Annotated in this window: 50 protein-coding genes, 1 tRNA gene, 3 pseudogenes and 2 riboswitches (1 of these 56 running past the window's edge); of the genes and pseudogenes, 24 read left to right on the top strand and 30 right to left on the bottom strand. The window is 64.9% G+C overall.

What is annotated here, in order from left to right; all coding sequences use genetic code 11:
* The 3 genes in view from ST3T6A_RS0108225 to ST3T6A_RS0108215 are tightly spaced (at most 44 nt apart) and all read left to right on the top strand, a layout consistent with a single transcriptional unit that may run on beyond the window.
* Positions 1-392 carry the 3' portion of a response regulator gene (locus tag ST3T6A_RS0108225; protein ID WP_019832438.1) on the top strand. It extends 355 nt beyond the left edge of the window, so the window shows 392 of its 747 coding nt (coding positions 356-747); the start codon falls outside the window, past its left edge; it ends in the stop codon at positions 390-392.
* A gap of 44 nt (positions 393-436) precedes the next feature.
* Positions 437-1324: a cytochrome-c peroxidase gene (locus ST3T6A_RS0108220; protein WP_019832437.1), complete on the top strand. Its 888-nt coding sequence runs from the start codon at positions 437-439 to the stop codon at positions 1322-1324.
* Positions 1321-3723, top strand: a complete 2403-nt coding sequence (locus tag ST3T6A_RS0108215; protein WP_019832436.1) for a DAHL domain-containing protein — start codon at positions 1321-1323, stop codon at positions 3721-3723. The genes ST3T6A_RS0108220 and ST3T6A_RS0108215 overlap by 4 nt, the downstream gene beginning before the upstream one ends.
* Here ST3T6A_RS0108215 and ST3T6A_RS20800 read toward each other — a convergent pair.
* From ST3T6A_RS20800 to ST3T6A_RS0108150, 15 genes and pseudogenes are all read right to left on the bottom strand, one after another.
* A complete protein-coding gene (locus ST3T6A_RS20800; protein ID WP_019832435.1) occupies positions 3720-6029 on the bottom strand; it encodes a serine/threonine-protein kinase in 2310 nt (769 codons plus the stop codon). The genes ST3T6A_RS0108215 and ST3T6A_RS20800 overlap by 4 nt on opposite strands.
* A 47-nt stretch (positions 6030-6076) precedes the next feature.
* Positions 6077-8719, bottom strand: coding sequence for a type VI secretion system ATPase TssH (gene tssH, locus ST3T6A_RS0108205; RefSeq protein ID WP_019832434.1), 2643 nt, complete (start codon positions 8717-8719; stop codon positions 6077-6079).
* Positions 8716-9759 (bottom strand): type VI secretion system baseplate subunit TssG, encoded by a 1044-nt coding sequence (gene tssG, locus ST3T6A_RS0108200; RefSeq protein WP_019832433.1) that lies wholly within the window; start codon positions 9757-9759, stop codon positions 8716-8718. The genes tssH and tssG overlap by 4 nt, the downstream gene beginning before the upstream one ends.
* The gene (gene tssF, locus ST3T6A_RS0108195; protein WP_235785752.1) at positions 9723-11591 is read right to left on the bottom strand and encodes a type VI secretion system baseplate subunit TssF; all 1869 of its coding nucleotides are present in this window, start codon (positions 11589-11591) and stop codon (positions 9723-9725) included. The genes tssG and tssF overlap by 37 nt, the downstream gene beginning before the upstream one ends.
* A complete protein-coding gene (gene tssE / locus ST3T6A_RS0108190; protein ID WP_019832431.1) occupies positions 11588-12115 on the bottom strand; it encodes a type VI secretion system baseplate subunit TssE in 528 nt (175 codons plus the stop codon). The genes tssF and tssE overlap by 4 nt, the downstream gene beginning before the upstream one ends.
* Positions 12112-12903 (bottom strand): type VI secretion system accessory protein TagJ, encoded by a 792-nt coding sequence (locus ST3T6A_RS0108185; RefSeq protein ID WP_019832430.1) that lies wholly within the window; start codon positions 12901-12903, stop codon positions 12112-12114. The genes tssE and ST3T6A_RS0108185 overlap by 4 nt, the downstream gene beginning before the upstream one ends.
* A gap of 129 nt (positions 12904-13032) precedes the next feature.
* A complete protein-coding gene (locus tag ST3T6A_RS0108180) occupies positions 13033-14565 on the bottom strand; it encodes a hypothetical protein (RefSeq protein ID WP_157602606.1) in 1533 nt (510 codons plus the stop codon).
* A gap of 107 nt (positions 14566-14672) precedes the next feature.
* On the bottom strand, positions 14673-15758 hold the full coding sequence (locus ST3T6A_RS0108175) for a hypothetical protein (protein ID WP_157602602.1): 1086 nt from the start codon (positions 15756-15758) through the stop codon (positions 14673-14675).
* A gap of 33 nt (positions 15759-15791) precedes the next feature.
* The gene (locus ST3T6A_RS0108170; protein WP_019832427.1) at positions 15792-16280 is read right to left on the bottom strand and encodes an Hcp family type VI secretion system effector; all 489 of its coding nucleotides are present in this window, start codon (positions 16278-16280) and stop codon (positions 15792-15794) included.
* A gap of 62 nt (positions 16281-16342) precedes the next feature.
* Positions 16343-17836 (bottom strand): type VI secretion system contractile sheath large subunit, encoded by a 1494-nt coding sequence (gene tssC / locus ST3T6A_RS0108165; protein WP_026359536.1) that lies wholly within the window; start codon positions 17834-17836, stop codon positions 16343-16345.
* A 28-nt stretch (positions 17837-17864) separates the two neighbouring features.
* Positions 17865-18389 carry a type VI secretion system contractile sheath small subunit gene (gene tssB, locus ST3T6A_RS0108160; RefSeq protein WP_019832425.1) on the bottom strand — a complete coding sequence of 175 codons (525 nt, stop codon included), beginning with the start codon at positions 18387-18389 and terminating at the stop codon, positions 17865-17867.
* 147 nt (positions 18390-18536) lie between these two features.
* Positions 18537-18957: pseudogene (locus tag ST3T6A_RS21950) on the bottom strand (integrase); the annotation flags it as partial.
* A 276-nt stretch (positions 18958-19233) separates the two neighbouring features.
* Positions 19234-19575 (bottom strand): hypothetical protein, encoded by a 342-nt coding sequence (locus tag ST3T6A_RS0108155; RefSeq protein WP_019832424.1) that lies wholly within the window; start codon positions 19573-19575, stop codon positions 19234-19236.
* Positions 19576-19767: 192 nt separating this feature from the next.
* On the bottom strand, positions 19768-20046 hold the full coding sequence (locus tag ST3T6A_RS21455; protein WP_157602599.1) for a hypothetical protein: 279 nt from the start codon (positions 20044-20046) through the stop codon (positions 19768-19770).
* A gap of 206 nt (positions 20047-20252) precedes the next feature.
* Positions 20253-21152 (bottom strand): LysR family transcriptional regulator, encoded by a 900-nt coding sequence (locus ST3T6A_RS0108150; protein ID WP_019832423.1) that lies wholly within the window; start codon positions 21150-21152, stop codon positions 20253-20255.
* Between the two features lie 88 nt (positions 21153-21240).
* Here ST3T6A_RS0108150 and ST3T6A_RS0108145 point away from each other — a divergent pair, with 88 nt between their 5' ends.
* Both ST3T6A_RS0108145 and ST3T6A_RS0108140 read left to right on the top strand, forming a co-directional pair.
* Positions 21241-21585 carry a carboxymuconolactone decarboxylase family protein gene (locus ST3T6A_RS0108145; protein WP_019832422.1) on the top strand — a complete coding sequence of 115 codons (345 nt, stop codon included), beginning with the start codon at positions 21241-21243 and terminating at the stop codon, positions 21583-21585.
* 26 nt (positions 21586-21611) lie between these two features.
* Complete coding sequence (locus ST3T6A_RS0108140; protein ID WP_019832421.1) at positions 21612-22619, top strand: aldo/keto reductase; 1008 nt, start codon at positions 21612-21614, stop codon at positions 22617-22619.
* Between the two features lie 270 nt (positions 22620-22889).
* Here the strand turns inward: ST3T6A_RS0108140 and ST3T6A_RS0108135 are convergent, their stop codons facing one another.
* A complete protein-coding gene (locus tag ST3T6A_RS0108135) occupies positions 22890-23657 on the bottom strand; it encodes an acyl-CoA thioesterase (protein ID WP_019832420.1) in 768 nt (255 codons plus the stop codon).
* Position 23658: 1 nt separating this feature from the next.
* The gene (metE, locus tag ST3T6A_RS0108130) at positions 23659-25962 is read right to left on the bottom strand and encodes a 5-methyltetrahydropteroyltriglutamate--homocysteine S-methyltransferase (protein ID WP_026359535.1); all 2304 of its coding nucleotides are present in this window, start codon (positions 25960-25962) and stop codon (positions 23659-23661) included.
* A gap of 114 nt (positions 25963-26076) precedes the next feature.
* Positions 26077-26286, bottom strand: a riboswitch (cobalamin riboswitch).
* A 115-nt stretch (positions 26287-26401) separates the two neighbouring features.
* Positions 26402-26648, top strand: a riboswitch (cobalamin riboswitch).
* Positions 26649-26820: 172 nt separating this feature from the next.
* Between metE and ST3T6A_RS0108125 the strand changes: the two genes are divergently transcribed.
* Positions 26821-28977, top strand: coding sequence for a TonB-dependent receptor (locus ST3T6A_RS0108125; protein ID WP_019832418.1), 2157 nt, complete (start codon positions 26821-26823; stop codon positions 28975-28977).
* A 140-nt stretch (positions 28978-29117) separates the two neighbouring features.
* Here the strand turns inward: ST3T6A_RS0108125 and tgt are convergent, their stop codons facing one another.
* Positions 29118-30245, bottom strand: coding sequence for a tRNA guanosine(34) transglycosylase Tgt (gene tgt, locus ST3T6A_RS0108120; protein ID WP_019832417.1), 1128 nt, complete (start codon positions 30243-30245; stop codon positions 29118-29120).
* A 100-nt stretch (positions 30246-30345) separates the two neighbouring features.
* Between tgt and ST3T6A_RS0108115 the strand changes: the two genes are divergently transcribed.
* Positions 30346-30777: a DUF3617 domain-containing protein gene (locus tag ST3T6A_RS0108115; RefSeq protein ID WP_019832416.1), complete on the top strand. Its 432-nt coding sequence runs from the start codon at positions 30346-30348 to the stop codon at positions 30775-30777.
* 4 nt (positions 30778-30781) lie between these two features.
* Here the strand turns inward: ST3T6A_RS0108115 and ST3T6A_RS0108110 are convergent, their stop codons facing one another.
* The gene (locus ST3T6A_RS0108110; RefSeq protein ID WP_235785751.1) at positions 30782-32737 is read right to left on the bottom strand and encodes a putative bifunctional diguanylate cyclase/phosphodiesterase; all 1956 of its coding nucleotides are present in this window, start codon (positions 32735-32737) and stop codon (positions 30782-30784) included.
* 266 nt (positions 32738-33003) lie between these two features.
* On the opposite strand from ST3T6A_RS0108110, the gene moaA reads away from it, so the two are divergent.
* From moaA to ST3T6A_RS0108075, 7 genes are all read left to right on the top strand, one after another.
* Complete coding sequence (gene moaA, locus ST3T6A_RS0108105; RefSeq protein ID WP_019832414.1) at positions 33004-34041, top strand: GTP 3',8-cyclase MoaA; 1038 nt, start codon at positions 33004-33006, stop codon at positions 34039-34041.
* On the top strand, positions 34038-34838 hold the full coding sequence (locus ST3T6A_RS0108100) for an NAD kinase (protein ID WP_019832413.1): 801 nt from the start codon (positions 34038-34040) through the stop codon (positions 34836-34838). Before moaA ends, ST3T6A_RS0108100 begins: the two co-directional genes overlap by 4 nt.
* Before the next feature lie 77 nt (positions 34839-34915).
* Positions 34916-34990, top strand: a tRNA-Asn gene (locus ST3T6A_RS0108095).
* 909 nt (positions 34991-35899) lie between these two features.
* Positions 35900-37984, top strand: coding sequence for a hypothetical protein (locus tag ST3T6A_RS0108090; protein WP_019832412.1), 2085 nt, complete (start codon positions 35900-35902; stop codon positions 37982-37984).
* Positions 37981-38613 carry a hypothetical protein gene (locus ST3T6A_RS0108085; RefSeq protein WP_019832411.1) on the top strand — a complete coding sequence of 211 codons (633 nt, stop codon included), beginning with the start codon at positions 37981-37983 and terminating at the stop codon, positions 38611-38613. Before ST3T6A_RS0108090 ends, ST3T6A_RS0108085 begins: the two co-directional genes overlap by 4 nt.
* Positions 38614-38636: 23 nt before the next feature.
* A complete protein-coding gene (locus ST3T6A_RS0108080) occupies positions 38637-39557 on the top strand; it encodes a hypothetical protein (protein WP_157602593.1) in 921 nt (306 codons plus the stop codon).
* Complete coding sequence (locus tag ST3T6A_RS0108075) at positions 39554-41038, top strand: KAP family P-loop NTPase fold protein (protein ID WP_019832409.1); 1485 nt, start codon at positions 39554-39556, stop codon at positions 41036-41038. Before ST3T6A_RS0108080 ends, ST3T6A_RS0108075 begins: the two co-directional genes overlap by 4 nt.
* Here the strand turns inward: ST3T6A_RS0108075 and ST3T6A_RS0108070 are convergent.
* A complete protein-coding gene (locus ST3T6A_RS0108070; RefSeq protein ID WP_157602590.1) occupies positions 41035-42351 on the bottom strand; it encodes a hypothetical protein in 1317 nt (438 codons plus the stop codon). The genes ST3T6A_RS0108075 and ST3T6A_RS0108070 overlap by 4 nt on opposite strands.
* A 47-nt stretch (positions 42352-42398) precedes the next feature.
* On the opposite strand from ST3T6A_RS0108070, the gene ST3T6A_RS0108065 reads away from it, so the two are divergent.
* Both ST3T6A_RS0108065 and ST3T6A_RS0108060 read left to right on the top strand, forming a co-directional pair.
* Entirely contained in the window at positions 42399-42779 is a 381-nt protein-coding gene (locus ST3T6A_RS0108065) for a hypothetical protein (RefSeq protein WP_019832407.1), read from the top strand.
* Positions 42780-42864: 85 nt separating this feature from the next.
* Entirely contained in the window at positions 42865-43485 is a 621-nt protein-coding gene (locus ST3T6A_RS0108060; RefSeq protein ID WP_019832406.1) for a hypothetical protein, read from the top strand.
* Between the two features lie 311 nt (positions 43486-43796).
* On the opposite strand, the gene ST3T6A_RS21800 is transcribed toward ST3T6A_RS0108060, so the two are convergent.
* The gene (locus ST3T6A_RS21800) at positions 43797-44006 is read right to left on the bottom strand and encodes a hypothetical protein (protein ID WP_193378619.1); all 210 of its coding nucleotides are present in this window, start codon (positions 44004-44006) and stop codon (positions 43797-43799) included.
* Here ST3T6A_RS21800 and ST3T6A_RS22225 point away from each other — a divergent pair.
* Positions 43986-44282, top strand: a pseudogene (locus ST3T6A_RS22225) (antitoxin Xre/MbcA/ParS-like domain-containing protein); the annotation flags it as partial. The gene ST3T6A_RS21800 and the pseudogene ST3T6A_RS22225 overlap by 21 nt on opposite strands.
* Before the next feature lie 30 nt (positions 44283-44312).
* Positions 44313-44459, top strand: a complete 147-nt coding sequence (locus tag ST3T6A_RS21795) for an antitoxin Xre/MbcA/ParS toxin-binding domain-containing protein (RefSeq protein WP_193378618.1) — start codon at positions 44313-44315, stop codon at positions 44457-44459.
* A 156-nt stretch (positions 44460-44615) separates the two neighbouring features.
* On the opposite strand, the gene ST3T6A_RS0108050 is transcribed toward ST3T6A_RS21795, so the two are convergent.
* Positions 44616-45911 carry a hypothetical protein gene (locus ST3T6A_RS0108050; RefSeq protein ID WP_019832404.1) on the bottom strand — a complete coding sequence of 432 codons (1296 nt, stop codon included), beginning with the start codon at positions 45909-45911 and terminating at the stop codon, positions 44616-44618.
* An 87-nt stretch (positions 45912-45998) separates the two neighbouring features.
* Between ST3T6A_RS0108050 and ST3T6A_RS0108045 the strand changes: the two are divergent.
* Positions 45999-46211, top strand: a pseudogene (locus ST3T6A_RS0108045) (efflux RND transporter permease subunit); the annotation flags it as partial.
* A gap of 85 nt (positions 46212-46296) precedes the next feature.
* On the opposite strand, the gene arsH reads toward ST3T6A_RS0108045, so the two are convergent.
* Genes arsH through ST3T6A_RS0108025 form a run of 4 tightly spaced genes read right to left on the bottom strand, consistent with a single transcriptional unit; the run spans position 46297 to position 48471 of the window.
* Entirely contained in the window at positions 46297-47040 is a 744-nt protein-coding gene (arsH, locus tag ST3T6A_RS0108040; protein WP_019832402.1) for an arsenical resistance protein ArsH, read from the bottom strand.
* Positions 47037-47702, bottom strand: a complete 666-nt coding sequence (locus ST3T6A_RS0108035) for an aquaporin (protein WP_026359532.1) — start codon at positions 47700-47702, stop codon at positions 47037-47039. Before ST3T6A_RS0108035 ends, arsH begins: the two co-directional genes overlap by 4 nt.
* Positions 47699-48130, bottom strand: a complete 432-nt coding sequence (gene arsC / locus ST3T6A_RS0108030; RefSeq protein WP_026359531.1) for an arsenate reductase (glutaredoxin) — start codon at positions 48128-48130, stop codon at positions 47699-47701. The genes ST3T6A_RS0108035 and arsC overlap by 4 nt, the downstream gene beginning before the upstream one ends.
* Before the next feature lie 11 nt (positions 48131-48141).
* Entirely contained in the window at positions 48142-48471 is a 330-nt protein-coding gene (locus ST3T6A_RS0108025) for an ArsR/SmtB family transcription factor (RefSeq protein WP_019832399.1), read from the bottom strand.
* 370 nt (positions 48472-48841) lie between these two features.
* On the opposite strand from ST3T6A_RS0108025, the gene ST3T6A_RS0108020 reads away from it, so the two are divergent.
* The 5 genes from ST3T6A_RS0108020 to ST3T6A_RS0108000 all read left to right on the top strand — a co-directional run bounded on the left by ST3T6A_RS0108020 (position 48842) and on the right by ST3T6A_RS0108000 (position 52341).
* Entirely contained in the window at positions 48842-49432 is a 591-nt protein-coding gene (locus ST3T6A_RS0108020) for a TetR/AcrR family transcriptional regulator (protein ID WP_019832398.1), read from the top strand.
* A 112-nt stretch (positions 49433-49544) separates the two neighbouring features.
* Positions 49545-50363 carry an alpha/beta fold hydrolase gene (locus tag ST3T6A_RS0108015; protein ID WP_026359530.1) on the top strand — a complete coding sequence of 273 codons (819 nt, stop codon included), beginning with the start codon at positions 49545-49547 and terminating at the stop codon, positions 50361-50363.
* A gap of 450 nt (positions 50364-50813) precedes the next feature.
* Positions 50814-51464 (top strand): antitoxin Xre/MbcA/ParS-like domain-containing protein, encoded by a 651-nt coding sequence (locus tag ST3T6A_RS19670; RefSeq protein WP_019832396.1) that lies wholly within the window; start codon positions 50814-50816, stop codon positions 51462-51464.
* Positions 51350-51808, top strand: coding sequence for an autotransporter outer membrane beta-barrel domain-containing protein (locus tag ST3T6A_RS0108005; RefSeq protein ID WP_083937403.1), 459 nt, complete (start codon positions 51350-51352; stop codon positions 51806-51808). The genes ST3T6A_RS19670 and ST3T6A_RS0108005 overlap by 115 nt, the downstream gene beginning before the upstream one ends.
* A gap of 137 nt (positions 51809-51945) precedes the next feature.
* Positions 51946-52341, top strand: a complete 396-nt coding sequence (locus ST3T6A_RS0108000) for a CopG family transcriptional regulator (protein WP_235785750.1) — start codon at positions 51946-51948, stop codon at positions 52339-52341.
* 102 nt (positions 52342-52443) lie between these two features.
* On the opposite strand, the gene ST3T6A_RS0107995 is transcribed toward ST3T6A_RS0108000, so the two are convergent.
* From ST3T6A_RS0107995 to ST3T6A_RS0107980, 4 genes are all read right to left on the bottom strand, one after another.
* The gene (locus tag ST3T6A_RS0107995; RefSeq protein WP_019832393.1) at positions 52444-52713 is read right to left on the bottom strand and encodes a hypothetical protein; all 270 of its coding nucleotides are present in this window, start codon (positions 52711-52713) and stop codon (positions 52444-52446) included.
* A gap of 244 nt (positions 52714-52957) precedes the next feature.
* Positions 52958-54454: a recombinase family protein gene (locus tag ST3T6A_RS19665; protein ID WP_019832392.1), complete on the bottom strand. Its 1497-nt coding sequence runs from the start codon at positions 54452-54454 to the stop codon at positions 52958-52960.
* A 218-nt stretch (positions 54455-54672) separates the two neighbouring features.
* On the bottom strand, positions 54673-55227 hold the full coding sequence (locus tag ST3T6A_RS0107985; RefSeq protein WP_019832391.1) for an N-acetyltransferase: 555 nt from the start codon (positions 55225-55227) through the stop codon (positions 54673-54675).
* Positions 55224-55532 carry a type II toxin-antitoxin system TacA family antitoxin gene (locus ST3T6A_RS0107980; RefSeq protein WP_019832390.1) on the bottom strand — a complete coding sequence of 103 codons (309 nt, stop codon included), beginning with the start codon at positions 55530-55532 and terminating at the stop codon, positions 55224-55226. Before ST3T6A_RS0107980 ends, ST3T6A_RS0107985 begins: the two co-directional genes overlap by 4 nt.
* Positions 55533-56097 lie beyond the last annotated feature (565 nt).

The following is a 56097-nucleotide window of genomic DNA, read 5'->3' as shown; positions in this document are numbered from 1 at the left end:
GCGAGCTGCTCGCCCGCATCCGCGCCACGCTCCGCCGCCGCAACATGGACAGCCTGACACCGGCGCGCCGTACGGAACATCGCTACAGCTTCGAAGGCTGGCAGTTCGACCAGCGCAACCGCGACCTCACCTCTCCGGACGGGCACAGCGTGGCCCTGACCAAGGGCGAGTTCGCGCTGCTCAGCGCCTTCGTCGCGGCCCCGCGCCGGGCGCTCAGCCGCGAGCATCTCCTTCAGGCGACGCGTCTGCATGAGGATGTGTTCGACCGCAGCATCGACGTGCAGATCCTGCGCCTCCGCCGCAAACTGAAAGACGATCCGCGCGCGCCCCGCTTCATCCGCACCCAGCGGGGCGTGGGCTACATCTTCGATGCCGACGTGCGGGTGAGTTGAAGCACCCGCTGCCCTTGTTCGCCTTGGCGCTGGGGGCAGGAATATTGGCTGCGTCCAGCGTTCCGGCACTGCGCGCGCTTTCCGCGGACGCGCGCCATCCCGTCCTCCCGCTGCCGCCACAGCCGGCGCTGGATCGGACCAGGGTCGCAATCGGCGAGCGCCTGTTTGCCGATCCCCGCCTTTCGCTGCACGGGCGCATCAGCTGCCAGTCCTGCCACGACGTCGCCACCAGCGGCGCGAGCCCCTGGCGGCTCGACAAGGGCGACGACGGCTCGCCGATGCAGCTCAACACGCCGACCGTCTTCAACAGCACGCTCAATTTCCGCTTCACCTGGACGGGGCGCATCCTGAGCGCGCCCGACATGATCGCCGCGTCGTTGCGCAATCCACATGTCATGGGCGGCGATGGGCCGGGCATCGAGCGGCTGCGGCGCGATTCCGTCTTCGCAGCGCAGGTGCGCGCCGCCTATCATCGCGAGCTCGACGAGCGCGCCACGATCGACGCGCTGACGCTCTATCTCCGCTCGCTGACGACGCCGAACGCCCGCTTCGATCGATGGCTGGCGGGCGATGCGAAGGCGCTGACCCCGCAAGAGCAGCGCGGATGGGCGCGCTTCCAGTCGGTCGGCTGCGTGTCCTGCCATCAGGGCGTGAACGTCGGTGGCAACCTCTTCCAGCGGCATGGAATCTTCCATCCGCTCGCCTCCCCCGACCCCGCCATCCTGCGCGTGCCCAGTCTGCGCAACGTCATGACCACCGCGCCCTATTTCCATGACGGCAGCGCGCCGGATCTCTCGTCGGCCGTGCTGTCGATGGCGCGCGCCCAGCTCGACATCACGCTCTCGCCCCGCGACGTGGCCGACATCACCGCTTTTCTCAAGACATTGACCGGCACCTACGAGGGCCGCCCCGTCCAGGCGCCTAGGCGATGAGGCTGTGGCGCACCACGCTGGCGATCGCTACGCTGGTCGCCTGCGCGGGGCTCTGGATCGTCCTGATGCCCAGCATGGCCGAACGGCGCTGGACCATCGAGGCCTATCACGCACTGGATTCCTACGCGCTGGCTGACCGGGCGCTCCAGCGCGACCTGCTGATGGCGCGCGCCGGCCTGCTGCGAAACTACGATCCGATGACCGCGGACACGGCGGAGATCGAAGGGTCGCTCGCCAGGCTGACCCGCCTGTCGGCGCGCGACCCGGCGCTGGAGACGACGGTCCGCCGACTCGCCGAGGACGGCAATGCCCGCATGATGCTGGCGGAGCAGTTCAAGTCGGACAACGCGCTCCTTCAGAACTCACTGGCGCGCATCACCGTCACGTCCTCTTCGCCCGCCGCCTCGAAAAAGGCCAGCCTGCTCGCCGCGCACGTGCTGCGCCTGACACTCGACACCACGCCCAATGTCGTCGCCGATGCCAAGCTGGGTATCGCCCGCTACGAGCATTCGCCGGACTATGCCGACAGCGAGGAGGCGCGCCAGCTCCTCAACCATGCCAGGCTCCTCGTCCAGCTGCTGCCGGCCATCGATCAGATCGCCGCAAGCTTCCTGGCCGTGCCCGTCGACCGCGATCTCGAACAGGTGCGCCTCGCCGTCAACCGGATCGATGACGCGATCAATCAGGATCTCCATCGCCGCAAGCTGGCTCTTGTCGGCATCACCGCCTTCGCTCTGCTCGTCTTCCTGATGCTGGCGCTGGAGGTCTATTTCCATGTCCGCTCGCTCCGCCGCCGGGGCGACTTCGAGCATCTCCACGCGACCATCCTCGGCCTGATGATCGATGCGCGGTCGCGCGAGCTGCCCGAACGAGTCCAGCGCGCGCTGGAGCGACTCGCCCATCATGTCGATGCCGACCGCGCCTATCTGCTGCTCAACGACGCGCGCTCGACGAGCTATCTCTGGTCCCGCTGCGAGGACTTCACCCCTGCGCACAGCCGCGCCATGGTCGAGGCGGCGATCCGCCAGCAGCCATGGGTCGACGATCGCATCCAACTGCGCTCGCTAGCCGCCCTCCCTGCCGAGCAGCGCGCCGCGATCGCGCAGAGCGGCGTATTGCCGCAAGCGTTGATCCTGCTGCGCTCGCCCGAGAGCGAGGATGCGGTGGTGCTCGGGATCGAGGCCGATCGGGGGCCGCTCCGCATTGAGACCGAGACGATGACCGGCCTGTCCGCGGCGCTCGTCGCCATCCTCCAGGCGCTCCACCGCGACAAGCTGGAGACGGAACGACTGGAGTTCGAACGCAAGCTTGCCCAGGGCCGCCGCATGGAGACGATCGGCGCCTTCGCCAGCGGCATCGCCCACAACGTCAACAACATCATCGGCGCGATCGCCGGATTCGCCGAAACAGCCGAGTTGCACGTCCGTGGCGGCTCGCCCGCCAACCACAATCTGATGGAGATCCGTTCCGCCGTCGGCCGGGCACGAATGCTGGTGGATCAGGTGCTGCGCTTCGGCCGCCGTGCCGAACGGCCACACGAGGCCGTGCCGCTGGGCCCGTTCGTGGAGGAGACGGCGCGCCTGCTCGGCGCATCGCTGCCCTCGGGCATCATGCTCCGGCTCGGCGATCATATCCCGCCGATCACGCTGGAAGCCGATGCGGTGCAGCTCCAGCAGGTACTACTGAACCTCTGCCACAACGCCGCCTCCGCCATGCCGGACGGCGGCAGCATCCGCTGCGACATCGAGCATATCGAGGTCCACGCCTCCCGGCGCCTCAGCCATGCGGCCATCCGGCCGGGGGATTATGTCGCGATCGCCATTTCCGACGAAGGGCACGGCATTCCCGCGAGCGCTCTGCCGCGTCTCTTCGATCCCTTCTTCACCACGCGCGCGAACGGCACGGGGCTGGGCCTCTCGACGGCCTGGGAGATCGTGCAGCAGCATGGCGGCTCGATCGACGTGCGCAGCGAGATCGGGCGCGGAAGTCGCTTCGCCATCTGGCTGCCGCTGGTCGACAAGGAGCGCGCGCGCGCGCCGCAACCCCTCATGCGCGGCGACGGGCAGACGATCTTGCTCCTCAACCCCGATCCGCAGGCGCTGGAACGCGACGAAGAGTTGATCGCCGCGCTCGGCTATGAGCCTTGGGGCGTCACCACCATCGAGGACGCGCTCGACGACATCGCCGCGTGCGACCTGCTGCTGATCGTGGGTGCCGAGCGCAATTTCCTGGCGGGGGCACTCGGCCGGCTGCGCCCCGGCGCGCAGGGCCTGCCCTATATCATCGCCGCGCCCATCCCCGACGACGGCACGGAGACGCTGCATTACCCGCTGCGCACGCATGAGCTGGCCGTCGCGCTCTCCGCCGTGCGCAAGGGCATCGAGAGCGGGCCGGCCTAGCATGGGTCCGCCTTTGCGATCGCGGACCAACGATTGCCGCGCATCCACTCGATCCGGCCATTGTAGCGGCGGAGTGGGTTGTCGCCGAACTGACCGCTCGAAATCCCGCACCGGTTCTTGAACACGCGCTCGACGCAGACCGCGCGCGAGGCATAGCCGAGTTCGCTCCACCGCTTGCCGTCCCAGCGACGGCAGGCGGCGAAGTCGCCGTTGCTGGTGGCCTCGGCATGCTGCTTGAAAGCCGGGCGCAGGGCCTCGTCCGCCGCACCGACCGGCGGCGGAGCGATCAGGGGGGCGAGCGCCGGTGTCGCGGGCGCGGCGGGCTTGTCGGCGACCGCTGGCGCCATGGCCGGGCGGACCAGGGCGCCCGGCGCCGCCGGATCGATCCGCAGCCAGGTCGAGCGCGCACGCCAGCCCTGCTTCTCCGCCATGTCACGGACGCGGCTCGCGAAGCCAGCCGGCGGCTGACCCGTAAAACCGTCGGGCAGGCCGAGATCGAGCGGCCTCTCCCGATCCACCAGCACGATCCCCACCGGTCCCGCCGCACCATAGCAGGCGGACACCTGGAACCGGCCGTCCCCCAGATCCTGAAACTTCTGCGGCTGGCGACCGGCGAGTTCCGCGAACTGCCGACGCCCGGACACGAGCAGATGGACGACACCGCCCGGAAGGATCGAGAATAGCGCGAAGTCCCGCTTGGGATCGCGTTCGACGACGGTCAGGTCGGTGCGGGCGGCGGGATCGGTCGGGCAGCCCGGCGCTCCGGCGCGGAGCGTCAGCAGGCGCGTCGCCGATACCAGCTTGAACGCCTCGTCGTCCCCGGCGGGCTCGACCGGCCGCAGCGCCTCGATCAGATCGCACCGCATCTCGGGCACCTGCACGACACCGGCCGAATTGACTGACTGCACGTCCAGTCCATTCGCTCGCGCGGCCGCCATCACCTGATCGTCCAGCGTCACCGGATCGCGCGCGCCGCCCGACAGCTGCAGCGCCGGCGCGCCGCTGTCCGCGTGGAGCCAGGTGCAGGGCATCGCCCTCAGCAGCGCGCCGACATCACCGACCTTCGCCACCGGCTGAGGCGCGGGCTGCGCCATCACGGCCGGCAAGGGCGCGGACACCGGCGAGGGCTCGGGCGCTGGCGATGCGTGGTGGAAGAGAAGCACGGCACCGATGGTCGCCATCGGCAGCGCCACCGCACCGCCGACCCAGCGCCGCGCCGGCTTCGCAGACGTACGAGATGCGGGACGTGGCTGCGGCGGGATGGCCGCTGGTTTCGGCTGCGCGCCCGACTGCGGGATCGGATCGACGGGCAGGAAGGTGGTGAGCGGCGCCTCCACTTCCGGGGTCGGCACCTTGATCGCGGGGGGAATGGCCTCCGCCTCGATCCGGGCCGGTTCGTCCTCGCTCAGGTCGATCCCGCCGAGTTCCACCAGCACGTCCGCCATCGAGCGGATGCGCTCGCGCGGATCGGGGATCAGCATCCGACGCAGCAGGGGCTCGATCGCGGCAGGCAGGCCCGACAGGTCCGGTCCCTCGCGTCGCCGCTCAATCGCCTCGGACAGCGTCTTACCCATGTCGGGCGCCCGCCCACGCACGAAGGCGAGCAGCACCAGCGCCGTGGAGTAGACGTCCGTCCACGGACCGACCTGCCGATCGAAATCCCCGAACTGCTCGGGCGCGACATAGCCGAGCTTGCCCGCGAAGCCGTCGCCGACCACCGTCTCGGCGGTCACGTCGAGGCTCTTCGCGATGCCGAAATCGATGATCTTGGCGCGTTCCAGCAGGCCGTCGGGCAGCAGGATATTGTCCGGCGACATGTCACGGTGGATCGCGCCATATTCGTGCGCCGCCTCCAACCCCGAGGCCAGCCGCCGGGCGAAACGGACCACTTCGGCGATGCTGGGCCGCCTCCCGTCGAGGTGGGCCGACAGCGGCTCGCCGTTGATGAAGTCTGTGACGATATAATAGAGATCCAGTTCCGGATCGCGGGCGAGCACGCGATACTGGACGATCGCCGGATGCGCGATGCGGGTGAGCACCTGCGCTTCCTTGCGGAACATCGCCAGCACCTTGGGATCGGCGGCGAGATGGCTGCGCATCGCCTTGATCGCGACGCGCTCGTCGCTCTCGACGTTCACGCCCTCGAACACTTCGCCCATGCCGCCACGCGCAATGAACCGGTCGACCCGATAGATGCCGTTCAGCACATCACCGGGTTCGAGGCTGACCTCGCGGCGCGGGGCACGGCGCTCGCTGGCACCGGCACTGACCTCCGGCCCCACGACGGTTCGACCGTCGGCAGACATGTCTGGATCGTTCACGTCGTCGGCCCCTGTCATCATGGATCGCCCGCTCATTCCGCCGCTTCGAGCTGTGGCTCGGCGGGCTCGTCCCGGCCGGCATAGCGATAGGTGAAGCCCTGCCCGTCCGCGCCGACATGGATGGCGGCGAAGCGCCCGCCAGCCACCTGCCGCTCCAGCACCGCGGTCGAAAGCTCGGGCAGCATCGAATTGGTGAGGATCGCGTCGATCATGCGACCGCCGGACGCGACCTCCTGACAGCGCGACACGATGAGATCGACCACCGCATCGTCATAGTCGAGCACCGCACCCAGATTGTCCGCCACGCGCCGGACCACGCGATCGAGCTGGAGCCGCACGATGTCGCGCAGCACGGCAGGCGCGAGCGGCCGGTAGGGCAGCACCATCAGCCGGCCGAGCAGCGCGGGCGGAAAGACCTTGAGCAGTTCCGGCCGCAGCGCCTGCGCCAGCCCGTCCGCGGCCGGCGCCATCTCCTCCTCCTCGCAGAGCGTGGTGATGAGATCGGTGCCGACATTGGAGGTGAGCAGGATCAGCGTGTTGCGGAAATCGATGTAGCGACCTTCCGCATCCTCCATGTAGCCCTTGTCGAACACCTGGAAGAACATCTCGTGGACGTCGGGGTGCGCCTTCTCGACCTCGTCGAGCAGCACCACCGAATAGGGACGCCGACGCACCGCCTCGGTCAGCACGCCGCCCTGGCCGTAGCCGACATAGCCCGCCGGGGCGCCCTTCAGCGTGGAGACGGTGTGCGCCTCCTGGAATTCGCTCATGTTGATGGTGATGAGGCTGTCGTCGCCCGAATAGAGCAGTTCGGCCAGCGCCTGCGCCGTCTCCGTCTTGCCGACGCCCGACGGGCCACAGAGCAGGAAGACGCCGACCGGCTTCACCGGATTGTCGAGCTTGGCACGGCTGGTGCGGACACGCTTGGCGATGGCGTCCATCGCGTCGTCCTGCCCGATCACGCGGCGCTTCAGCCGCTCCTCGATGACGAGGACGGAGGCGATCTCGTCCTTGACCATCCGGCCGACCGGTATGCCCGTCCAGTCGCCCACGACCGCAGCCACCATGTCGGCATTGACCTCGCCGAACACCATCGGCCGATCGCCCCGCACCTCCATCGAGCGGGCGAGTGCCGCGTCGAGGGCGTCACCCCCCTTCCCACCCGCGATCATCGCCTGACGCGCTGCGTTCACGGCCGCGATAGCCGCCTTCTCCGCCTCCCACCGGGCGTCGAGATCCGCCAGCGTGGCCCGGGCCGCCTCCAGCGCCTCGACGATCGCCGGGCGGCCATCAGGAGCATAGCGGCCCTCGCTTTCACGGATGGCGACCTCCAGCTCCACCTCGAGCAGTTCGATCCGCCGCCGCGCGTCCTCGACCGCCGCGGGAGTTGCATGTTGCGATACCGCCACGCGCGCCGCCGCCGTGTCGAGCAGGCTCACTGCCTTGTCGGGAAGCTGGCGCGCCGGGATGTAGCGCTGCGACAGCCGCACCGCCGCCTGCACCGCCTCGTCGAGCACCACCACGTCGTGATGCTCCTCCATCACGCCCTTCAGCGAGCGCAGCATGGCGATGGAGCGATCCGTGTCGGGCTCCCCCACGGCGATCGGCTGGAAACGGCGGGTGAGCGCGGGGTCCTTCTCGAAATATTGGCGATATTCCGTCCAGGTGGTCGCCGCGATCGTGCGCAGGCGACCGCGGGCGAGCGCAGGCTTGAGCAGGTTGGCGGCATCGCCCGTCCCCGCCTGACCACCCGCACCGATCAGCGTGTGCGCTTCGTCGATGAAGAGGATGATCGGGCGGGGCGACCCTTCCACCTCGTCGATCACCTGCCGCAGCCGCTTCTCGAACTCGCCCTTCACGCCGGCGCCCGCCTGCAGCAATCCGATGTCGAGTGCGTGGAGCGACACGTCTCTGAGCGCGGGTGGCACATCGCCGTCGGCGATCCGACGGGCCAGCCCCTCGACGATCGCGGTCTTGCCGACGCCCGCCTCGCCGGTGAGGATCGGGTTGTTCTGACGGCGACGCAGCAGGATGTCGATCGTCTGCCGGATTTCGGCGTCGCGGCCGACGATGCGATCGATCTCGCCGGCCCGTGCCTTGGCGGTCAGGTCCACGGCGAAACGGGCGAGCGCCTCGCCCGGAGCGGCTTCCGGCGAGGCAGTCGGCTCGTTGGCGTCGATGGCCACTTCAGCAGTCCCCTCGCTGGAGGTCGAGACGAGGCTCGCGAACTCCTCCCCGATCCGGTCCGCCGAGAGCTTCCGGAACTCCGACGAGATGCCCAGCAGCAGTGAGCGCAGTGTCGGCGTCTTGAGCATCGCGAGGATCAGATGCCCCGTCCGCACCTGCCACGCGCCGAACTGCAACGAGGCGTAGAGCCACGCCTTTTCGATCGCCTCCTCGATCTGGGGCGCGAAGTCCGACACGGCAGTGGCGCCGCGCGGCAGCTTGTCGAGCGAGACCAGCACGTCGCCCGCCACGATGGCGTCGTCGAGACGGAAGGCGGTGCGCAAGGCGGCGACGTCGTTCTGCGCGTCCTGCAACAGGATGTGCAGCCAGTGCGCCAGCTCGACATAAGGATTGCCGCGGATACGGCAGAAGCCCGTCGCCGTCTCGATAGCCTTGAGTGCGTTGGGGTTGAGCCGCCCGAACAGGGCGGACCGACTGATCTCTGTCATGCGATGGCTTCCTCTTTTCGAGTCTGTGCAAGGCGGCGGGCGCTGGGCCCGAGTCGGGTGTCGGAGCGGGTGCCGTCTCGTGGCAACGGGCCGGTCCAGCCTGACCAGCCAAGCCGCCCGCCGCCGCCCAGCCGCGCCGGGCGGATGGCGTCGTTGGCGACCTCCAACTCGATGTCCCATTCGAGATGCGGCGGCGCGAAGGCGTCGAGCGCCTCGGCCAGCAGCGCATAGCGGCGGCCGCCGGGGAGCAGCTCGTTCATCGCCTCCGCGCTCGACACCGAGACGATCACGCGAAAGGCATCGGAGACGGTCCGCACCCGCCTGCCGGATACGGCATCGCGGTCGAGGCTGGCAAAGCCGCGCCCCGCGCGGCTGCGTTCATCGGGCTCGACATCGCGCCAGCGCGGGACATGCTCGACGATACGGACCGGCATCCGCATCAGGTCGGCCAGCGCATCCTGGATCGCGGCCGGGCTGCGCGGGGAGGCGAAGAGCGCGGCATAGCGCAGGCGCGCACGGGCGGGCAGCCACGCATCGGGCCGCACGCCCTCCTCCGCCCCGGTGAGTGCCGCAATCCGGTCGCCGAAATGATCCTCATGCCGGCGGTCGGCGCTGGCGGCGGGGCTCGCCACCGCCCAGCTCCGGTAGAAGAGCTGGAGCATCCGCCCGGCGAGCACGTCGAGAAAACCACCGAAGGGCTGCTTCTTCGAATAGCGCCGCTCATAGGAGGCGAACTCGCTCAGGTGCAGCGGCAGCGGCGCCATCGGGCCGGTCAGTCCCAGCCAATGGCCCTCGATGCGCGCCCGTCCCTCCTCGATGTAGACCGCATCCAGCGTCGCCGCCGGAAAGGCGAGCGAAGGCGTCTGCGCGAGCTCGACCACATCCTGCGATGGCAACCGCGAGGCGCCGATGCGCGGGCGGTCGTGCGCACGCGCCTCCGCCCCGCGCAGCAGCGCGAGCGGCGCCAGCGCGCGGATCCGCTCTGCGGCCCGGGCGAGATAGTTCAGATGGTCGGGCGCTGGCCGATGCGGGCGGGCCATGAGGCGAACGTCCCCTGCTGTGCGGTGTCGAAGACGCATTCGGTGAAGCTGTTGATCGAGGCGAATTCTCCGAGGAAGCGCTCCAGCACCGCGCCGAACAGGAACATGCGGGCATTCTCGAAGCTGGCCTCGTCGAGCGTGATGCGCAGGCGCTGGCCGCGCACGAAGGCGCTCGGCCCCGCCCCCGGCGCGCGGCGCGAGACATGCGACGCGCGGACTGAGCGCAGCCCATCCACCTGCCGGCGCAACGCCGCATCCTCCACCCGGCCATAGAGCGCGAGATGGGCGCGCAGCACGGAAGGATCGCCGTCCTCGTACCCCGCGAAGGAGGTGTAGTTGGGTGTCAAATGCCCGATCACGCGCCACGCGCCGTCGTTCAGCCCCATCGGCTGGCGCGGCGGCGTCGGCGGGCGCAGCATGTGGATCGCCCGCACGGGCAGCCCCTCCGCCACGAAGGGCGAGGCCGCGCCGGTCCGCACCAGCTCGGGCAGCTCGCGGTTAGTGACGAGCGCGCGGATCGAAAGCTCGCGCACGTCCTCCAGCCGCTCGGGCCGGCCGGGCGCGGTGAGGCTCAGCCAGGTTTCGGTGCCGACATAGTCGCTGCGCCGCCGCGCCCTCTGCTCGCGCGTCGAGAGCCGGCGGGGGCGCAGGCGCGTGACGTAGAAGAGTGCGTCGCTCCAGTCGTAGAGCAAGCCGGCGAAATCATAGAGCGGCGCCACCGGCCGCGCGTCACCGCCGTCGCGCCCGTGCGCCTTCACGTCGAGCAGGCGATAGATCTCGAAGCCGAGCGGGCGCGTGCGGTCCGCGATCACCTGCCGCTCATGATCGAAGCCCGTCACGGGGACGCGATCGACCTGCTTCTCGAACAGGTTGATCGCCGGTGTCGCGAACAGGCGAAAATTGGCGGAGGAGACGGCGTCCTTGAGCCCGTCTACCGCGCGCCGGAACAGGATCACCACGTCGCATGCCTGCGCATCCCCGCAGGCGGCAAAGGCCGCGTCCAACTCCTCGATCCGGGCGAACAGGAAGCGCTCGGGGCAGGCGAAATATTCGCTGAGCAGCCGATAGCCTCGATGCGAGCGCCGATCCGTCGGTAGCAGCGCGCACTGCTCATCGAAGCCATGCTGGGCGGGCAGCGGCAGGCGCACGGTGGTCGATGCCGAGCCCACCGGGCGCGCCACGGCAGCCACCGCATCCCCGATAAGCTGGCGGTAAAGCTCGCCCGGCCCCGCCTCCGCCCCATCCAGATAGAGCGGCAGTGCACCGGGCCGCATCCCGGCGAGCCGCGCGCCACCCGTCGCCGCGATACGCAGGCGCAGGCCCGCCTCGACCGTCTCGCCGTTGTCCGCCGGCACGAACGGCGCCACCGCCGAGCGCGAGCCCAGATATTCGGCCTCGACGATGGCGAGCGGCCACAAAGTCACATCATGCCCGGTGAGGAAGGTGACGGGCGAATTGTCGCGATCGCCGGCGATGGCGTGCAGCTTGGTGTGGCGCGGCACGGGCACGCCCTGCGCCATCGCGGTGTCGCCCTCGCGCGGTTCGAATCCCACCACGCACATCGACGGCGTCGGCGCGCAATAATGGGGCTGCACCGCGTTCAGCAGATGCTGGGTGAAATCGGGGAACTGGTCGTGCAGCTTGAGTTGCACCCGCGCGCCGAGGAAGGCCACGCCCTCCAGCAGCCGCTCGACATAGGGATCCACCTCGGTCGTCGCGCCGAGGCCCAGGCGGCCGGCGACCGTCTCATATTCCTCGCCGAACTCGCGCGCCGTTTCCCGAAGGTAAACCAGCTCGTCATTGTAGAAGCGGAGCAGCCGGGGATCCATCATTCACCCCAGAGCGTGACGGCGCCGGTATCGATCTCGACATCGGTACGGAACTCGACCGGCAGCGCGCGCACCGCCGTGGTGACGTCGCCGCGGATGGTGAAGCCGACGCTGTTCGCCCGCTCGCGGGTGACATCCACCTCGACGTCGAGGCTGCGGCGATCGACGCGCGGCTCGTAGCGCTGGATCGCCTCGCGCATATCCCGCGCGCGGGACTGCACGGCTTGCCGGGTAAGCAGCTTGCCGGTGAGGTCGCCCAGCCCATAATTGAGCGTGGAGGTCGCGACCTCGGGGGCTTGCGACAGATCCTGCGCGGAGGCGAGGCTCGTGGTGTTGAGCAGCCAGTTCAGCTCGCGCAGCACGGTGGCGCGCATCGCCGCTTCGTTGAAGCGCTCCAGGCGCGGCACGGTGTAGAAGCGCAGCGACCGGTCGAGCCCGGTCAGCTCCTCGCCATCGTCGCGCAGGCCGTCCATCTCCAGATCAGCAACCAGCTTGTCGAACAACGTGGGATTGATCCGGCTGCTCATGATGGATCGGCGAAGCGAATGCGGCGGAAGGAGAGAATGCCGACATCCTCGCCCCCGCTGGTGGTCCAGACACGCTGGCCGACACCCTGGATGAGGCCGTCTCCCTCGTGCCATTCGGTCATCCGGGCCAGGCGCAGCGCGCTTTCCGGCTCGCGCTCGGTTCCGGGGTAGCGCGCCGGCAGCATGGCGGCGAGCGCCGGTCCGTGACGAAAGCGGATCTCGGCCGGCAGCCAGACGAGGTCGCGCAGGTCGACCGGCCCCTCGGTGCTGATCTCCTCCACCACAGCGAAGGGCACCAGCCCCCAACGCCCCGCAACAATCGCCTCGAACATCGGGCCGAAGCGATCGTCCCCATCGAACAGGAAGTCGAAGAGGCGACCGTCCAAGTCGCCCGGCGTGTCGGGACAGGCCTCAAGCGCCGCAGCGGCGGGCGCACCGGCCCCTCTCACCGATACGAGATCCGCCGCCCAGGCCGGAGCATCGACCAGCAGCGAGGCCGGCTCTTCGCCCGCGAATACGCGGGCCCGGGTTTGCTCGCCTTCGATCGTTCGCCCATAAGCCGCCGCCAGCATCTGCGCTTCCGGCGACAATTCGGAGAGAGCGCGAAGCTGGGCCCGCGCCTTCTCCCACTCCCCTTCCACGCACAGCAACTGAAACAGGAACATGCGGGCGCGTTGGTCATCCGGCCGCGAACGCAGCGCCTCCACCAGCAGCTTGCGCGCGGTGGCGACATCGCCGACTGCGAGCAGATCGCTCACCTGCGCTTCGCTCATCAGATCGGAAGACATGCTGGAAATCCTCTGCTGCTTGCGGCCGGATTGCCGTGGCCTGTCCCGAATAAAGGGACGCCCCTTCGCCGGGGTTTCAGCGGCGGCCCGATTGGTTACGAATGTCACGCAAGGGAAAGGCGATACCCGCTAGGCGATGGGAACGGGCGGCAACGCGCGGGTCGGCGCGGGCGTCGGAGGCAGTCGGCGGGTCGGCACGGGAGGCCGGGAGGGCGCGAGCGGTGTGCCGTCCATCCAGTTCATGTGGATCGCCGTATCGAGGCTGATGTCGGGCAGCCGTGGCGCCTGAGGCGCCACGGGAAGCGAGTGAAATTCCGACTGCATTTCCTCCAGCAGCGCCTCGGCCTCGTCGGGCTTCTTGCTGACCAGACCCAGTTCCTTGGCGAGCGCGTGCGAGTCCTTGAAGAGGCTCATGAACTGCCGCATGAAACCCAGCCCGAGAGTGACGCCGCCCCGGATCGAGGCATGGCCATCATGGCTGACGTGCAGGGCCTCCTGAATGGAATGGGCCGATCGGTCATGCAGCCCCAACGGGCCGTTATAGCCCGCCAGCGTCACGCCGAGATTGGTCAGCAGCGTCAGGGTCCGATCCGCTATCAGCATCGACTTCTCGTGCCCCTCGAGCGCTTTCAGCGCCTTGAACTCCTGCTCAACCCTCTCGAGATTCTCCATGCCCGACTGGCAGCGCTGCCACGCGCCCGAGATGGTCGCCTTCCCCCGGAACCAGCGGGATTTAACGCCATCCTCCAGCAGGTCCGTCACATCCCTCCTCAGTTGCAGCAGCTTCGGCGGCAGATTGTCGATGCGGGTCGTATCGATGCCACGGGCTCGCTGATACTGATCGATCAGGTCCAGCAATTCGTAGAGCCGGCGCCCCAGTTGCTCGGCCCTGATCCCCAAATGGCCGAGCTTGCCCTTGTAAGCATTGAGCTCCGTCTTGATCCGGGTGAAGCCGGGCAGCGGGTCGCTGTTGAAGGTGGCGGCCATCTTGCCGATCGTCAGCGCATGGGCCACCGCGCCGCCCAGTTGGGAGGCTCGGCCGAGCGTGCTGCTCTTCCCATAAGCGGCCTTCAGCCTCGCGATTTCGGCGAGGATGCGCTCGCGGCTTTCCTCGGCGGTGCGATAGGCCTCGGAGAATTTCTTGGTCGCATCGGTCAACCCGCGCACGAGGCTGACGATCATGAAACCGATCGCGACACCCGAAGTCGGCGGCGAGAGGCCGGCGGCGACAACGACGAACAGGAGGGTCACGCCGACGCGCCCTACCTCCTTACCGCTGTCGAGACGATAATCCTTCCACGCCGCTGTGGACTTGACCGCACTCCCGATCGCATCGTTGACGATCTTCTCCAGGTCCGGCGTCGCGCGCTGGAATACCGACGCCACCCTGTCGCGGAGCGCGTGGTCGTACCGCGTGTTGTCGTTGATCGAAGGGAACAGCTGGGTCTGCACGATACGGCGTATTTCGGCCGCGACCTTCAGCTGGACGTCGTTGTTGAGAACCGGGCTCTCTCGGAAGCGCTGACGCAGCAGATCGGGCATCTGCGCCTGAAAGACGATGGGGATCTCGTTCAGGCTGGGATGCAATCCTTCCGGCTGCATCCCGCGCAAAACCCGGCCGAGACTGCTTTCGAACAGGGTAAAGGATGCCATTGCTGCCATGATCGAAGCTCCAGCCAGAGATGGAGACGGCGCTCGATATGCCGCCTGTGTCAGAACTGACCCCACCACAATCACTCCGCGTTCCGCCATTTCTGCGAGGCGGAGGCTCAAATATTCGACATCAGCCTTTTGATCTCTGTCCGGATCACATTGATGGCCGGATCAGACCCGTTTATCACGTCGGAAGATTTCCAATATTGCTTTCCAGCTTTGTCAGATTTAGTATAAATACTATTGTCAACATTCTGCATATTATCCTCTTTCCATACCGCCATGACTGCACTCTGAGCCATTAGCCAATCGAACAGGACGTCTATTTCCTTCTGATGGACATAGTCATATTTGATGCTGACGTTGAACACCTCTTTCTGATTGCCAGGTTTGCCCTGCGTGCTGGACAGGGGCGTTTTCCCGAACTCCCCGCCCCCGGTGGGACTGGACGGCATCCGGCCGCCGATCAGATGCAGATCCGAGGCGAGCGTGATATCGCCGATCGCGCGATCTTTCTTGGACTTGGACATCGGGCCGATATCCTCCACGCCGAACGGGAGCTCCGTCCAGGATCGACCGTCCAGCGGGTGCCAGAAGATCTCGCTCCAGGAGTAGCGCCATACCGAATTGCGGATCAGATCGATGATCATCATATTGATCGGCCATGCGCGCTTGTTGCGCGACGGCTCGGCGATGAGCATCGCCGCTGTCACTGCCGGCAGATAGTTGGCGAGGCGTGCGATATTCCCGTCCGCATCGGGCCCGGCCACTTGCGCCTGATTATATTGCCCCTGGAGAATATTGCCCATCTGCATCGACACGCCGGGCGAACTGAAGGTCTCCTGCAGGTTCAGATCCTCCACGCCCTCGAACACATCGCGGACCTGCCTGTATTTCGGCTCCTTGATCAGATATTCATATCCGTTCTCTGCGGGCCGGACGTCACTCACGTAATGGCGTGAGTCCTTGAAGATCAGGTGGCCGCCAATCTCGTAATAATAGCCGGCATCTTCGGGGGGCTGCGAGTTTCTCCAGCACCATATCCAGTGGGCGAGTTTGATCGGCCTGAACGGCGAATCCCGATCGCCCTCCCCGTCGGGTTTCTCCATGGGCACCCGGGAAGCCAATACCTCGCACAAGGCGAGCAGATGAATTCCAAGGATCGAACGGCCGGTTTTGGATACGGGCTGGAGAACTCTCATATTATCGTCCGCTATTCTCGATTGTTCTCGGACTTACGCCGCCTGGTTCTTGAGGATATCCCACTTGAACTCGGGGCTGGCGCCGCCGCTGCCGCCCGTCTTGCTCTGTTCGGTATACTTCACCTCGAGCTTCTCGAAGTTCAGCGAGATCACCTCGGTCGTACGCTCGTCGCCGCTGCTGCCGCCGTGCTGGATGTTGGTCACCATCACCTCGGTCATGGTGATGATCAGATATTCCAGCGGGTTGTCGCCGCCGGCCTTGCGGATGGTCAGCGTGGCGGTGGTGACATGCTTGCCCTGCGCGCAGCTCAGCATCAGCGGCGTCGAGGCGAGGTCGACATATTTGGTGACGGACAGGTCGTGGATATTGACCTTGCCGGTGCCGGCGCCACCGCCGAGATGTGCGGTGCCGGTGTTGCTCATGCCCCAGTTCCAACCGATGATATCGATCTCCTGGGTATGCTTGGCATCCTCGGACTCACCGTTGATGCCCGTGAGCTTGAGGAAGATGTCGACAGCCATGACGTAGTCCTTTTTCTTGGATCAGGAAGAATTCGGGGATTTCAGTTCGCTGGGCGCGGCCGTTATTTTTCCGCGCGCGGCAGGCGCGAAACCATGCTGAGCGACACGTCCATGCCCTCCAGCTGGTAGTGCGGGATCATGCGGAACAGGCCGCGATAATAGCCGGGGTTCTCCGGATCCGGGATCACCTCGACCGACGCCTGCTTGAGCGGCTTGCGCGCCTTGGTCTCTTCGGTCGAGAAGTCGGGCTGGACGTCGACATATTGCATGATCCAGCTCTGGAGATCGGCCTGGAGTTGTGGCGCCTCACGGGAGCTGCCGATCCAGTCGCGCACCATGCACTTCAGGTAATGGGCGAAGCGACAGCTCGCGAAGATGTACGGCAGCCGCGCCGACAGGTTGGCGCTCGCCGTCGCGTCCGGGTCCTCATAGGCCTTGGGCGCGTGGAGCGTCTGGGCGCCGATGAAAGTGGCGTGGTCGGTGTTCTTGCGATGCACCAGGGCCATCAGGCCGGCCTTGGAGAGCTCCGCCTCGCGACGGTCCGAGATGGCGATCTCGGTCGGGCACTTGGCGTCGACGCCGCCTTCGTCGGTCGGGAACAGCGCGGTCGGCAGGTCCTCGACGGTGCCGCCCGATTCCACGCCGCGAATGCGGGTGCACCAGCCATAGGTCTTGAAGGCCTCGGTGATCCGCACGCCGAGCGCATAGCCCGCGTTCAGCCACAGATGCTTGTCATGCTGGCCGTCGACTTCCTCCTCGAAGGCGAATTCGGGCACCGGATCGGTGTCCGCGCCATAGAGCGGGCGGCCGAGGAAACGCGGGAGCGTCAGCGCCATGTAGCGGCTGTCGTTCGATGCGCGGAACGAGCGCCAGGCCATATAGTCGGTGGCGTCGAATTGCTTCGCGATGTCGCGCGGATTCGAAAGCTCGCCCCAGCTGTCCATGCCGATCAGGCCAGGCGCCGCCGCCGCGATCACCGGACAGTGCGCCGCCGCGCCGATCTTGGACAGGCCCTTCATCACCTCGATGTCGGGGCCGCCATGATCGAAATAATAGTCGCAGACGATCGCGCCATAGGGCTGGCCGCCGAGCTGGCCGAACTCGGCCTCGTAGACCTTCTTGAACAGCGGGCTCTGGTCCCACGCCGCATCGCGATATTGGCGAAGCTGGCGGCGCGTCTCCTCCTTGGAGATGTTGAGCACGCGGATCTTGAGATCCTTGCCGGTCGACGTGTTGCCGACCAGATACCAGAGACCGCGCCACGCCGATTCCAGCGACTGGAATTCGGAATGGTGGATGATGCGGTTGATCTGTTCGGTCAGCTTGCGGTCGATCGCGGCCTTGAGCGCGTCGACGGTGAGGAACACGTCCTCGCCGATGATCGCCGCATCTTCCAGCGCCTGCTGGGCAAGCGTCTTCACGGCCAACTCGATACGCGCCTGCTTGGCATCGCTGCCGGGCTTGAATTCCTTCTGGAGCAACATGGCGAAGTCATCGACCATGCCATCGGTCGTCATTTCGGCAGGCGCCGCCTGCTGAAGCATTTCCTGGGACATATTTCTCTCCGGGGAAGTGTGCCGGCGGTTATTCCGCGGACGCGTCCTGCTCGTCGGTGGCGGGGCGTGCGGCGGCGAGCGCCTTCATCAGCGCCGGATCCTTCAGCACCTGGTCGAGCAGTTCCTGTGCGCCGGCCTTGCCGTCCATGTAGAGCATGAGATCGTTGAGCTGCTCGCGCGCCTCCAGCAGCTTGGCGAGCGCTGGCACGTTGCGGGCGACCTGCCCGGGATTGAAATCCTCCAGCGTCCGGAACGTCAGGTCGACGCCCATCCGCCCCTCGCCGGTCAGCGTGTTTTCCACCGCAAAGGCGGCACGAGGCGCGATACGCTCTATCCGCTCCTCGAAATTGTCCATGTCGAACTCGACGAAGTCCCGTTGTTCGTGTGGCTTCTTCTCGACGAGACTCTTGCCGGACAGGTCCGACATCACGCCCATCACGAACGGGATTTCGATCTTTTGCCGAGACCCATAGGTTTCGACCTCATATTCGATGTGAACTCGAGGCGCGCGATTCTCCTTGATGAAACGCTGCCCGCCTTTCGCCGATGCCATGTCTTCGACCTCGCCTTGCTAGGGACCATGACAGCCCGCCGTTTCCGACAGCCTCTCATCGTTACCCCAGATGTGAAGGTCCGGAGCTTCAGCGTGGTTTCATCTTCCGGTCGTTCGGTTACCAATGACATGAAGGGGACAAGCTAAATGCGTTCCATATTCCGCTCGCCTCAGTCCAATATCCGCGACCCATTCGTCGACCAGCCGCGCAGTCGCTCAATGCGCCACCTCGCTGTTCAAGCCATGTGAGCAGGCTGGTACGAGCATCAGTCATCAGCTCAAACGGCACCGGCTTGCCAGTCTTGGCCTGGATCACGATCGCATGGGTACGGACCTCCCCACCGGGAACGAGGTCACCGATTTTCACCTTCACGACGTCGCAGCCTCGCAACTTGCGGTCGATCGCGCGATCGAAAAGCGCCCGATCACGAACGCGATGATGTTCGTCGAGGAAAAATCGGATCACCCAGATCTGGTGTGGTTTCAGCGCCCGCTTCGCTCCAACCTTGAGCCCAGCGTTCCAGGCGCGATGCCCTGCATCCACCGGATCATATTGTGCCTTTCCCATATTCCTTCTCCAGCGGCCAAAACGGCCGACAAAAAGATGGGACCGATTGAGCGCGGGCACCGGTGGAAGGTGTCGACCAATGCTTGCCGCTCGCCGGGAGGAGAGGGTGCGTCCGCTCCTGAGAAGAGCGGCCGTTCACGCTCTTTGGATCGGACCATCTGCAGCGAGCCAGATATTGCCGTTCCGGTGCCCCTAGGACGACCCTGGAAGCCGACCGACAGCTTTCCCGCCGTTTTCGCGCTCCGTCCATCGGTATGGAACGCCTGAGCCTGGCGGCTAGCTGCCGTTACGACGCAACGTTTTCTGAACCAGCCATAGATGGAGAAGCTGCAAACCTAGGAACATGAGGCCGATGCCGATGAACGTGGGAAGGACCATACCTTCCTGCCCAACCTTTGGCCGCACGTTCTCGGCCAAGAAAATTAACACTATGAAGGCGCAGGCGGCCATCACAGGAAAGAACGCGAGAGCTACAGGGCGAGGGGCCGACCAAGTAGCTTCCCCATTAAACCACCACTGCATCGGTATCCGATTGACGCCCTTAAGGCGTGCGTTTGCCAGTAACGCAAAACCGCAAAGGACTAAGCTGAAGAGGATGGCTATACCGACCATGGCCATGTGTAATTCTCCTAGGAAGAGCAGGATAACACATGATGCGGCGTCCGCTAAGAGGGCGCTCGCTGCCCAACCCCTCCCCGTGGCCATCACCACCACCAGAATGGCTCAAACTGGTGAATTTCGGTCCGTCCACTTTGACTGCAATAAGGCAATCAGAAGCAGGTTTGGTCATATGTGTCGATCGATAGCCGGTCAGAACGGGATCGTCAGTTGGCGGAAACCCTTAATGCTCCCTCCGCCGGGAAGCTTGATGACAAACGGCGCTGATAAAGCATTGCCGTCCGCAGTTGGCTTCACTCCCGTATAACGATCGGAATTGGCAGACTTTCGCGCTTTGCAAAGCACGATTTCGTTGCCGTTCGGAATAGGGCAATCACTGTTTTGTACAGGTTGCCCGATACCGAGAGCAGGAATGTCTGGCGGACCATAAGAGGCAACCTGCAACGCGACAAATATGGACAAAGCCTGCACTCAGCTTCTTCCTACCGCATCTAATCTTGCAATGCACTGAGGCGGAAGCGTGGCGGCCGGAGCGGGGCATAGCGGATGGTCTGGTAGTAAGCATCTGCTGCCGGAACGAATGGCCGCCATGAGGGCGCGAGCCGCCGGTCGCGAAAGACCCAAAATGTTGCCATTCAGACAGCACTCGGACGCTGCTGAAAGCCGCCGCCGGCTCGTCACGCTCCAACGCGATAGCGCAGCGCTTCAATGACAGCGACGAAACCGGACGAGTGCTGCCTGCGGCTCGGATAGTAGAGATGGTAGCCCGGAAACGGCGGGCACCAGTCCTCGAGCACCCGGATCAGACGGCCTTTCGCAATCAGTGGAAGCACCTGGTCGTCGGTGATGTAGGCGATGCCGAGACCATCCATGGCCGCCTGGAGTGCGAGAGCCGTGTCGTTCACGGTCAGTTGCCCGTCCACCCGCACGTTCAGAGCGCGCCCGTCCTTTTCGAACTCCCACGCGTAGAGCCCGCCATAGGTCGGAAACCGCAAATTGATGCAGTTGTGCTCGCTCAGGTCGTGAGGCGTCTTAGGCGGCGGACGGCGCTCGAAATAGGCCGTCGACGCGACCGCCGCCATGCGCATGTCTGGCCCGATGGGGACGGCGACCATGTCCTGCGCAATCGTCTCGCCCAGCCGTACCCCCGCATCGAAACGCTCGGCGACGATGTCCACGAAGCCGGCGTCGGCGCTCAGCTCCACCTTCAGCTCAGGATGGGCCGCAAGAAGCGGGAGCAGCACGGGCTCCAATATGGTTTTGGCCGCATGCGCGCTCGTCGTGATGCGAATGTTCCCAGCCGGCCTGTCCCTCAACTCACCCAGGCTTGCGAGTTCGGCCTCCACGCCGTCGACCAGCGCCGACACCGTGATCAGCAGGCGCTCGCCCGCCTCCGTCGGCACCACACTCCGGGTGGTGCGGTTGAGGAGACGGATGCCAATTCGCTCCTCCAGACCGCGGAGCGCATGGCTCACCGCCGACGTCGAGACGCCCAGCTGCGCCGCGGCCCGGGTGAAGCTTCTTTCTGTGGCGACGGCGCGGAACGCCAGCAGGTCGTTGAAGTCGTTGCGCGCCATTGTTGAATTCAACTCAAAGCCGTTTCCCGATTGTGCAGTCTAATCTTCACGGCAGCGCAAGCCTAGATGCGGACGACGAGGAGCGACCATGACCGACCAGACCAGACCGATGCGCGCGCCGTGGGGCGACATAGCGCCCAAACTCACCGAGATCAGCGATAGCGTCCTGTTCGACGACATCTGGTGCCGACCGGGCCTCTCGCCGCGCGACCGCAGTATGATCACGGTCGCCGGCCTGATCTCGCTCTACCGCACCAACGAGCTACCCTTCCACCTCGGGAAGGCGCTCGAGAACGGCGTGACCCGAGAAGAGATCGTCGAGATAGTAACCCACCTCGCATTCTACGCCGGCTGGCCGACAGCGAGCACAGCGATCGGCATCGTGCGGCAGGCGTTCGAGCAGGCCGACGCCAAAGCGGCGCCGGCGGCCTGACATTCGAGATCAGACGGAGATCCGACATGCAGAAACGTGAACTCGGCCGCAGCGGCCTTCAAGTCTCCACCCTCGGCCTCGGCTGCATGGGCATCAGCTTCGGTTACGCGAACAAGCTCGGCAAGGAGGAGGGCATCGCCCTGATCCGCGCCGCCGTCGAGCGCGGCGTCACCTTCTTCGACACCGCCGAGGTCTACGGGCCATTCGAGAACGAGGAGGTCGTCGGCGAGGCGCTCAGGCCCTTCCGCGATCAGGTGGTTATCGCCACCAAGTTTGGCTTCGACATCGACTTCGCGACAGGCGAGAACCGAGGCGTCAGCAGCCGTCCCGAGCGGATCCGCCAAGCCGTGGAGGGCTCGCTCAAGCGGCTCGGCGTCGAGACGATCGACCTGCTTTACCAACACCGCGTCGATCCGGCCGTGCCGATCGAGGATGTCGCCGGCACCGTCAGGGATTTGATCGCCGAGGGAAAGGTGAAGCATTTCGGCATGTCCGAGCCCGGCGTCCAGACGCTGCGCCGCGCCCATGCCGTGCAGCCTGTCGCCGCGATCCAGAACGAATATTCGCTCTGGTGGCGAGAGCCGGAAACCAACGGGATTTTGACCGCCTGCGACGAACTCGGCATCGGTTTCGTGCCTTACAGCCCTCTCGGCAAGGGTTTCTTGACCGGCACGCTGACGAAAGTGGACGCGGGCGACTTCCGAAGCACCTCGCCGCGCTTCTCGCCCGAGGCAATGGCCAAGAACCAAGCCTTCGTCGATCTGCTGAAAAGCGTCGCCGATGACAAGGCCGCCACTCCCGCCCAGATCGCACTCGTCTGGCTGCTCGCCCAGCGCCCGTATGTCGTACCAATCCCCGGCACCACCAAGCTGCATCGGCTGGAGGAGAATCTCGGTGCGGCCGAGATCACGCTGAGCGACGTCGATCTCGGCAGGATCACCGAAGCGGCATCGGGTATCCAAGCGGAAGGCGACCGTTATGCACCAGCCCAAATGGCGATGGTCGGGCGCGAGGCACCTACCGAAACCGTCTGATCAGGCTTTGCCGAGCTGAGCGCACTCGTCCTCCTATGGCCGCTTCCTAAGCCTCTGGGCCGGAAGCGGTCGGGCGGCAGAGTCCCCAAGGGGGACGAGCGCGTCCATTCCAGTCGACGTAATGAAGCCGCCGGGCCGTTCGCGCGCCAATCTCGATCGTTTAGCGCGCGAGCGTTGGCTCAAAAGCCGACGTTCGTTCATCAGTTAACAGGGCGAGTCTCGGCATAATCTGCGCTTCTGTTGCGTCGACCATCGAGCTGACCTGTTTGGTCAGACGATCGGCTCGGGCCTCCCGTCCCGACCCACCGCTACCATTGCGAAACTCGCGGACGCGGATCGGCAACGGTGCCCAGTCAGCAGATTCTCGGCCCAGAGTTCGACATTCACCCGCGTGGAGCTCCGTCCCGTCCATTCGATCCGTGACACGAGCTCCACCATCTCGCCCTCATGGATCGGGGCGGTGAAGTCGATCCGGTCAGAGCCCGCCATCACCATCACCGCGCGGGCATGGCGGGTCGCCGCGATGAAGGCGGCCTTCCCCATCATCTTGAGCGCATCCCCGCCATAAAGCGTGCCGTAATGGTTGGTCTGCGGCGGGAAGACCATCTCGGCCATCCGCAGCACGCCCTCCTCCGACACGGGCGACACGGGCGAGAGTGGCGGCAGAGGAAGCCGCGTCTCCGGCCCTTTCACCGCCACCAGTGTGAAGCGCCCGCGCGTGCACAGGCGCCGCTCCCCGCTGACCGGCACCTCGGCGACCAGCTCGACCTCGACATCGAGCGAGCTGTTGCCGACGCGCACGACCCGCCCCGTCGCCTCGACGATCTCGCCGGCCCTTGCGGGCGCGGCGAAATCGATCTTCTCGCAGGAGGCGGTGACGAAGGGCGCCCGGCCATGGCGCGCGGCGGCGAGGAACGCCACCTTGTCCATGTGCGCGAGCGCCACGCCGCCGAACAGCGTGCCGTGATGGTTGGTGTCGCCCGGAAACACCATGTCGATGAGCTGGACGACCCCGGTCCCGGCCTTCGTCAGGTTCATGTTACGCCTCGACCAGCAGTTCGGCGCGGAGCGTCCGGGCCGCCGCGACCATCGCCGCAATCGCCGGCTTCACCTCCTCCCACTTGCGGGTCTTGAGGCCGCAATCGGGGTTTACCCAGAGCTGCTCGGGCCGCAGATGCCGCCCCGCGAGCCGCATCAGCGCGACGATCTCCGCCTCCGTCGGCACGCGCGGCGCGTGGATGTCGTAGACGCCCGGCCCGATCGCGCTCGGATAGCGATAGCGGGCGAAGCCTTCGAGCAGCTCCATCTGCGAGCGCGCCGTCTCGATCGAGATCACGTCGGTGTCCATCGCGCCGATCGAGGGCAGGATGTCGTTGAACTCCGAATAGCACATGTGGGTGTGGATCTGGGTCGCGTCCGCCACGCCCGCCGCCGAGAGACGGAAGCAGTCCACCGCCCAGTCGAGATAAGCCTGCCAGTCGCGCTTGCGCAGCGGCAGGCCTTCACGGAGCGCCGCCTCGTCGATCTGGATCGCCTTCGCGCCGGCCGCTTCGAGATCGAGCACCTCGTCGCGGATCGCGAGCGCGATCTGGCGGCAGGAGGCCTCGCGCGGCTGGTCGTCGCGGACGAAGGACCAGTTGAGGATCGTCACCGGGCCGGTCAGCATCCCCTTGACCGGCTTGTCGGTGAAGCCCTGCGCCGTCCGCCACCATGCGACGGTCATCGCCTCCGGACGGGAGACGTCGCCATAGAGGATCGGCGGCCGCACGCAGCGCGAGCCGTAGGACTGCACCCAACCGCTGGTGGTGAAGGCGAAGCCGGAGAGCTGCTCGCCGAAATATTGCACCATGTCGTTCCGCTCGAACTCTCCATGGACGAGCATGTCGAGGCCGGCCTCCTCCTGCCAGCGGATCGCGCGCTCGGTCTCCTCGCGGAGGAATTGTTCGTAGGCCGCATCGTCGAGATGGCCGCGGACATATTCGGCGCGGGCGTGGCGGACTTCCGCCGTTTGCGGGAAGGAGCCGATCGTCGTCGTCGGGAAGGCCGGGAGGCCCAGCACCTCCGCCTGCGCACGGGTGCGCTCGGCATGGCCTGAGCGGCGCTCGCGCATGGCGGACGTCACGCCGGCGACACGCTCGGCGACCGCCCTGTCGTGGATGCGCGGCGAGGTGCGGCGGTTGGCGGCGGCCTTCGTCGAGGCGGCGAGTTCGGCGGCGACGCTCCCCCGCCCCTCGTTGAGCGCACGCTTGAGGGTGGAGAGCTCCTCCACCTTCTGCACGGCGAAGGCGAGCCACTGCGTCACCTCCTCGTCGAGCTTCGTCTCCAGCGCGAGATCGACCGGCACATGAAGCAGCGAGCAGGACGGCGCCAGCACCAGATCGCGCGTTGCCGCGATCGGCTCCAGCCGGTCGAGCAGCGCTTCGAGATCGGCGCGCCAAACATTGCGCCCGTCCACCACGCCAAGCGACAGCAGCAACGACCTGGGCGCCGCCTTCAGCACCGCATAGAGCTGCCCCGGCGCCCGCACCAGATCGACGTGCAGGCCCGACACCGGCAGCGTCGCGGCGAAGCTCAGATTGTCGTCGAGACCGCCGAAATAGGTCGTCAGCATCAACTTCACATTGCAGCGGCCGAGCTTGGCATAAGCGCGGGTCAGCGCCTGCCGCTGCGTCTCGTCGAGATCGAGCACGAGGATCGGCTCGTCGATCTGCACCCAATCCGCACCGGCATGGGCGAGCTGCCCGAGGATCGCGACATAGAGACCCAGCACCTCGTCGAGCATCTCGAAGGGATCGACGCCGCGCCCCTTGGCGAGGCTGAGCCACGTCACTGGCCCGAGCAGCACGGGCCGCGTCTCATAGCCCAGCGCGCGCGCCTCGCGATATTCGTCGACCAGCTTGAGCCGACCCAGCGCCAGCCGCTGCCCCGGCACCAGCTCGGGCACCATGTAATGGTAATTGGTGTCGAACCATTTGGTCATCTCGCACGCCGTGAGGCTGGCATGGGCATGGCCGCAGCCATCCTCCGCGCCCGTCGTGCCGCGCGCCATCGCGAAATAGGTGGCGAGATCGGCCTGACCCGCGGCCGCGCCGTAGCGGTCCGGGATCGCGCCCAGCATGACGCTCATGTCGAGCACATGGTCGTAGAGCGAGAAGTCGTTGGACGGCAGCCAGTCGGCCCCCAGCGCCTTCTGTCGCGCCCAGGCGGCGGTGCGCAGGCCTGCTGCGGCTTCGAGCAGCTCGGTCTCGCTGGCCTTGCCCGACCAATATTTCTCAAGAGCGAACTTCAGTTCGCGGCGCGGCCCCACACGCGGGAAGCCAAGCGTGGCAACGGTAACAGTCATGGTCTCCAACCCCGAAGAGGGGCGGGAAACCCGGGACCGGGCACAGGCAGCACACACGCCCGGACAAGCCCGGCCGCGCATCTGCAAGCGACCAGACCGGGCACCCCGCCGGTGGACGTTATCGCGTCGGAGGCAGGTCTCCTGGCTCACGGGTCAACGCGGACGGTCTGGCCTTCCCGGCAGGGCGCGAGCCCCGCCAGTGACACGTAACGACCGCCGCTCGCCGCTTACAGTTGCGGGGGCAGCGCCGGTTTCACACCGGCTTCCCGTCTTAGCTCCGGCGCGGACGAATCCGACCGGAGAACCTCGACCCCCCAAGCATCCGCTTCGGCCATGCTCTCGTCAAGTCGGATATAAAGATTTCCTTATATTGTTATGAGCGCCCTTAAAGCGGTTGTCTCCCACTGCCCGCGCGGATAACCAACGCGTCGCGGGCCTCGTGTCCGCAGATCGCGCCGGTGCCCCGAAAGGGGCTTAATAGGGAACGCGGTGAGGACGGCCCGGCCGCCCGAATCCGAGGCTGTCCCTGCAACTGTAAGCGGCGAGCGCGATGCACAGGTGCGGCGGGCAGAATGTCCCGAGCCGCCAGCCACTGGGCCGGACGCTAAATCCTGCGAGGCCTGGGAAGGCCGTGCATCAAGCGATGACCCGCGAGCCAGGAGACCTGCCGGCGTCTGGTCGCTCTTGCCTGGTCCAGGGGATGGCCGAGGCACGGACCTGTCCGGTCGAGCGACGTCATGCGGCGGGGGCCGCCTGGATGTCGTGGACCAGGTGTGGCGCCGCCCGGTCCGCGCGCCACCGTGCGCGTGCACGGCAGGCCCCGGCCCGACGCTGCTCGGCGCCGAGGGGTTTTGTTTCATGTCTCGCCATCGTTCCGGCCGTCTCTCCCGCCGGGTTCGCGATCTTTCGCTGCTGTTCGCCGCCGTGCCGCTTGCTCCCGCCTGGGCGGAGGATGCACCGGCGGCGGAGAACGGCTCGATCGTCGTCACCGCCTCGCGTGTCGACCTGCTCGGCAAGGCCGCGACCGCCAGCCAGGGCTCCATCACGCAGAAGGAGGTCGCACTCCGGCCGATCTACCGCCCCGGCCAGCTCTACGAGAGCATCCCCGGCCTCGTCGTCACGATCCACTCGGGCGAGGGCAAGGCGAACCAGTATCTCATTCGTGGCTATAATCTCGATCATGGCACCGACTTCGCCAATTTCGTCGACGACATGCCGGTCAACCGCCCGACCAACACCCATGGTCAAGGCTATTCCGATCTCGGCTTCCTGATCCCGCAGGTGGTGAGTGGCATCGACTACACCAAGGGGCCTTACACTGCCGGGATCGGCGATTTCGGCTCGGTCGCCTCCTCCCACACGCGCCTCGCGAACGAGATCCCGACGCAGGTGTCGGCGATCGTCGGCACCGAGGGCTATCAGGCGCTGTTCGGCGCCGGTACCGTCCATCTCTCGGGCGACCAGCGCCTGCTCGGCGCGGTCGAACTCGGCCATTATGACGGGCCGTGGAAGCCCGGACAGGATTTCAAGAAGGTCAACGCCGTCCTGCGCTACAGTCAGGGGACGGCCAGCGACGGCGTCAGCCTGACGGGCATGTACTATAAGAGCGCGGGCGGGCTCATCACCGACCAGCCGCTCCGCGCGATCGAGGACGGCACGATCAGCCGCTTCGGCACGCTCGACCCGAGCGATCACAGCCGCTCGCTCCGCTACAGCCTCTCCACGCATCTCGATAAGCCGGTGGGGCCGGGCCAGCTCGCGGTCAGCCTCTACGGCATCCATTCCACCATGACCCTATGGAACAACTTCACCCACTATCTCGACGACCCGATCAACGGCGATCAGGAGCAGCAGGACGAGAGCCGCACCACGCTGGGCGGTCTCACCACCTACACGCTGCATCACGATTTCGGCACGATCCAGAGCGAGACGGTCGTCGGCTTCCAGGGCCGCTACGACACCGTCTTCGTCGACCGGCGCCACACGCTGAAGCGCCAGACGCTCGACTATTGCATGCTGGAGCAGGAGGACGGGCCGGCGCTGCCCTATGCGGCGGTCGGCGGCTATTGCAACGCGGACCGCGTGCATCTCCTCGACCTCGCGCCCTATGTTCAGAACACGCTGCACTGGACGCCATGGCTGCGCACCATCGTCGGCTTCCGTGAGGAATATTACCACGCCACCGACACCAGCCGCACCAACGGCGGCGGCGGGACCGGCCATCAGTGGCTGGCCCAGCCCAAGGCGAGCGTGGCGATCGGGCCGTGGGCGAAGACCGAGCTTTATTTCAGTTATGGCCGGGGCTTCCATTCGGACGATGCGCGCGGCGTGTTCGGCACGGTGCCGGGCGAAGGCGTGCCACTCGCCGCCGGCCCGACACCGCTGCTCGCCAAAACGACGGGCAAAGAGATCGGCCTACGCTCCGACATCATCCCCAAGCTCTCGCTCCAGCTCGCCCTCTTCGAGCAGGATTTCGGCTCGGAGCTAGTATACAATCCCGACGTCGGGCAGGACGAAGCCGGCGCACCCAGCCGCCGCAAGGGCGTCGAGGTCTCGGGCCAGTATCACCCGTTCCGTTGGCTGGAGCTGAACGCCGATCTCGCCTTCTCTCGGCCGCGCTACCGGACGGCGGATCTCGCGGCCTTCGGGCTGGCCGGGCCCTACATCGCCGACGCGCCGAACTTCATCTACTCGGCGGGCATCCTCGTCGATGGCCTCGGCCGCTGGTCGGGCGGCCTGCAATGGCGGCGGCTCGGCACGCACCGCCTGAGCGACGGCGACGCCTTCCCGACGGACAAGGGCTATAGCGAGTTCAACCTCGACATCGCCTATGCGGTCTCGCCGCACTGGAAGCTCGGCGTCGGTGTCTTCAACCTGTTCAATAGCAAGGATGAGGCCGCCGATTACTACTACACCAGCCGCCTGCCCGGTGAGCCGGCAGAAGGCGTGACGGGCTATCAGGTCCATCCGCTGGAGCCGAGATCCGCTCGCTTCACGATTACCGCGACGCTTTAAGAGGCTAAATGCACCCGGCTCCGCGCTCTGCGCCGGGCCGGCTGCTAAGCCACTGGTCACGACCATAAGCTAAGTCCCCATCACCGCCATCCGCCCGAGCGACCGCCCGTCCGAGCGCCCCATCCTAGCGTAAGTCTCGCTTACTTCCCCCGCGCCCCGTATCGCGCCCGGAAGCCATCGGCGAAGCTCCTTAACCGCCCCTCCGCGATCGCGGCGCGGAGTTCCTGCATCAGGCGCTGGTAGAACCAGAGGTTGTGCTCGGTCATCAGCATCGCACCCAGCATCTCGCCCGAGCGGACGAGGTGGTGGAGATAGGCCTTCGACCATGCCGCCGTCGGGCTCTCGGGATCGAGCGGGGACTGGTCCTCGGCGAACCTGGCGTTGCGGATGTTGAGCGGGCCGTCCCACGTAAACGCCTGCCCGTTGCGGCCCGAGCGGGTCGGCAGCACGCAGTCGAACATGTCGATGCCGCGCTCCACCGCGCCGACGATGTCATCGGGCTTGCCGACGCCCATCAGGTAGCGCGGCTTCATCGGATCGAGCTGCCCCGGCGCATAATCGAGGCAGGCGAACATCGCCTCCTGCCCCTCGCCCACCGCGAGGCCGCCCACCGCATAACCATCGAAGCCGATGTCGAGCAGCGCGTCGGCCGAGGCCTTGCGCAGCGTCTCGTCCAAAGCGCCCTGCTGGATGCCGAACAGCGCCGCCCGCGCCGCATGGTCCCCGCCGCCGTCGAACGCATCGCGCGAGCGCTTCGCCCAGCGCATCGAGCGCTCCATCGCCTTGGCCTGCACCTCGCGGGTCGAGGTGGTCGGCACCAGTTCGTCGAAGGCCATCACGATGTCGGAGCCGAGCAGCCGCTGGATTTCGATCGAGCGCTCAGGCGAGATCATGTGGCGCGAGCCGTCCACATGGCTGGCGAACGCCACCCCTTCCTCGCTCCGCTTGGTGAGCGCGGACAAGGACATCACCTGATAGCCACCGCTGTCGGTCAGGATCGGGCGATCCCACTGCATGAACTTGTGCAGGCCGCCGAGCTTCGCCACCCGCTCGGCGCCGGGACGGAGCATCAGGTGATAGGTGTTGCCGAGGATGATGTCGGCGCCGATCGCGCGGACGTCAGCGGGCTTCATCGCCTTGACGGTGGCGGCGGTGCCGACCGGCATGAAGGCGGGCGTGCGGATCTCGCCGCGCTGCATCTGGATGGTGCCGGTGCGCGCCCGGCCGTCGGTGGCGGCGATCTGGAAGGAGAAACGGGGCTTCGTCATGGTCGTGCGCTTTGCCTCGTCCTTATGGCGAAGTCGAGGCGGGCGCGCCTTCCGTGTGTCACTCCGCCGCGATACAAGGCGTCAACAAGGGAGGTTGCCGATGCGTATCCTGTCTTTCGCTCTTCTCGCGTCCCTGCCGCTGGCCGCTCAGGCCGCCGGACCGATATCGCCGGGCCTGTGGGAGAACAGCAGCACCGTCACCTCGGTGGACATGCCCGGCGCGCCGCCCGGCATGATGGCCGCCATGAAGACGCCCCACACGATCCGCCACTGCGTCACGCCCGAGGAAGCCGCGCGCGGCCCGCAGGAGGCGATGAAGCATGACAGCAAGTGCCAGGTGAAGAATTTCACCATGGCGGGCGGCGTCTACCGGGTCGACATGATGTGCCCGAACATGACGATGCACAGCGAAGGCCGCTTCACGCCGACGAGCTACAGCAGCACCGGCACGATGACGACCAGCGGCGCGCATGGCGGCATGAAGATGAGCTTCACCGGATCGGGCAAGCTCCTCGGCCCCTGCCCCAGATAGGGGACTAGCGGACCAGTTCCTCCAGCGTCCTGGCGTCGACCGGCGGGGAGCAGAGGAAGCCCTGGAAGAAGTTGCAGCCCGCCCGCGCCAGCAGGGTGAGCTGGTCCTCCGTCTCGACGCCTTCCGCGATCACCGCGAGGCCGAGCGAGCGGCCCATGTCGATCACCGAGCGCACCACGATGCGGTCGCGCGGGCTGCCGACGATGTCCTGCGCCAGCCGGCGGTCGATCTTGATCGTGTCGAGCGGCAGCGCCTTCAGATAGGCGAGGCTGGAATAGCCCGTGCCGAAATCGTCGATCGCAACGCGCAGGCCTCCCGAACGCAGGTCCGCGAGAATCTCGGCGGCGTGGCCCAGATCCTCGATCAGCCCGCTTTCGGTCACCTCCACGGTCAGCCGCTCGCGCAGGCCCGTCGCCTCGGCGCGCGCCAGCATCCGGCCGGCGAAGCCCGGCTCCGCGAGATCGGCGGCGGTAACGTTGATCGCCACGCGCAGGTCGGCCAACGCGCCCTCCCACGCGGCGGCGGCATCGATCGCCTTCGCCTGCACATGGTTGGAGAGTTCGACCAGATAATCCGAGCGCTCGGCCGCCGCGAACAGCGCCTCCGCGCCCAGCTCGCCCAGCACCGGATGCCGCCAGCGCGCCAGCGCCTCGACGCCGACGATCCGCCCCGTCGCCACCGACACCTGCGGCTGCCAGAGGATCTCGATCCGGTCCTCGTCGAGCGCGTGGCGGAGGTCCAGCTCCAGCCGGCGATCCTCGGCGCGGCGGCTCTGCTGCCCTTCGGCGAAGACGCGCACCCGCCCCGCCTCGCCCTCGCGCGCATCGGCCAGCGCGAGGCTGGCGCGGCGCAGCAATTCGCTCGCATCCCGCTCGTCGGGCCGCGAGCCGGCGATGCCGATGCGGGCGGTGAGCGTCACGACATGCTCGCCCGCCACGAAGGGGCGGCTGATCGCCGCGAGCAGCTCGCCCGCCAGCATCTCGGCCTCGTCGATGGTGCTCGGCGTCGGCATCCCGATCGCGAACTCGGCGCCGGCGAGGCGGGCGACCATCCGGCGATGCGCCGCCAGAGGCCCGGCGATCCGCTCGATCCGGCGGGCGACCGAGCCGATGATCGTGTCCCCCACCGCGCGCCCGAAGGCGGCATTGACCGTATCGAAGCGGCTGAGCCCGATCACCAGCAGGATCGTCGGCTCGCCACGCGCCAGCCGCGCCTCGATCCAGCGCCGTGCGCCATGGCCGTCGTCCAGCCCGGTCAGCGGATCGCGCGGGCTCGCCCCGGCCCGCTCGCCGTCGAGCGGCTCGACATGGCCGATCACGGACGGCCCGCGCGCGCCGCCCTTCTCCAGCATGAGATGATGCGCGACCCGGCGCCCGTCGGCGGCATTGTGGGCGAAGGGAGCGACGCCGCCCTCCTCGCGCAGCCGCGAGACGGCGTGGAGCGCCGCCCGCATCCCGCCGCGCCCGAGCAACCGCTGCGCCTGCCCGCGCGTCACCTCGACGCCGCGCTCCGCCAGGCCGCTGGCGCGCGCGAGAGCCGGGCTCAGCGTCAGGATCGCCGGCCGATCGGGCGACCAGCGCCAGATCATCGCCTCGTCCGCCGTCATCCGCGCCTCGCCGGCGGCGACCCGGTGGCCGCTCGCAAGCCGGTCGGCATGGCGCTTGGCGAAGCGGAGCGCCTGCGCGAACTCGCCCTCCGCGAAGGGCGAGGTGAGATAATGCGTCGCCCCCGCCTCAAACGCCGCCGCCACCGCCGACGCCTCGCGCCGGCCGATCAGGAACAGCAAAGCCGCGCCATTGGCCTGCACCGCGTCCGAGAGCGCGCGCGCCGCGCCCAGCCCCTCGGCCAGCGTATCCCGCGCGTCGATCACCGCCACGCGGGCGCCGCTGGCGAGGAAGCGCCGCTCCAGCCCCTCGCTCCGCCGCGCGGCGAAGGCCGCCCAGCCGGCGCGCTCCGCCATGCGGGCGATTTCGTCACGCTGCCGGAACGACAGCATGAACAGAGGCGTCGACCCGGCCGGAGCTTCGTCGCTGATGGAAATCTCTTGTCTCCTGCGGGCGCGCCATGGGAGCGCACCCCACTATCCCGTGCGCCACGCTAGCCGCCGCTGCGAGCGTCGCCAACGGGCTTTGGCGGTCGTCCTGTCCCGCCTTGGGCAGGATTCGGCCCTCCTGCTCGCTCCGGCCGGCCTTGTCGAGCGAGGCCGCACGGCTTAGCTCTGACAGGATGACCAGCGTCGCCCCTCCCCCTGCCCGCGCGTCGGCGGACGCCGCGATGCTGCGCGACGGCTTCGGGCGGCGGATCGACTATCTGCGCATATCGGTGACGGATCGCTGTGACCTGCGCTGCCGCTATTGCATGGCCGAGGCGATGAGCTTCCTGCCCCGCCGCGAGCTGCTGTCGCTGGAGGAACTGGCCGAGCTGGCCGACGCCTTCATCGCGCGCGGGGTGCGCAAGATCCGGCTGACCGGCGGCGAGCCGCTCGCCCGGCGCGGCCTTCCCGATCTGGCGCACGACATCGGTCGCCACCTGAAGACCGGCGCGCTCGACGAGCTGACGCTCACCACCAACGCCACCCGCCTCGCCGAGCAGGCCGACGCGCTGGCGCGGGCCGGCATCCGCCGCATCAATGTCAGCCTCGACAGCCGCGACCCCGCGCTGTTCCGTCACATCACGCGGACGGGCGACGTGGCGCAGGTGCTGCACGGCATCGCCGCCGCGAAGGCCGCCGGGCTCGCGATCAAGATCAACATGGTGGCGCTGAAGGGTCTCAACGAAGGCGAGATCCCCGCCATGGTCGAATGGTGCGGCGCGCAAGGCTTCGACTTCACATTGATCGAGACGATGCCGCTCGGCGTCGTCGAAGAGGATCGCACCGATCGCTATCTGCCGCTCGACGGCGTGCGCCGCGCGCTGGAGGAACGCTTCACGCTGCTGCCCGAGACCCACCGCACCGGCGGCCCCGCGCGCTATGTCCGCGTCGCCGAGACGGGCGGGCGGCTGGGCTTCATCACCCCTTTGACCCACAATTTCTGCGAAGGCTGCAATCGAATGCGTGTGACCGTGCAGGGTCGCCTCTACATGTGCCTCGGCCACGAGGACCACGTCGATCTCAAGCAGGCGCTGCGCGAGGGCGGCCGCGCCGCGCTCGACGCGGCGATCGACGAGGCGCTGGCCCATAAGCCCCAGCGCCACCATTTCCAGATCGCCGGACGCAACGCCGCGCCCGCCGTCGATCGCCATATGAACGTCACCGGCGGATGAGCCGCGGCGTGGGCCGGGAAGACCGGCGCGAACCTCGTCTGGCGCTGGTCGCCTCCCCCACCCCTGCCGCGCAGGCGGCGGAGGCGGAGATGCGTCAACGCTACGAATGGACCGGCATCGCCGACGCCGACATGGTGGTGGCGCTGGGCGGCGACGGCTTCATGCTTCAGACGCTGCACGCCATGCTGGACCAGCACGAAATTCGTCCCGTCTTCGGGATGAACCTCGGCACTGTCGGCTTCCTGATGAACGAGTGGCGGCTGGACGCGCTGCACGATCGCCTCGCCCGCGCGCGCGCCTTCTCGGTCGCCCCGCTGCGCATGGAGGCCGAGACGGTCGATGGCGAGCGCTTCGCCAGCCCGGCGATCAACGAGGTCTCGCTGCTGCGCGAAACGCGGCAGACGGCGTGGATCGAGGTGAGCGTCGACGGCCGCACTGTGCTGCCCGAGCTGGTGTGCGACGGTGTGATGGCCGCGACGGCGGCGGGATCGACCGCGTACAATCTCTCCGCACAGGGGCCGATCCTGCCGCTGGGCTCGGGGCTGGTGGCGCTGACGCCGATCAGCGCCTTCCGCCCGCGCCGCTGGCGGGGCGCGATCCTGCCCGAGACGGCGCGCATCTCCTTCCGCGTGATCGATCCGGTGAAGCGCCCCGTCTCCGCCGTGGCGGATCAGCGCGAGATTCGCGACGTGGCGGTGGTGGACATCTCGATCGACCGCTCGATCGCGCTGACGCTGCTGTTCGATCCCGAGCACGCGCTGGACGACCGCATAACGATGGAGCAATTCGCGGTTTAGTTGTGGATAACGCGCAAACGGGGTTGCAAGGCCGGAAAAGCTGATGCATAGGCCCGCCCACGCCACGAGGCAAACGTTCCCCGGTAGCTCAGCGGTAGAGCATCCGACTGTTAATCGGACGGCCGCCTGTTCGAATCAGGCCCGGGGAGCCATTCTTTTGACAAGGGGCGAATCTGCCCTTTTTTCAAGGCCTTGCAGTTTAAGATCGCCATATAGGTTATTTTTGACCGCGATCTTATGCGCCGTAACCCTTTGGGGTTGCGGCTTTTTTTGTTCGTATCTCATCTGGCCTGTCCAGCTTTCTCCCCGCAGCTGAATTGCCCCAAGCTGAATCTGATGAGGCGCTCTGCCGCCTCCCGATTTCATCCTGCTTCGTTCGCTTCCCTCGAACATGGCAAAGCATCCTTCAAGAAAATTTGCGGATTACACGAATCAATCCGCCTCCTCCCTTTGGTTTTTGATTGATCTCACAACAACTCTCAATGGCCAGGGTACTGAAGTGCCTAGACAGGGCACATATATGCCGCTTTTCTGTCCTACACTGCCAAACTTCGGCTCGATCGCACTCATCTCCAAAACAATATCTTATAAATCGGGCCTTACAACCAAAGCGGAGGCTCCCATTTGCACTCTGCGATTCGGAGATTTTAGCTTGAGCCAAACTTTCTCTCACTCAGGGAATGGTTAGAACTGGGCCGCCAGCTGCTAGGCCGCTTTCAGGCATCCCTGTAGCGAAAGCGGAAGTTTATATCGATGAATTTAGCCGACAAGTTCTGAGTGAGAGCGACCGGGCAGCTTTCGGGGTGACTGCTAAGCGACCCAGCGACTTCGACGTGCTAAGGAATCATTTGATCAATTCCGACACAGGAGAGTAGGCATCATCGAAGAGGAATGCAGGTTCCGCGAATGGAATTTGCGGAGGCTGTCGAGACTTAACCGATTTGGGGGTAATTTGAGTCTAGACCAGTTCTGCGAAATGAGCTGAAATCCCACGGGATTTTGGCTAGGTGGACAAGTCGACGTTCGGTCCCGACGACAGGCGGGACCGAAAGGTAAGGGGGTTGATCGAGTTGCCGAATCTGGTGTTCCCGCGATTGTCGCGTCTGGCGATCAGCGGCTACGAGCCATATGTGAACGGCTCACAAGACGGGTTCGACCACCTGTTCCTTCCGGGCGTGAACGTGGTCGTCGGTATCAACGGCCTCGGCAAGACCACCCTCCTCAACGTGATCTTTCGAATGCTGGTTGGCCCATACGACCCCGCAAAGGGGGATCGGGATCGCCCTGGCCGGCGTCAGGCGGGACTGATCCGCGACAGGAACTTCAGCTTCTTCTCGCAGCGCGCGAAGGACGGTGCCATCGACGCCACCGCCACCGCCACGTTCCTGTTCGGCTCGCGAACGCTCAAGGTGAAGCGTTCGCTCCGGGATCTCTCGCTCATCGAATACGCCGTGGACGGCCACGACGTGATTGCGGCGATCGATCCCATCGAGTCAGATGCCGAACTCATGGACAAGATGGCCATGCTCATGAACTTCGACGTGGCCGGGGCCAAATCGAGAACGTCGGAGAGCTATCGCTACGATTACGACTTTGTGGTGCGCAACCTCATCTTCTTCCTCGAGGACAAGGTCCCGCTGATCTGGAATCCCGACGGTCAGTTCGTGATCCTGCGCATCCTGCTGGTCGACGAGCAGCTCTCAGAGGCTATCGCGAAGGCCCGCAATGACGTCTTGCGCGCGGACAGCCAATACAGGAACCGGCTCTGGGCCTCGAACAAGCTGCGAGAATCTATCAACGACGAGCTGGAGGCGATGCCGGACGCTACGGAGGAGATGGAGGAATACTCTCTCCTGGTGAGCGAGGTGGCGGCCCTCGACGAAGCCCGCCACGATCTCTTGGCTCAACGCGAGTTCTTCAGCGGGGAGATCGGAAAGACTGAGGACAACCTTCTGCGCGCACGCGCCGACGCGTTCGAGGCCCAGGTCACCCTTCGCAGCCTCGAGGCAGCCTACTTCCAGCAAGCCTTCCGCGCGGTGCGCGCGCCGGGTGACCTGATCCTGCAGTCGCTCGCTTCGCACGAGGGCTGCCTCGTCTGCGGGACCAAGACGGAGGCCACATACGAACGCGCCCGCATGCTCATGGAGCATCATCAATGCCCGGTCTGCGAAGCGGACATCTCGGTCGGCGAGGAGAACATTGAGGATCTGAGCGACGCCCGCCTGGAGGAGCTCAGGGCTGCCGAGGCCACCGCAGAGCAGAAGCGCCGGCTGGTCGATCGTCTCACCCAGATGTCCGCCGACCTGAGCGTCCAATACCGACGCGCGAACGACGATCTCCAGCGGACGCTCACCCACCTCGAACAGGCTAGGCGCCGCGAACGGAGCGAGGCCCAGCGGGCGGAACAGATCGCCAAGGTCGCCGAATTGCGCGGGCGGCTCGACGAAATCGACGCGGAAGTCGCCTCTTTGCGGGCTGAGTTGGACGGCCTCGTCGCGTGGCACAAGGGTCTAGTCGAGCAGTCGAAACACTACATCGCCGATAAGCACGAGGCGATCATCAGCGCCTTCCAGGAATATGCCTCGGCCTTCATGGTGGAGGACTGCAGGCTGCGGTACCGCACCGATCGTGAGGCCAGGGTCGCCCAGTCCGACGAGAAGATCGACTGGCCGGCCTTCGAAGTCTATCTCGCTTCCGGCGCGGATGCGATGCCGACGGTGCGCAATTGGCACACCGAGGTTTCGGAATCCCAGAAGGAGTTCATCGATCTCGCCTTCCGCATGGCGCTGCTCCACGTGGCGACGACCGGCAGTGCATCGATGCTGGCCGTCGAGACGCCCGAGGCCAGCCTCGACGCGTTCTTCGTCGAGAAGGCCGGCGCGCTTCTGAGAAACTACGCCGCCGCAAACCACGACAACGTCCTTCTCGTAACCAGCAACCTGACGCGCGAACGCATGATCGCGAGACTTCTCGGCACTCCGGATGCTGAGGATCTGGACACGCGCAAACGCCGGACCCTCAACCTTCTGAAGATCGCGCGGCCGACCAAGGCGTATCGGCAGAACCAGGAGTTCTACGACGATCGCTACGGCGAGGCGGTAGGCGAGCTGAAGGCCGGGGAAGAACGGGAGTCCGGCGACCGGTGATCGACGAACCGATCCAGTTCGGCGGCGCCCCACATCGGCTGCGGGGCTGGCTGATCTTCGTCCTCGAAGAGGCCACTCGCCAGGGCCTTGCCCCCGTGAGCCAGGAGAAGCTGCATCTGCTCTTCTTCTACGCGGCCGTCCTCGCCCCGGTGCACGGCGTCGAAGAACCCGTTCCAAAGATACTGAAGTTCCGCGACAGGCCCTTCTATCCCGAGGCCCAGGAAGAGCTGCTGCGCCTCGCTGCCAGCGGTTTCGCATCGTCTGAAGCACGCAGAAGCATCCGGGACGACGGTTGGGAGTCCCGGTTTGCCATCACGGCGGCCGGCGTCGAGGTGTCGAGCATCCTGAAGCGCTCGCGCTGGGGACGGCGGACCTCAGGCTTCGTGCAGGATCTCGTCGCCAGCTTCGCCGAGCTCGACCCGGACCATGCGGACCAGATTATCGACCAGGATGCGACCTTCCGGGATGGCCGGATGGCCGTGGGCGACATCCGCGACCTCAGAGAGGAGAATCTCGCGGCGGCGACTGCGCGCCACGTCGCCGACTTTGAGGTCGACGGAGTCCGGCCGGGCGCCCGCGAGAGCATCGCCCTCTACTTCGACTATCTGCAGGCGAGGCGGGCAGCCTGATGGCCACAACGCCACCTCCACCGATGTCCCCAGCAGAGATCGCTGCGATGTCGGCCGCGCGGCGCAACTTCTCGCACCGCCTCTTCGACAGGGACACGCAGTTCGTCGAGACCGTGCTCGACTGGCTGCTCGCGGAACGCGCCGACGGCCGGCTGGCGACAGGCGCTCCGGTCACGTTGGTCCTGCACGACTTCCTGCCCACCGCGACCGCGCTGGGACCGGCAGTCGCGCTCAACAACGGCGCGGCGGTCGCCGGGGCCGTCCACCTCTGCAACGAGAGCCTCACCCGCGCGGCGATCGCGCTCGGCGCGACGGACCTGAACACGGCGGCAGCGCATCAGGCCGCACTCGATCAGCATCAGCTCGGCGCACAGACTTCTGTCACCTTCAACCCGAACACGGGCGCGGTCCAGGTAAGGCTGGGGTGCCTGCAGCTCGCTGCGCCGGTCGAGATGATGCTGTCCGCGCATCTGGCGACCGCGTGGCAGAATGGAGGGCTCACGGCCCTGCCTTTGTCGCTCAACGACTTCCATGCCGGCATGACCCGCGACGACGGCATCGGACGCCTGTTCTTCGAGGGCGGCGCGCCGCGGTCGCTCCTGAGGATGTACTATAGGAATGCGATCTATCTCTTCCTGAAGTTCCAGGTGGGGGTCCGCAACGCGAACGGCTACCGCATCACGCCCAAGGACCGCGTCGTCCGCGTGACCAGGACGTCCGATGCTGAGACGGTGGCGGTCACCGCCATCTGCCCAGGCGCGGCTGACGAGGCTGCGGCGGCGGCCGCCGTGATCCGAATTCTCACCGACGCCAATTCCCGTCTCGCGCAGGACGGCGTCGCCACCCACATCACCTGCATGGACTGCCCATCGTTGCAAGGACCGAACAACGAGTGCGCCACCGCGCCGCTCAGCCTGCGGCACCGCCACATCGAAGCAGCATGACCGGTCGCCCGTCCCTCGTTGACAGCAATCCCATCCGGAAGCCCGGCGACGACCTGTTCGGCAGATGGCCATTCGCTAAGAGCGTGGCGAGAATCGTCCGCGACCCGTATAACTCCGGGCTGCTCGTCCTCGGCATCGAAGGCGCGTGGGGAGCCGGCAAGTCAAGCGCGCTCCAGATGGCTGCCGAGGAACTCACCCGCGACGGACGCCACCGGGAAGTTCTGGTCAGCGCGTGGCGCACATCCAGTCAGGAGCAGTTCCTCGCAAACCTGTCCTACGCGATCTCGACGGCGATCCGCCGCGACTGGCAGAGCGCAGCGCGACGGATCGTGCTAGCGAAGCTCGCACGGCAGTCGCTTCCGATCCAGATCGCGATCTTCACACCGATCTTCTATCTCATGGCGCTCTACTTTCTGCCGGACGTCAGGGGATGGTCGCGCATCGTGGCGAACAACCCCAAGACCTGGATCGAGGGACTGGGAGTCTTCGGCCTTCCGGTCCTCGGCTATTTATTCTCCAAGCTGTCCCAGCCGGCGGTGGAGACATTCCGGTCGATGCTAGGAGGCACCAAGGCGGACGCCATCGGCGCGTTGGAGCGGTTCGCGTTCGACTTCGACGTCCTCGCTGCCGCCCAACCGCGCGGAACGCGCTTCGTGGTCCTCGTCGAGGACTTGGACCGATGCTCGCCCGCACACGTCATCGACGTGCTTAGCGCCATCGCCCAACTCGACGGCCATCCCAAGGCGAACCGCATCGCCTTTCTTCTCGCCTACGAGGGCGACAAGCTGATCAAGAGCATCGCCGAGGCCCTCAAGAAGGACGGGGTCGCCGAGAAAGCAACGGACCTAGCCCGCGACTATCTCGAGAAGGTCGTGCATCTGGAACTGCCGCTGCCGGACCTCGCATCCGGCATCACTTCGACCAATCCGCGCAGACTGCCGCCCACCCCGACGGTCGTTCGCGGCGCGCTGGTCAGTCTCGCCTTTGTGGCCGTCGCGGTAATGCGGCTGGCAGGCCCTTGGGCAAACTGGGCGGCCGCATGGACATTCGTGTCGATCGTCCTGCTCTTTGCCGTCGAGGGCATCGCACGAAGATTAATGAGGCCGCGTCACGAGAGATTCGAACCTGAAGGCTGGAACGAGGCAACCTCACAAGTTCAGCCGTGGCTGGAGAAGCTGCCACTCCGTCAGCGCGCACGCGTACTGAGTCGCGCTCGCGCGGCACTGATGTTTCAGCCCCAGGGTGCCCTTTCCGCCTGGGAGGCGGTGTCGATAGCAACGCTCGCCTCGCGCTGGCCCGAACGATTCAGCCGCGAAAATCTCAAGGCGATGATCGGAACCAGCGTCGTCGACATCGGCAAGGACTTCATGCTTCAGGAGGTCACGGACGCGATAAAGGCAATGGCGGCGGCATCGCTCGAAACGGCGCAGTTCACCGATCCGGCGAAACTCTATGCCGTCGTGTCAACGTTCAAGCGCTAGCAGGCGAAGACGACGGCATCTTCGGAGAGACCAAACTGTCCGCCTTGCTGGGCGCTCAGCCGCATCGCCCGCAGCGGCGAATGCCGCACTAGGTCGAGCCCCATGTCCTGACCGAGCTCAGCAATGATCTTAGGGGCATCAACCCCGATGCCGGCATAGCTGCTGCCCCCGACGATCACGGTGATCAGCCCCCCGGGGCGGATGCGCTCGGCGAGGTCGGCGATGATCCCCTCCATGTCGGCGAAGTAGGAGCGCAGCATCGACGGTATTCCCCGATGCCAGAGCTGGGACCGGCTTTCCTCGACCGCCTCCAGCGCCCGCAGGAATTCCGGTGAGCTGCCCGCCGGTTCCCGGCCTTCCCTGTTAAGCTGGACGTGCGAATGCATTGTCGCCAGCCGCAGCTTCCGGTTGTCCTGCCCCGATCTCAGATATCCCAGCATCCATAGTTCAAGGTTGTAGATATCGGTATAGTCAAAGCTGTTTGGGTACGGGGGCGAAAAGATTGCGCAATCTGCCTCCGGCAGATCCGCCGTCTCCACCCTCGCATCACCGTGGTGCACGCGAACATCGCCCTGTAAACGGTTACTGAATCGGACGATGTCGCTGTAGCCGGCATTGCAGGCGCCACGCATCGCATCCACGACATGGCCGCCCGTGACCACGCGCTTGTCCCACCCGCGCCGATACTTCCTACCCTTTCCGTTCACGACGACGTTGCTCACGTCACGCAGGACCGAACCGAGCATCACGCGAAGGAACGGCCTGTGCTCCTCGCGGGCGAGGTCGATCGCGTCCGCGAACGCCCCGATCTGCGCGGCAACGGGAGCGTTGAAGACCCAACGCCCGCCGTCGCCAGGTTCGATCAACGTCGAGGGGGCGTGCGCATACCGCGCCAAGCCACCGTCCTTCGGACGCCCACCCAGCACCGCAGCGATGTCGGCCGATAGCGCACCCGTATCGTAACGACGCGTCTTGGCCGCGATCAAGTCGGCCATGAAGGGATTCACCTCCACGGTGTCGCAGTCGATGCCAAGGAAAGAGCAGACCAGCGCCGTAGTCCCCGATCCCCCGGTCGGGTCGATGCAGCGCCCGACAGGCCGGCTGTTCTCTTGAAGGGCCTCCATGACGAGACGCGGCGAATACGCCTCCTTGAAGCGAAACCAGCGTTGATACGCCAGGTCAGCCGCTCCCACGTTGGACGATAGCGACCCCTCGCCGTGAGGAAATAGCCAGTTCTGCAGCACTGGCGCTCCCATAAGCAGGTTAGCCGGGAACGTCGAACGTTCTGCGAAGCCCATTTCCAAAACAGTCATATTCGAATACTAATACGAATATGTCGCGACCGCGAGCGGAAAATCGAATGACCGAGTGGGAGCGGACCGCCCTGTCGCAGGCGATCCGCAAAACCGTCATTTCCCAAGGAAATTACAGCTCGATCGTGCGGGAGACCGCCGTTCGACAACCGGTCGTGAGCCAAGCCCTCCATCGACGCCTCGTCGTCCGCACCCAAGCCGTCGATCGCCTATTCGAATACCTTCTCCCGAATTCGAGCCCCTCCCCCGCATCAGACCAGGACGACAAATCTGCGGCGGACGAAGACGCCCTCCGGCGAAGGGAAAGGCTCATCGGGATGCTCGACCGCCTTAGTGACGGCTCGGATGAGGCTGACGATCGGCTCGCATCCATCCTCGCCGCGCTCGGCGTCTTCGCCGGGCCCGGCATCGATCAGCAGCAGGGCTGATCACCCTTCCCATCTTGACGTCGACCCCACGCCATCGGGATATGCCGCCTGCGCCCTTCCCGGGTGTCGAGGGGCCGAGACCGAAATGACGCTAGAGCGCTGGGATCCGCTTCGCAGGCGTTGGATCTTCTATGCAAGTCAGCAAGAGCAATCTGCTGATTGCAGGGCCAATCCGTTCGAGAAGGTCCCGGGAAAGATCTTCCTCGACACGAACGTCGTGAACCTCATCGTGAAGTGGCCGGAGCAGGTCTTCGAGAACGTTCCCGCTCCCATGAGCGTGGACGAGAAGACGGCACACGACATCGAAGCGCTGATGCACGTCTTCTTCACCGGCCAGAGGGCTTATTGGGAGCTCGCCGCATCGGCCAAGACCATCGAGGAAATCTCAAACACGCCGGACGAGGACGTTCGCGAACGGCTCATGGATTACGCGATCCAGGTGGCCGACCAGATCAGCGCGGGCAGCCGCCACGGTCGGGACCTCGGTCGCCGTCTCAACGACAGCACTCTTTTGAGCGCGCTTCCCGACCCGAACGATCGAGAGCTTCTCGGCAACGCGATCGGCATGGGCTGCGACGTGTTTTGCACGCGTGACCACAAGACGATCATTAAAAAGCGCCACCTTCTACCGGCGCTTCCACTTCGCATTCTGACGCCGGTCGAGTGGTGGCAGACGATCAAGCCGTGGGCAGGATTATGGTGCTAAGATCATCCCGCCATGATGAGCATCTGGCTGTGCGTTTGATTAAGCGATCGCTTTCGGATCGCCGGGATCGCTGCCAGATGTCGGATGTCGGGGCGTTAAGCTGAATTTTTCAGGTATTCTTTTGCATCAACGGCAATCATACCTAAAATAAAGTACAATAAACTACTAAAATCGAGACCATACCTCCACGATAGGCGTTATATTTATGATTATCGCTTTTTTTGATACATCCTTCTATTGCGTTATACTCCACCGAGTTTTGCAAATCCTTTACCCGTGAAATCGCCTTCACAAGTTGATCAATATTCGCATCAGGCAGGTCCAGACTTGCCGCGAACAAGCTTGCCTTCTGCCCAAAGCCCCATGCCGCGAAGTCGATCGGCCTGCGGCAGCGTTACCTGGGCGATACGATCGTCGTCATCTATAACGCGATCGCCGAATTGCCGAGCGCGACCCGGCGGCAGCTCACGCGCGAAAAAAATCAGCTGCGCCGCAGGTTGATGGAGGTCGCGACCGGTCATGAGTCGCCGGCCCCCGTCGAGAGTGGTCGGGTAACCCATAGCTGTGGAGCCGGACTGGGGGAGTCAATCTCGATCGAGGAGGGGCGACAGCGGCTGCTCGACTATGCGTCGCCGCGGCCGCTCAGGAGCTGGGCGGGCCCTGTCGCCGGCGCCGGCGAAATAGAAGCATCGCTGGGGATTCCTCGTTCGACACTCAGCAAGTGGCAGCAGCGCAAGGCGGTTGTCGGTCTCCTTCGTGGTGAGCGGAAACTGGCTTATCCGCTGGTCCAATTCGTGGACGGCAGGCCGCTGGAGGGAGTTGCCGATGTGCTCCGCCTGGCGCCGGACGCGCGATCCGGATGGCTGTGGCTGCGACAGGCGCATGGCGCGCTCGACGGCCACGCACCTTTGGAGTTGCTGAAGGCGGGCCGGAAGGTGGACGTCGTCAAGGTTGCCCAGCGCGATTTCGCGTGACGGGATGCTAGCCCCCGAGACGTCAGTCTCACTCACCCGGCGCTTCCAACCTGTTTCGCCGAGACCGAAGTCGGACCGCTGATCGCGCCAGCGGAAGCTGAGCGCGTCACGACTTGGATCGAGGACACCGTAGCTGGAGGTGATCGCTTCTCTAACCTACATGAAGGATTTCAGGGCATCTTTTCTTTCAATGATACGATTGCCCAGGAGTTGCAGTTCCACGACTCTGGCCGTGACGCCAAAGTGATCGGCAGCATCCTCATATGCATCTTCAGCCAGGTCACCGGCTAAGACCGTCACAAGCGATTCAATCGGGCAGAGTAATTCAGCGGCGAAGCCAATCTGCGCCTTCTGTCGGTGCGTCCGGCTGCGGGTCACTGGCCGAAGCGGCTCCCCGTTCTTTTCCAGAATCCGATCACCAAAAATGCGCGCGAGATCGAAGCGCCGTCCATTCCTGTACCGAGAACGCAGCACGATGTTTGATCGAGCACCAGGTTCATTCAGTTCGAACGACAGAGGTGCTCCTGTGGCCGACGCTGCAGTCGCGCCTTTCATCACACCGGTCATTCCACAAAGTAGATCGTCGGTTACGACATCGCCCGGCTTCTCCAGCGCACGCAATGCCCTCGCCGCACGAACGCCCTGCCGCCAAGCCGAGGTTTCCCCGCAGGATTCCCGATATCCATCTCCAAGTGTCGCGGCATCGCCCGATCGAGCGCTGATGCCATTCCTGTTGACCAACCCGACGAGTTCCATGCGATCGAGCGGAGCCCGTTCTCCCGGACCGTCAGCGGCGAGTTCCTCAATAGCCTCGGTCCCTAGTTCCTCGCTCTCCGCCTCTAGTTGCTCGATCAGCGCATCGTCCGCCTCGCCCGGATCCCAGCCCAAAAGTGCCTCAAGCTTACGGAACCGTGCTAATCGGGGATCTGCGCGCTCAACGGTAAGCGCTTGCCACAGATCGGCGAGATTGGTGGCCCCGACTTCGGAAACGCGCAACCGCTCCAGCACACGGCGCACGAAATCATCAATTGCCGTCTCAAAATCTGCGGCGCTGACGGAAAGCGGCAGAGAAGACAGATAGCGCAATGGCTGGCCTGGACCAGGCTCGGTCGGGACCGGATCGAAGAGGATTTGCTCGCCATCGGTGACGATGGTGATATTCGGCCAGATCCATCCGCCGCCGATCGTCGCTGTCTTGTGGGCGAGTTCCCAGCTTGAGGTCCGCCGAAAGGGCTCCCAGCGCAATCGCCACCAGTTCCAGGTCAGCCACTCGGCAAAATGATAGGCAGGGAGAGGCGCGTGGCGCCGGGTACGCCCCGCCAAACGATCCTCGATCTCGGTCACCCACCGATCGCCCGCACGAATCCCGAGCGCAGCGTAGGTCGCGCGCGTCTCAGGCGGGCCATATTCAAGCCCTTCCCAAAGACTCTCTATTTGAAGGCCTTCATCCATGAAGTCCCTTAGTGTCGACTCCCGGGAAAGGCACAAGCCCTCTGCGATCGACCTACTTCGCGGGCACCGCCCAGACTAGCGACGTCGCAACCGCTCCGCCCGGTCGCCATGACCGCGCTCGTCGCCTCGCTCGGGTTCGTGCCGATGGCGCTCGGGCATGGCGCCGGCGCCGAGGTGCAGAAGCCGCTGGCCACTGTGGTGATCGGCGGGCTGGTGTCGGCGACGCTGCTGACCCTGTTCCTGCTACCGACCCTCTATGCCCGCTTCGGGGGGCGTAGGGAGGTAATCGATACCCAGTGACGTACAATTCCCGATCGGGAAGAAACAGAGGCGGGAGTGACACTCTCCGCATCAATCTTCCCGATCGGGAACACTGGGTCTGCCGTCAGCGGCGGCCAATCGCGATGGTGGAGTGATCTTCGACGGCCACCGCCACGCCGCTGGCCTTGCGTTCCGAATAGCGATCCACCAACTGTGCGGTGTGCGAGCGCATCAGCACGGTGATGCGTACCAATTCTTCCATCACATCGACGATACGGTCGTAATAGCTGGACGGCTTCATCCGCCCGGCTTCGTCGAACTCCTTATAGGCCATCGCCACGGATGACTGGTTCGGGATCGTGAACATCCGCATCCAGCGGCCGAGCAGGCGCAGCGTGTTGACTGCATTGAACGACTGTGACCCGCCCGACACCTGCATGACGGCGAGCGTCCGCCCCTGCGTCGGGCGCATGCCCTTCATCTCCAGCGGCAAGTGATCGATCTGCGCCTTCATGATGCCGCTGATCTGGCCGTGGCGCTCGGGGCTGCACCAGACCTGCCCCTCCGACCACAGCGATAGCTCGCGCAATTCGTGGACCGCCGCGTGATCGTCGCCGGGATACTGATCGGGCAGCGGCAGGTCGAATGGATCGAAGATGCGCGTCTCGGCCCCGAAGAACCGGAGCAGGCGCGCGGCTTCCTCGACTGCCAGCCGCGAGAAGGACCGAGCGCGGAGTGATCCGTAGAGTAGCAGGATGCGGGGCGGTTGCTGATCGTCGCCGATGCCAAGCGCCGGACGACGGATTGCGAAGGCGGGATCAAGCGCAGGGAGATGATCGGGATCGGTGAGTATGCGGACACGACTCATAGGGCTTCCTTCGGCCTGTCGAAGATCGTTGCGCTAACCAAATGGGCGGCGAGCGCGCCGGCAAGTTGCGCGGCGATGAAGCCGGGCACGCAGACCGGGGCGATCCCGGCGAAACTGCGGCTCAGCGAACGGGCGATGGTGATGGCGGGATTGGCGAAGCTGGTGGACGAGGTGAACCAGTAGGCGGCGGTGATATAGAGCGCGACGCTCGCCGGGATGCTGTCAGGCCGCACCCTCGCCGTTCCCAGGATCGTCAGGACGAGGCCGAAGGTGGCGACTGCCTCGGCCATCCATTGGCCGGGGCCGCTGCGCATCCTGTCCGACAATTGGAGGATCGGAACGTCGAACATCAGATGGGCCATCCAGACGCCGAGAATGCCGCCCACGATCTGCGCCACGACATAGGCGATGGCTGCGTCGGTCCGAATGTGCCCACGCAGGCGCATCACCAACGTGACCGCTGGATTCATGTGCGCGCCAGATAGAGGCGCCAGCATCGTGATCAGGACGAACAGGATGGCCCCCGTCGCGACCGTGTTACCGAGCAGGGCGATAGCGATGTTACCGCCGGCAAGCCGCTCCGCCATGATGCCCGAGCCGATGACAGTCGCGAACAGCAGGAAGCTGCCCAGCGCCTCGGCCAGAATGGCCCGACGGTTCACGCCGGAAGGATGCAATTGCCGGCGGCATCGACTACCTGCTCGCCATCTTCCTTGGCGAAGGCGCCGCGCTGGGGCTCAGGCAGGATGTTGAGCACCACCTCGGAGGGGCGGCACAGGCGCACGCCGAGCGGCGAGACCACCAGCGGCCGATTGATGAGGATCGGATGCGTCATCATCGCGTCTACGAGCGCCGCGTCCGTCAGACTTTCGTCGCCGAGGCCAAGCGTGTCATAGGGCGTGCCCTTCTCGCGCAGGAGCTGACGTGGGCTGATTCCCGCCCTCTCGATCAACTGGAGCAGCATGACACGCGATGGCGGCGTCTTGAGGTATTCGACGACATGCGGCTCGATACCGGCGTTGCGGATCATCGCGAGCGTGTTGCGCGACGTGCCGCAGTCGGAATTGTGGTAGATGATGACGTCGGCCACGAGGCGGTCCTTCAGCAACAGGTGAGATCGGCAAGCAGCGGCTCGCAAAGTTCTGGGCTTCCCGCGCAACAATCCTTGGCGAGGAATGTCATGAGGTGCCGGAGTGTATCGATGCTCGCGCGCTGAATCTGGTGCCGGCCGCGCTTTTCCGACGTCACCAGGCCAGCTTTGGCGAGCACGGCTAGGTGCGTAGAGAACGTACTCTGCGTGAGGCCGCTGGCCGCGACCAGATCGCCGGTCGCCAATCCGTCCGGCTCATGGCGAACCAGGCGCCGGAAGGCGTCCAGACGTGTGGGATGGGACAACGCCGCGAGTGCGGCCAAGGCGTCATCGGTTTCCATACATCGTTTTTATCCGATGCATCCGCGGGCGTCAAATCGCATCGATAAATCCCGATGAATTAAGTTCCTGTACCGCTCGTCCGGAATCCGATCAGCTGCAAAATCTCCAAGTCAGCGTTACCTACTACGTAGTTTGGCCAACCGGGCCGGAGCAGGTTCGGGATGGACGACGTCGCCACTGAATGACCGAAACGGGGCGCGTAGCCCGTCCCCTGCCGACCTAATTGCGGACGTCATGAACTTAGCCGGTCGACAAACCGGAGAAGACAGGGCCGGTCAGCCGTTGAAAACGCAGTTCACCGGACGAGTCGGCACCCCACACCCAAAAATCTGCTTGACGATAACAAGACGACCGGTCATATATCTATTCATGCCCAGACCAGCCAACCCCGAAACGCGATCGCGCCTCCTGAAAAAGGGGGGAGACCTCGTCAGCACCCGCGGCTTCAACGCCACCGGCGTGCAGGAGATCACGGCGGCGGCAGGTGTGCCCAAGGGCTCGTTCTACAATTATTTCGAAAGCAAGGAGGCCTTCGCAGTCGAAGTCCTGACCGAGTATTGGGATTCGGTGCTTGCTACCTACGGCCCGATCCTGGCCGATCACGGCACGCCGCCGCTTGCACGTATCGCGCGCTATTTCGCGGGCCTGGTAGAGTTTCACGAACGCCGTCGTTACGCGGTTGGATGCCTGATCGGGAATATGGCGATCGAGGTCACGCCGTCGAGCGAGAGCGTACGCATCAAGCTAGCGGCAATCTACCGCCAGTGGATGGCCTCGCTCACGGAATGCCTGCGTGAAGCCCAGGCCCAGAGTGAATTGCCGGCCGGAAAGGATCCGGCACAAGTTGCCGCCGCGCTGGTCGACGCGTTCGAAGGCGCGGTCACGCGTGCCAAGGTCGAACGTAGCCGGTCGCCGTTCGACAGTTTTGAAGGTTTCGTTTTGCCCGCCCTCGTGACCTGAACATTTTTGCCCGACAAATAGACGACCGGTCATATATTTTATAGTTTCTCGCTGGAACGCCGCGCCAGCGAGCGATGCCTCTCATCCGCGGCACATCGTAAAGGACTGAACAATGCCTACGATCACTACCAAGGATGGCGTGAACATCTTCTACAAGGATTGGGGATCGGGTCAGCCGATCGTTTTCAGTCACGGCTGGCCGCTGTCGGCGGACGACTGGGATGCCCAGATGCTGTTTTTCCTCCGCCACGGCTATCGGGTGATCGCCCACGACCGGCGCGGCCATGGCCGGTCCGACCAGCCCGGCACCGGTAACGACATGGACACCTGGGTTGCAGACCTCGCAGCCCTCACCGAGCACCTCGACCTGCGCGACGCGATCCATATCGGGCACTCGACCGGTGGCGGTGAGGTGGCTCGCTATGTCGCTCGCCACCAGGAGCGCGTCGCCAAGGCGGTGCTCGTCGCTTCCCTGACGCCGAACATGTACCGGAGCGAGGACAACCCGTCCGGTCAGCCGGCGGACTGGTTCGAGACCATTCGCGGGGGCGTGCTGGGCAACCGATCGGAGTTCTATCGTTTCGTCTCCGAGAATCCGTTCTACGGCTACAATCTCGATGGGGCCGAGCGTTCGGAGGCCATCATTGCGAACTGGTGGCGCCAGGGCATGGCCGGCGGCGCGCTCGCCCATCTCGCGACGGTCGACTCCTGGCTCGAAGACTATACCGCAGACCTCGAGAAGATCACCGTGCCGGTGATGGTGATGCATGGCGAGGCCGATCAAGTCGTCCCGTTCGCCAGTTCCGTGCCGCGCGCGGTCGATCGCCTCAAGAACGGGTCGCTGAAGACCTACCCGGGCTACCCACATGGCATGCTGACCACACATGCCGATGTTCTCAACCCCGACCTGCTCGCGTTCATCAGGTCCTGACGGCATCTCTCCTCCGTCATCGCGTATGTCGAACATTGGGGGTTGTGAATCGAGGAGGGTTCGGGTTTCGGCGTCGTGACGAAGTCACGAACAAGAAACTCAAACCCTCCTCGAAAACACGTTGATTAACGACACCGCCCCACCACCAGCCACAACCAAGCGTCGAACCTATCACATCCCCTCAGCAGACCGACCGACACAGGACCGGTCGCCGCGACGAGATAACCCACCACCCTCGTGAATGCGTTCGTATGAAGACCAGGACGCGCGCAGAGAAGCGGGTGTTGGCGCGACAGACCCGGGCAGCCTAGTGCCGCCACTGATGGCGGCAATTCGAGGCAAAGTGGACAATCGAGGCAATCGATGCTATCTAGGGTAACGTCCGATGGGTCGGAGTTGACTATGGCTAACCTAGCGCTTGCAGGCCGGCGGGAGAAAAAGGTCCCGGGATTGAGCGAAGCCGCGATCCGGGCCGCGCTCGCGCAGAGCAATCCGGAGGTCCCGACCGGCGACCTCGAGACGATGGCTGATACGATCGTCATCGTCTACAACGCGATCGCCGAGTTGCCGAGCGCGACCCGGCGACAGCTCACGCGCGAAAAAAATCAGCTGCGCCGCAGGTTGATGGAGATCGCGATCGGGCATCCGCCGTCGTCAGTCCCCATCGAGAGTGGTCGGGTAACCCATAGCCGTGGGACCGGACTGGGGAAGTCGATCTCGATCGAGGAGGGGCGACAGCGGCTGCTCGACTATGCGTCGCCGCGGCCGCTCGAGAGCTGGGCAGGCCCTGTCGCCGGCGCCGGCGAAATAGAAGCGTCGCTGGGGATTCCTCGTTCGACACTCAGCAAGTGGCAACAGCGCAAGGCTGTCGTCGGCCTCCTTCGCGGCGAGCGGAAACTGGCTTATCCGCTGGAGCAATTCGTGGACGGCAGGCCGCTGGAGGGAATTGCCGATGTGCTCCGCCTGGCGCCGGACGCGCGCTCGGGATGGCTGTGGCTGCGACAGGCGCATGGCGCGCTCGACGATCGCGCACCTTTGGAACTGCTGAAGGCGGGACGGAAAGCGGACGTCGTCAACGTTGCCGAGCGCGATTTCGCGTGACGGGATCGCAGACAGACCGGCTGGTCGTGACGAACAGCACATCCGGTACCACCGCGATCAGCATCATCAACCGCGGCGGCCTAGGCGCTCAGACGGTCGAGGGCATCAAGATCATCGATGAGACCGGCGGAACTTCTGCGGGCTCGTTCACGCTTAAGGGGGACTACAACTTCGGGGGCAGCCCGGCGGTGATCGCGGGTGCATTCGGTTACCGGCTGTTCCAAGGCGGCGTCTCGACCCCAACCGACGGCGACTGGTATCTTCGCTCGGCGCTGCTCGATCCGCCAGCCCCTGTGGCGAAGAATAAATCAACGATATCCGCTCAAAGAATCGCGCCGTCGTGAAATGCGTTCTCAAAAAGAAGAGATAGACCGATGACATGAACCGCGTCATCCGATTATACCTTTACTGTCCACTGACGAATTTCTTGCACTGACTTTCGCAATCACTTTCACAAACCTTGCGTCTATCAACGACTATCGTGGATAAAGGATCGACAGAATTGCCATATTCCGACTATCAAGTTGCCACATCCAAAGCGCAGGCACAGGAACTGCGGGCGCAAGCGCGCAAGGGCGGCCTGCGATTTGACGCCTATCTGCCATCCAATCTTGCGGATTGGATGTTGGACATGGTTGAGCGCGGCATCTTCATTTCTCCCTCGGAAGCCGTGTTCACGATCTTGAGCGAGCATAAGGAACTGCAGCCTCACGCCGATCTCCGGGAAGAACTCTTCCGCCGTAGAATCCGAGCGGCACTGGACGACAAGGGGCCCACTTTCACGATCGATGAAGTGATAGAACATATTGAACAACGGTTCGCCCAAAACAAGCCCGCCGTAATCTGGTCTGACGATTCTCTGAAATCCCAAGACTAGGCAAAGTCCTCCTTCGGAATGCTCGTGAGGATTTCAATCGACGAGATTTTCATAATTTAGCGCGTAATGCGACAGGCTTTCACGCTCGGCTATTCAATATCTTCACAGCTCTCCGGCCCAGCCGCGCTCGATTATCTCGTTCATTTCGTCAATTGAGATTGGCCGCTGCCCTTCCCGTTTCAGCATGCCGAAGGCGTCTGCAATGCGACCCTCAGGCCGCGCCAGTTGGATCTCGACTCTCCCATTGGGTAGCTTGCGCCCGACCAATTTGGATCCTGCCTGAGCACCAAGATACTGCAGGACATCGTTGGGTAGAGCGATCTGACCCTGCAGCCCAACGGTCAAGGTCGTCTCCTCAAAGGATGCAGACATAACCAACTTCCTTTCCACTCCGCTCAGATCACGGGGTTAACCTCGCACAAGCGCACTAGACAAACGACCTTCCCAAAAACTCTCTATTTGAAGGCCTTCATCCATGAAGGCCCTTAGTGCGGACTCTCGGGAAAGGCACAAGCCCTCTGCGATCGACCTACTTCGCGGGCACCGCCCAGACTAGCGACGTCGCAACCGCTCGACGGGTAGGAACGATGCCTTCGACGCCGAGCGGTTGCGTCGATCAAGCGGCGAGCTTCGCTGCTATCGGCAAGAAAGGACTCTCATCGTTTCCCGACCTCGGCTTTTCGATGACCAACTCCTCGTCCGCTCGGCACATCGCGTTATATCGAGCGACGAGCAATCGGGTTTCAGATGTTGGTTGGCAGAGGGTATCGGCAAACCTCTGGATCAGCGATGGCTCGCTGCCGCCAGCAGCGTTTACAGCTACCTGCTCCGCAAGGATATCGAACGGCGGATTGAACCATCCGTTCAGTTCTCCATTTGCCCAGGAGCAGCGCAGGAAGATCAGACTCAGCACCTGCTGCTTCATCTCATCGGGCAGGTTGGGAAGTCGCAGGTGCGCGGTCCGCCCCATATCCAGCAGCGCAAGGCCATCGCGTACCAAGGCTCCGGGTGTGCCGTGTGGTGGATCGCGGCGCGGTAGCGAAGCCGATTCGCCAATATTTGCGCCCGCCCCTAGGCGGGCTTGCTCGACATCGTGTCGGATCTTCCCGAATTCCTGCGTATCGCATCGAAGCTTGCGCAGCAGGCTCAGGAAATGGCCTTCCAAGGCTTCTTGTCGAAGATAGCGTTCGGGGCATTTCCCACGAAACCCCGAGCAGCGATAATAGATATACTTTCCCTTCGCCACCTGAGCCACGAGCGAGCAACCGCAGTGCCCGCACTTCACGAGGCCAGTGAAAGGGAAGAACCATGGCTTGGCGCGGACGTTGGTAGTAGCGCGGCCATCAAAGATATGCTGAACCGCCTCCCACGTATCGGAGGACACCAAGGGCTCATGCGAGCCCTGGTAGATATTCCCAAGCCACTCGAACGAGCCTGTATATAGCCGGTTTTGCAGGATGTTATGAACAGTGCTGACACCGATCGGTCGGCCGCTTTTGCGATAACGCATGCCCGCATTCCTGGCCTTGGCCGTCACGTCTTTCAGCGAATAAAGGCCGGTCGCATACCAATTGAACACACGTGCCACGATCGGTCCGAATTTCGGATCGACAACAATGACGTTCTTGCCCTGCCCGTCCCTGACGTTGAGATAGCCGATCGGCGCGCAGCTCGGCCAATGGCCTTGCCGTGCCTTCTCAAGCATGCCCTTTCGTGTTTCCTCGGAGAGATTGTCGATATAAGCCTTGGCCATCAGCACCTTGATGCCGTGGACGAACTTCTCCGACGATCGGCAGCCATCGGACATCACGACATTCTCTTTGACGAAGTGCACCTCGACGCCAAGGTCGTCGACGGTCGCCCAATCCTTGAGGTTACGGTAAAGCCGGTCGGTCTTCTCGACGAGGATGATCCGAACCTCGGGACGCCGGCGCAGATAGCGCAGCATGTCGCCGAAGGCGGTTCGACCGGTCTTTCTGGCCGTCTCCACGTCGATATGGCTTGAAACGATGACCATGTCGTTCAGCGCCGCATAGTCCTCCAACAGCTTGATCTGCGCCGGAATGGAATAGCCCTCGCGCTGCTGATCGGGAGTTGAAACGCGTGCGTACAAGACTGCTTCGCGAATTCCAGGCTCATTGTTCTTGCGGTGCTTGTAACGGCTAACGGCACTTCTCGGTCTTGCCAACCTATTGCTCCTATTGAGATTTCCCCTCCTTCATCGAGGGGAAACGCTCTTGAGCAGAAGCCGGACTTCATTGCGATAACGGAATGATATCCACTAAGTTTATGACCACAATCGCACCAGCGCCGAGGACCGAAAGCTCGTCGCTAGGGATTCTCCGCGATGAGTGCTTCGACATCGACCATGGGTAGGTACATCCGTAGCGGATTCGCCTCGAATGGTGTGAAGCCGTAATCGATGTAGAGCCTCCTTCGCCGCTCGACGAGGTCGGCGTTTCCACAATCCAGGACATCCAGCAGGATCACGCGGATACCGAGTTCCTGGGCGGCATTCGCAAGGCGCCGGAGGCAGTCCACCAGGAGATCCCCTCCGAAGCCCCGCCCCTGATGATGGGCATCAACCCCGATCATCGAGATATAGGCTGCCGGAATCATCCCATGGCCGGGCCGATCGCGCGCGAACTTCGCGGGTAGCTCGCTGTAGTGAACCGCGTGCGCATTGGTCGCATAGAAGCCGATAAGCGCGCCATCGGGCCTCGTCATGACATAGACGCGCGCGTTGCCGGCCTGCATGAGCTTATTGGCCGTTTTTTGGAAATAGTTGTCGACCTGGCCGATGCCGCACGAAAAAGCCGCTCGATCGTGCTTGGTAGGATCGAGCGGCTCGATGGTGGATTTTGGGTCCGCTGGTTCTGTCTTCACTTGCTCTCGATCGTCTGCTTGTGGCGAGCGAAGGCTGCGCGAAGCCTTTCAGTAGGCGCAGGCTCGCGATCGAGGGCAGCAAAGAACGCCTGGTGGTCGATCGGCGCGAGCATGGTGTGCTCATGCGCGGCAATCGTCTCCATGGCCGCCTTGTATGCCGCGTTCATCGTGAACGAAGAGTCATCGACCCCGGAAAGCGCTGCCGCCTTCTGGATCGTTTCCTTGATGCGCCGCTTGGTACGAAACGACATGCGCTCCGTACTGCGCTCGTCGATCGCGGCGATATCGTCGTGGTATGCCAACATGGATACCTCCTGTCTCCTTCGCAGTCTCTGTACGCCAGAACGGCGTACAATGCAAGCGCCGTACGTCGCAGCGGCACACATATCTCGTGCTTGGGCGAAGACGCGGAGGTAGTCGCGGATTGTCGCACGATCGGCCTGTCGCTGCACCCCCAGCAGCTCAACGACATGTTCGCCCTGGCTTCCGACTTAGGCCGGCATCATTCCAATGCTGGCCGACCGGGAACGTCCCAGGTCGAATCACGAAACTTCCGTCGATGGTTCCCATTCCAAAGCGCCGCACGATCGAGATGCAGGACACGGATCCCAAACGCAGGTTCAGGAGAATCGACGCTTCAAGTCCATATGCGGCACATAAATGCCCCCTTGGAGAACTGAGCTGCCCGCATCCGGCAGGTCGGTGCCCTCCCCCTTGAGACTTGAGCCAGGACCGGCCAACCTGTCTCCAGATCGATAAGTAAGTCGGATGTGCCACAGCCTCGAAAGAGATTGAACTGCCGGCAGACGAGTCGATCGCCCTCCGCCAGCGGAACGCGGACGGAGGGTCTACAATCACGCCCTTCAGGCG

The sequence above is a fragment of the Sphingomonas sp. PR090111-T3T-6A genome, assembly GCF_000383095.1.
Taxonomy (GTDB): domain Bacteria; phylum Pseudomonadota; class Alphaproteobacteria; order Sphingomonadales; family Sphingomonadaceae; genus Solisphingomonas.
Note: the sequence above shows the minus strand (reverse complement) of the source record. Positions and strands in the feature narration are given on the sequence as shown.

Bases quoted from the DNA above. Each gene is read 5' to 3' on its own strand.
- metE (WP_026359535.1), bottom strand. From the start codon at position 25,962: ATGACTGTTACCGTTGCCACGCTTGGCTTCCCGCGTGTGGGGCCGCGC.
- ST3T6A_RS0108020 (WP_019832398.1), top strand. From the start codon at position 48,842: ATGCCCAGACCAGCCAACCCCGAAACGCGATCGCGCCTCCTGAAAAAG.
- ST3T6A_RS0108170 (WP_019832427.1), bottom strand. From the start codon at position 16,280: ATGGCTGTCGACATCTTCCTCAAGCTCACGGGCATCAACGGTGAGTCC.
- ST3T6A_RS20800 (WP_019832435.1), bottom strand. From the start codon at position 6,029: ATGTCTGCCGACGGTCGAACCGTCGTGGGGCCGGAGGTCAGTGCCGGT.
- ST3T6A_RS0108080 (WP_157602593.1), top strand. From the start codon at position 38,637: ATGTCCCCAGCAGAGATCGCTGCGATGTCGGCCGCGCGGCGCAACTTC.
- ST3T6A_RS21800 (WP_193378619.1), bottom strand. From the start codon at position 44,006: ATGACCGGTCGCGACCTCCATCAACCTGCGGCGCAGCTGATTTTTTTC.
- ST3T6A_RS0108215 (WP_019832436.1), top strand. From the start codon at position 1,321: ATGAGGCTGTGGCGCACCACGCTGGCGATCGCTACGCTGGTCGCCTGC.
- ST3T6A_RS0108155 (WP_019832424.1), bottom strand. From the start codon at position 19,575: ATGGCCATGGTCGGTATAGCCATCCTCTTCAGCTTAGTCCTTTGCGGT.
- tssH (WP_019832434.1), bottom strand. From the start codon at position 8,719: ATGACAGAGATCAGTCGGTCCGCCCTGTTCGGGCGGCTCAACCCCAAC.
- moaA (WP_019832414.1), top strand. From the start codon at position 33,004: ATGACCAGCGTCGCCCCTCCCCCTGCCCGCGCGTCGGCGGACGCCGCG.
- ST3T6A_RS0108075 (WP_019832409.1), top strand. From the start codon at position 39,554: ATGACCGGTCGCCCGTCCCTCGTTGACAGCAATCCCATCCGGAAGCCC.
- ST3T6A_RS0108070 (WP_157602590.1), bottom strand. From the start codon at position 42,351: ATGACTGTTTTGGAAATGGGCTTCGCAGAACGTTCGACGTTCCCGGCT.
- ST3T6A_RS0108150 (WP_019832423.1), bottom strand. From the start codon at position 21,152: ATGGCGCGCAACGACTTCAACGACCTGCTGGCGTTCCGCGCCGTCGCC.
- ST3T6A_RS0108100 (WP_019832413.1), top strand. From the start codon at position 34,038: ATGAGCCGCGGCGTGGGCCGGGAAGACCGGCGCGAACCTCGTCTGGCG.
- tssF (WP_235785752.1), bottom strand. From the start codon at position 11,591: ATGATGGATCCCCGGCTGCTCCGCTTCTACAATGACGAGCTGGTTTAC.
- tssB (WP_019832425.1), bottom strand. From the start codon at position 18,389: ATGGCATCGGCGAAAGGCGGGCAGCGTTTCATCAAGGAGAATCGCGCG.
- ST3T6A_RS0107980 (WP_019832390.1), bottom strand. From the start codon at position 55,532: ATGTTGGCATACCACGACGATATCGCCGCGATCGACGAGCGCAGTACG.
- arsH (WP_019832402.1), bottom strand. From the start codon at position 47,040: ATGAGTCGTGTCCGCATACTCACCGATCCCGATCATCTCCCTGCGCTT.
- ST3T6A_RS0108005 (WP_083937403.1), top strand. From the start codon at position 51,350: ATGGCTGTGGCTGCGACAGGCGCATGGCGCGCTCGACGATCGCGCACC.
- tssG (WP_019832433.1), bottom strand. From the start codon at position 9,759: ATGGCCCGCCCGCATCGGCCAGCGCCCGACCATCTGAACTATCTCGCC.
- ST3T6A_RS0108180 (WP_157602606.1), bottom strand. From the start codon at position 14,565: ATGGCAGCAATGGCATCCTTTACCCTGTTCGAAAGCAGTCTCGGCCGG.
- ST3T6A_RS0107995 (WP_019832393.1), bottom strand. From the start codon at position 52,713: ATGTCTGCATCCTTTGAGGAGACGACCTTGACCGTTGGGCTGCAGGGT.
- tssE (WP_019832431.1), bottom strand. From the start codon at position 12,115: ATGAGCAGCCGGATCAATCCCACGTTGTTCGACAAGCTGGTTGCTGAT.
- ST3T6A_RS0108015 (WP_026359530.1), top strand. From the start codon at position 49,545: ATGCCTACGATCACTACCAAGGATGGCGTGAACATCTTCTACAAGGAT.
- tssC (WP_026359536.1), bottom strand. From the start codon at position 17,836: ATGTCCCAGGAAATGCTTCAGCAGGCGGCGCCTGCCGAAATGACGACC.
- ST3T6A_RS0108175 (WP_157602602.1), bottom strand. From the start codon at position 15,758: ATGAGAGTTCTCCAGCCCGTATCCAAAACCGGCCGTTCGATCCTTGGA.
- ST3T6A_RS0108145 (WP_019832422.1), top strand. From the start codon at position 21,241: ATGACCGACCAGACCAGACCGATGCGCGCGCCGTGGGGCGACATAGCG.
- ST3T6A_RS0108025 (WP_019832399.1), bottom strand. From the start codon at position 48,471: ATGGAAACCGATGACGCCTTGGCCGCACTCGCGGCGTTGTCCCATCCC.
- ST3T6A_RS0108115 (WP_019832416.1), top strand. From the start codon at position 30,346: ATGCGTATCCTGTCTTTCGCTCTTCTCGCGTCCCTGCCGCTGGCCGCT.
- ST3T6A_RS0108050 (WP_019832404.1), bottom strand. From the start codon at position 45,911: ATGGATGAAGGCCTTCAAATAGAGAGTCTTTGGGAAGGGCTTGAATAT.
- ST3T6A_RS0108065 (WP_019832407.1), top strand. From the start codon at position 42,399: ATGACCGAGTGGGAGCGGACCGCCCTGTCGCAGGCGATCCGCAAAACC.
- ST3T6A_RS0108140 (WP_019832421.1), top strand. From the start codon at position 21,612: ATGCAGAAACGTGAACTCGGCCGCAGCGGCCTTCAAGTCTCCACCCTC.
- ST3T6A_RS0108125 (WP_019832418.1), top strand. From the start codon at position 26,821: ATGTCTCGCCATCGTTCCGGCCGTCTCTCCCGCCGGGTTCGCGATCTT.
- tgt (WP_019832417.1), bottom strand. From the start codon at position 30,245: ATGACGAAGCCCCGTTTCTCCTTCCAGATCGCCGCCACCGACGGCCGG.
- ST3T6A_RS0108185 (WP_019832430.1), bottom strand. From the start codon at position 12,903: ATGTCTTCCGATCTGATGAGCGAAGCGCAGGTGAGCGATCTGCTCGCA.
- ST3T6A_RS0108110 (WP_235785751.1), bottom strand. From the start codon at position 32,737: ATGGCGGAGCGCGCCGGCTGGGCGGCCTTCGCCGCGCGGCGGAGCGAG.
- ST3T6A_RS0108060 (WP_019832406.1), top strand. From the start codon at position 42,865: ATGACGCTAGAGCGCTGGGATCCGCTTCGCAGGCGTTGGATCTTCTAT.
- ST3T6A_RS0108135 (WP_019832420.1), bottom strand. From the start codon at position 23,657: ATGAACCTGACGAAGGCCGGGACCGGGGTCGTCCAGCTCATCGACATG.